Genomic DNA, 56864 nt, shown 5'->3' with positions numbered 1-56864 from the left:
GTACTCGGTGGCGAGCCAGTCGTGGACGGCGCCGCGGTAGGCGATCAGGGGCGACTCGGAAAGGGGACGGTGGCTCAGGGCTTCGTTGAACAGGTGCACATCCTGGTCGACATCGCCGAGAATCGCCTCTTCGATGGACGCGAAGTGCCTGCTGAACGTGCGCCGGGTGACACCGGCCCGCAGCGCGATGTCCTCGACGGCCACCGCGTCGAGCCCCCGCTCGGTGAGCAGGTCGAACGCCGCGCGCGACAGCGCTTCACGGCTGCGCCGAGTGCGCAGCCGACGGCCGTCCAGACCGACACCGTCGTCGCTCATGCACCTGAGCATACCCCTATTGTCCCAATGGGACAATACTTTGCTCTTGCCCGGCATGCGCATCACCTCGCAGAGAAGATGCCCGATTCGGGCGCGCTGAATCGCCCGGGAAGACGTCGGGAGGGCGGCCGGCGGCCGGTCAGCTTCTCGGGTTGTCCACCGGTTCGTCGACGGTCGGCGGAATGCCGTCGCGCAAGATCTGGAGCAGCTGGCCGGAATGCTCCGGTGAGGGGGCCAGCAGCGAAAGTTGGTTCAGCACCGTGTAGTACACGTCCAGGTCGGCGATCTTGTCCAGATACAGCGCGCTGGTCAGCTGCTGGAGATAGACGATGTCGGGCAGATCGGCCTCGGCGAAGCGCAAGACGGTGAACGCGCCGTCGGTGAGCGCGGGGCCGCCCACGTGATCGGCCAGGATCTGGATCGTGACGTTCGGCCGCGCCGCCGCGTGCAGCACGCGGTCCAGCTGCGCGCGCCAGACGGTCGAGCCGCCGATCCTGCGGCGCAGCGCGGCCTCCTCGATGAGCATCCACACCTGCGGCGGGTGCGGGCCGGCGAGGATTTCCTGCCTGCGCATGCGCAGCGCGACCCGGCGTTCGATCGCGTCCTGCGGCTCGCCCGGATGCGACAGTGTGAGCAGCGCGCGGGCGTACTCCGGGGTCTGCAGCAGTTCGGGGACCGCCCGCGGCTCGTAGCAGCGGATCAGCCGGGCCGCCTGTTCCAGCCCGAGGTAAGTGTCGAACCACTTCGGCAACCAGTCGTTGTCTCGCGCCCACCAGCCCGACGCATTGGCCTGCCTGGCCAGTTCCAGGTATCGATCCCGTTCCGCGGGGTCGGTCACCTCGTAGAAGTCGAGCAGGTCGACCAGATCGCGTTCCCGGCAGCCGGTGCGCCCGAGCTCCAGCCGACTGATCTTCGAATGCGACCCGCGAATGGCCTCACCCGCCGCCTCCCTGGTGATCTTCCGGTCCTCGCGCAGGCGACGCAGCCTGCCGCCTAGAACCATCCGCAGCACCGTCGGCCCGCCTCCGGACACCGGCTGAGCGCCGAACCCCGCCGCATCGGCCGCCTGTCGTACGTTCGAAGGACGCATGCCCCGAGTCTGCCATGTTGTCCCAGTCGTTATCTACGGCCGAAAGTCCCTGTACCGCCGCGCATTCGTGGTTCCACCGGGCCGGTCAGGCCGGGCCGGACGGCAGCTCGACGATCTGCGGCTCACGCTCGCGCAAGGCCGCGATGAGGTCGCGGGTGTACTCGGGGGGCGCGGCGTGCACCGACAGCAGATTCGCCACCGCCCGGTAAGCCGCGAGATCGGCATCCTTGTCCAGATACAGCGCGCCGGTGAGTTGCTGGAGGTACACGATGTCCGGCAGATCCGACTCGGCGAAACGCAGCATGGTGAACGCGCCGTCGGAGACCGCGGGGCCGCCGACGTGATCGGCGAGCACCTGCACGGTGATGTTCGGCGCGTCCGCGACCCGCAGCAGGTGGTCGAGCTGGGCCAACCACACCTGCGATCCTCCGATTCTGCGCCGCAGCGCCGCTTCCTCGACGATCAGCCACATCTGGGGTGGGTCCGGCCTGGTCAGGATCTCCTGGCGGCGCATGCGCAGGGCCACGCGCCGCTCGATCGACTCCTCGTCCTCGTGCGGATGCGCGAGCACGAACAGCGCGCGGGCGTACTCGGGGGTCTGCAGCAGTTCCGGAACGACCCGCGGCTCGTAGCAGCGGATCAACTGGGCGGCGTGCTCCAGCCCGAGATAGGTGTCGAACCACTTCGGCAGCCAGTCGGCGTCGTGATGCCACCATCCCGAGGTGTTCGCCTGCTTGGCCAGCCGCTTGAACTCCGCGCACTCCTCCTCGTCGGTGACGCCGTACAGCGCGAGCAGGTCCACCAGATCCCGCTCCCGGAAGCCGGTACGCCCCAGTTCCAAGCGGCTGATCTTCGAGTGCGAGCCACGGATCGCCTCGCCCGCTTCCTCCAGTGAGATGCCGCACGCCTCACGCAGCCGACGCATCCGCCCGCCGAGGATCATCCGTAGGGCGGTCGGGCCGCCCTCGGCGGCGGGAGCCGTTCCACGAGCGATGGATTCGTTCTGAGGCCGCACTACCGAAGCACGCATGTACCGAGTCTCGCATGTGCGGTGCCCGCACTCCAGCACCGAACCCCACGAACGGCAGCGTATGCGCAGGTGTAAGCACATCCGCAAGATCAATTTCAAGATCGCCGGGATGGCTGCTCGCCGACCATCGGTCCGGCAGCAGACGAACTACGGAAGGCAAAGCGACGAGTGGGCCGCGGGGCGCGCGGCGATACCGAAAACCATTGCGGCCGAGTAGTTCCGCTGCGCGACCGCGCACCGAAGCGATGACCGCACGGCCCGGCGCCCGCCGCCGAATCCGGTGACGGCGGGCCGCTCGGTTCAGCGCAGCACTACGTCCGCCGTCGCGCGACCGAACAGCTTGCGGTCACCGCAGGTCGCGGTCAAGGCTATGGTGGCCGCGCGGCGCTGTGGGTCCAATTGCTTGACCCGACCGCGGAATTCGATCGCGCTCGCCCTGGTCGCCGGAACCGGGGCGAACCCGGCGAACCGCACCCCGTACCGCGTGACGGCGGCCGGATCACCGAGCCACGAGGTGAGATACCCGGCGCCGATGCCCATGGTCAGCAGTCCGTGCGACACCACGTCGGGCAGTCCGGCGCTGCGCGCGACCACGTCGCTGAAGTGGATCGGGTTCGAATCACCGGAGACGCCTGCGTAATTCACCAGATCACCACGAGACAGCAGCACTGTTCGCGGGGCCAGTTCCATGCCGACGGACAGGTCCTCGAAAGCGGGGACGGTGCGGGGCGTGCGCGGCTCGTCGGGGGTGTCCGCTTGCAACGCCTCTTCGAAGCTCTCGACCAGCCCGCCGTCGTCGCCGGACCCGCGCCCGGCCGCCGCGTTCTCACGGTCGGCGGCCGACTGCCCGGTCATGATCACGCCCTCGACCGCCGCGCGCAGATCGGCGGCGAGGTCAACCCCGGTCTGCGCCACCGCCGTGGTGTGCGCGGTCTGCAACACTTCCTTGTGCTGGTTGCTCAGCACGTTCCTGGTGACCATGAAGTCCTTGTCACCGAACTGCCGGAACGACTCGATGTAGGATTCGCACCGCACCTGGTCGCCCGCGACGATCGGCCGGTGCACCCGGATCGTCTGTTCCGTCTGCAGCACCTGGCCGAGGTCGTACCCGGTGAGCACGGACTCGAACATCTTGCGCTGCATCAACATGAGCACGATCGACGAAAACGTCATCGGCGCGACGAGCCCGTCGAAGCCGAGTTCCGCCGCGGCGTCTTCGTACCGGTGGGCGGGATGGCCGTCCTGCAGCGCTCGCGCGAACTCCCGGATTTTCTCGCGCCCCACCTCGTATGAGTCGGTCAGGCGATATTGCCGCCCCACCAGTGCCTTGGCTTGTTCGGACGCGGTGGTCGTGATGTCGTTCATGTGCCTCTCTCGGGAATCCGCCGTCACCCCCGACCGGCCCGGCCCACCGTACCGAAGTCGCGACGACGCCGCAGGAGCGCCATCGCCAGATCTGGGCATACCAACCGAAGGGCCGAAGGGGGACACAGTCTTGATCGCCATCGCGGGCACACCGCGTTACCGGATTCCCCCGAGCGCCGTCACACGGTCAGCACTCGTCGGGCGCAGGCACTCCCCGCAGCCTGTCGTCCAGCCAGATCATGGCTTCCGGATAACCGAGCGCACCGGCGATGATGTGCTCACCAAGCACACTGCGGTACACCGCGGGCACGCCGAGTCCGCACTGCTCCAGATAGAGATCGCGCGCGCCCTCGGCCGGGATCCAGAACTCCTGCTCGCCGTTGTAGACGTAGAGCGGAGTCGCCGACCGCATCCCGGCCATCTTCGTCACCCGATAGATGTCCGCGGCCAGCGCCGAATGCAGCGGATCGGGGAAATTCGCGGCGATGTCGATCGGCAGCATCAGCACGCCGATCGCTCCGAAGCTGCTGCCGCACATGTTCTTCACCGGCGAGGTCGCCACCCATTGGGCGAGATTGTTCATCCCGGCCAGGATCTCCGGCCGCTCGCGGCCGATGCCGAACACGGCACCCATGAATATCGCCGAGGCGAGGTTGCCGTTCATGCTGCGGGCCAGGATCTCGAAGTCGGCGGGCACGCCGCCCAGCGCCGCGCCGACGATCACGTCCGCCAATTCCGGTGCGTAGCCGTCGATCAGCTTCACCGCCCCGTGCGTCGCGATCGCGCCGCCGGAATATCCCGCCAGTCCGAACTTCGCGGCGCCGAACTCCTCCGGCAGCAGCCCGCGCACCGCCCGGATCGAGTCGAGCACGGCGTGCCCGGCCACGATGGGTTCGGCGTAGGCCATCGAAGGGCCCTCGTGGTCGGGGATCAGCACGGCGTACCCGCGCAGCGCCGCCAGATGCGTCGTAGGCGGCAGGAAGTCGGTGGTGCTGGTGTCGGGGTTGAGCCCGTGCGCGAGGGTGTATCCCGGCGTGCAGGTGCGGCCGAGGGCATCGATGGGCAGGTTGTTCACCACCACCGGCCGCTGACCGGGCCCTGGCCACGGTGCGGCGGGAACGATCAGCGTCGCCGTGGCGTACGACGGTGCGCCGTGCGCGTCCGTCGTACGGTACTTCACCAGCAGCGCACGCTGGATCGGCAGCAGCAGCAACGGCGCGGCCGTCGCGCGCACGTCGCGGACCTCGATGACCTGTCCCTCGGCCGATTCATCGAGATTCGCGGGCCGTAGGTCGAACATCGGGTCGCCGACGGCGGAGGGCAGCGTGGCCGAGCGCAGCGCGGCCAGCGACGGCGACAGCGTAGTCGCCTCGTGCGCAGGCGAAATCGGCTCCGGCAGCGGCGCGATCGGCGGCGGCGGGATCACCTGATCGATGAGTTGTTGTAGCGCGGGCAGCAACCCGCCCGGCGGCGGCTCTGCGGCGGCGGGGACGGCCAGGACCGAGCTGGCGGCGAGCAATGCCACAGCAATGGCACGCGAAATCTTCATGGCACACGCCTTCGGGTGCGAACGGCAACGTCGTCTGGCACCCGGGCGCACTGGCCTTCGACCCCCGAAATGTCCCCTGTCAGACCGGGAGCCAGGACGTCAGGCTACGTCAGCGCCCTGGACTGGACGCAGTAAAGCGTCCGAGTTGTGTTGTCGCGTATCCATATCGCAACAACCGGCCGAGACCCTTTCCGGAGAGTGGGTCCCGGCTCGGCCGTTCTCGTATCGTCGCTCAGCAATTGCTCGGCGCCGGCTCCCCTCGGAAACGAGCGTCCAGCCAGTTCAGTGCCGCGGGAATACCGAGCACCGCCGCGGTCAAATGGTCCGGCACCGGGATCTCCTCGGTCTGCACCCTGGCGCCCGCCGAACACCATCGCTTGTCGGTGTTGACCACCGCGTCGATCGGGATGAGGCCGTCGATCGGCGAATGCCATTCGAACACCGGCGTCTTCGGCACGCCGTCGTAGAGTTCGAGGCTGTTCTCCTCGACCACGGCGCGCGCGGTGTTGTCGGTGATCATCGAGGTCGTCTTGGCGAAGTCCAGCGCACCGTGACCCGCCCCCGTCGAGAGGATGTCATTGGTGCAGCTGTTGGCGATCTGCGCGCGAGCGGCCAGACCACGTTCGTTCAGCTGGTCGCTCAGCGGGAAGCGAGTCGGGTACTCCCGTTCCAGCCCGAACCCGGCGGCGAACGCCAGACCGAACACCGGGTGCGGGTTGAGCCCAAGCCCCTCGAGCATCTTCACCAGATTCATCGGCACGCCGCCCATGGCCGCGCCCGCGATGTCGAGTTCCGGCGCGTACTTCGGCTGCAGAGCCGCGGCCCACGCGGTGGCCATCCCGCCGCCGGAGTATCCGACCATCGCCACCGGGCTGCGCTGCACCCCGAGTTCGTTGACCTGCTTGACGGCGCGGATCCCGTCGAGCGTGATCTGCCCGCCGAGCTTCGCGGCGCCGTAGGCGAAATTCGGGCCGAGGTGGTCGGGCAGCGCGACGCTCCAGCCGCGCGCCAGCAGCACGTTCCAGCCGGGCGCTTCCCGCACGACGAGGTTCGGGTCACCGGTGTAGAGCACCCGGGAGACGGAGCACTCCGAGCCGAGCCCGTTGATGATGTGCTGGAACGACAGCAGCGGACCGTCCGCGCGATGCGCCTTCGGCGTCAGCACCGTGGTGGTCGCCGCGATCGGTTTCCCCTCCGAACTCGTCGACCGGAACCGGATCACGGTCACCGTGGTCTCCGGGAAGATCGCCAGCGGCGGCATCACCCTGGTCGCGATCACGTCGCCGGGCTTGCGGTCGGCGATGTCCGCGGGCGTCGCGTAGAAGGGATCCGGATCGGGTTCGGGATACAGCGGCGCGCTGGTCGCCGCGCCGGCCATGCTCGCGATCAGCACCAGCCCCGCGGCCATCGCTCCGATCGCACGTGCGAGACGTCTTCGCCCCACTCCCCTACCCAACGAACGTGGGCGCTGACTCATCGACGTGTGCCTCCTGAATCGTCCGACGCTGTGCTCATCCTCGGCAACATCACCCGCGCTGGGTACCGCCCGACGCGATCATGTTGACAATTCACAAGTTTGGGTCGCCCTGGCTGTGCCCGCGATGCGCCCCGGCTGGTGACTGTACCCCACGACGCCACGTCCGTTCTGTGACATTTCCAGCCGATAACCTGCAACATGTTCTCAGCAGTGGCGGCCCTTTACCGTCAGTCCTACCGGCGCGGCTGCCGCGCAGGCCGGAAGGAGACGGTGGCATGGACGGCACTGTGCGCAGACTCGCTGACCGCGACGACACCCGAGAACCGCCGACCCGGCGTATCACCGTCTACTTCGACGGGCCCACTCCCGAGGACGCGCTGGTCCTCGAATACGCGGCCACCAAAACCGAGGCGTGGGAGTTCACCTCGGCCGCCGCACACGCCGGGCTCACCGTCACCGTCGACGGCCAGGTCCGTCCCGGCCTGCGCAGGCTACCGTGTCATTCGCTCTGGCGCTGAGTGAGCGGGCTCAGGGCCGATCGAGCACGCCACGCAGGAAGTCGAGCGCGTCGGGAAACGCCTCGCGCGCCGCGCCGAGATGATCGCCGGGATACCAGTCCACCCGCAGATCGGTGCCCGCGCAGCGCAGCTCGGCGATCAGCTCGAGCGTCAGCGGCGCGGGCACCTCCAGATCCGTCAGCCCCTGACCGAGGTACAACGGCACCGAGTAGCCGCTCGTCGGCACCTTCAACATCGCGCGCACCGCGGCCAGCAGCGCGGGGTCGTCCAATGGCCGCGACAGCATGGCCCCGATGCCGATACCGGACACCTGCGCGTCCGCCTCGGCGGCGCAGTCCGCTTCCACGATGCGCAGGACGTCCCGGCCCACCGGGGTCAGGTAGCCGTCGATGTCCAGCTCCGGCGCACTGGCGCGCAACCCGGCCAGCAGCATGCCGAAATAGGTCGTCGTCTTCTGCAGCGGCAGCCGCGGCAGCCAAGGCCCCGCCAGCGGGAACACCACGTCCAGATTCGACGGCGCGCCGGTCGCGGCCGCGCCGCGCAGATCGAGTTCCGGCGCGTCGCCGGGCGCGAGATGGGCGGTGAACAGCGCCGCGTGCCCGCCCTGCGACTGACCGAACACCGCCCAGCGGGTACCGAGCGAAGGGGCGACCGCCCGTGCCGCGCGCACGCCGTCGATGATGCTGCGGGCCTGGGCGGGACCGTCCAGATAGGGATGCACGCCGGGGGTGCCGAGTCCGACGTAGTCGGAGATCACCACCGCATAGCCCGCGCGCAGCAGATCCGGGTACACCGACGTCAGGTAGTAGTCCCGGGGTCGCAGCGTGAACGCGCACTCGTCGGCGATCCCGGAAGTGCCGTGCGCGTAGGCGACGATCGGCCAACCCCCTTGCGGCGGAGCGCCTTCGGGGAGATACAGCACTCCGGTGCTCAGCATGGGCCCGCGCGGGCCACGCGACCGATACGTCAGCCGTTCGGCGGTCGTCGCCCCTGCCACGTGCAGACGGTCCGCCAGTTCCGCCAGGTCCGTCACGGTGCCGGGCGCCTCGTCCACCCCGGCGTCCGCGGGCCCGGCCAACGCGACCGTCACCGAGACCACGACGCCCGCCGCCCCCACCATGAACCGTCCACACCGCACCGGCCGACTATCCCCAGCCGCGGCCGCACCGGCAAGCCACCACAATCGGTGGCCCGGCCGGGCGACCTCGCCGGGACCGCCCGGGCTCGCTAGGCTCGGATGAGCACGCCGGAAACCGGTGCCGAGGAGAACACAGGAGGCTCGACCGTGGCGCAGCGGTACCCGTATCGCCTCGTCACCCGGCGCCGCGCCGCCGTACTGCTCGCGGCGGGGCTGCTGCCTCTGCCGATCGCCTGTGGAAACGATTCGCCCGATCCTTCGGCGGACACGACCACGACCGCAGGCACCACGACCACGACCGTGCCGACCGCGCCGATATCGATACCGCCGGCCGCCGTGCCGTCCGTCGACCCCTACGCGGGACAGCCGCTGATCGATCACGTCGCCTGGACCGAAGCGATCGACGGACCCCGGCTGCTCGTCTTCCCGACGCAGGCCGGTCGGCGGACCACCTTTCCCGGCTCGGACGAACGGGCGTGGCAGGAGGTCGTGGCCGAGTCGGCGGACGCGGACGCACCGGGCATGCGCGATCAGTTCGTCTGCCACTGGGCGTGGGCCCGGCTGGTCCAGCCGGACAAGCCGAGCTGGAACCTGGAACCGTGGCGCCCGGCGGTGGGCTACCAGGCCACCGTCGAAGCGCGCTGTAATCCCGGCGGCCCCGAGCGCTGAGCGCGGGCGCCGCCCCGACCGGAAGGAGCGATCCATGCGCGTCGTCATCGCAGGCGGACACGGGAAGATCGCATTGCTGCTGGCCCCATTGCTCACCGCGAACGGCCACGAGGTCGCCGCCCTGATCCGCGACCCCGAGCACGCCGCCGACGTACGCGCCACCGGCGCAGAACCGGTGCTGTGCGATCTGGAGAAGGCGGGCACAGACGAGGTGGCGGATGTCGTAAAAGGCGGCGACGCGGCGGTTTTCGCCGCCGGCGCCGGGCAGGGCAGCGGCGTGGACCGGAAATACACCGTCGACCTGGGCGGCTCCGTCCGGCTGGCCGAGACCGCCGAGCGCACCGGAGTGCGCCGCTTCCTGCAGATCTCCACGATGGGCGCGGGGCGGCCGGTCGCTCCCGGTTCCGACGACGTGTGGGCGGCGTACATCGACGCGAAGACCAAGGCCGAAGACGATTTGCGCGAGAGAGATCTCGACTGGACCATTGTGCGCCCCGGCCGCCTGACCGACTCCCCCGGCACCGGTCTGGTGACTCTCGCGCCGGCCCCGGTCGGGCGCAGCGAGGTCCCGCGCGCCGATGTGGCGGCCGTACTGGCCGGACTGCTGCCCGCCGCGCCCGCATACGGGCTGACCCTCGAACTCGTCTCGGGTGACACTCCGATTAGCCAGGCAATTGCACATCTGACCGATTGAGCTGTCGCGCACCCCGCTACCGCCCTTGCCGATCGACCGCAACGGTCACGATGGGAGAACAACCGTGTTCAGTCGAATCGTCTCGATGAAGATCCGCCCCGGCTCCCGCGCCGAGTTCCTGGCAGCCATATCCCGCAGCGCCGACGCCTCCGTCCGGACCGAGCCCGGCTGTCTGCGCTTCGACATCTGCGCAGATCGGGTGGACCCCCACCGATTCTTTCTCTATCAGCTCTACACCGACGACGAGGCGGCGGAAGCACACCGTTTCACCGAACATTTTCTTGCTTGGCGGGCCGCGGCGGACCAATTCGTCGAGCCGGGTACACAGATCGATTACAGCACGGACGTCCTATTCGGCCGCGACTGAAATTTCGCGTCGGGCACCGTTTCCGCAAACTTCCGGCCGCGAAATACGCAGTGCGCACGTGCAATCGATCGTGCAGATGTGCTTGCATCTGAAAGGTACGGCGGCATAAACTCGGTCCCGCAACGCTTTACAGGGGACCATCAGGGGAGGCCGCGTGGGCGAGCCGAAGGCCGAAGCCGCCATGGGTTTGCTGCCGCCAGAAACAGGGGCATTCGAATGGAACATCCACTTACCGGCGGCCGGTTCGGATCAGCCGACACCGCACTGGCCGACCAGCCGGCGAACGGTAGACATATGAGCACATTATCGGCCCACAGCGGCCACACCGATACCGTATTTTCCCGAGAAACCGCCGTGGCATACGTGATCGATGCCGTCGAATCCACCGGGGCGGCGACTCGGCACGATTTCGATATCGACCGCATCGTCACCACCGCGCACGCGATGGCCGACGACTGGGATCTCGAGGCATTGCAGCCCGCTACATTCTGGCGAATCGCCTCCAGCTTCATCAAGCAGTAGATCGTCCCGCCGTCCGAGCCCGGCGGATAACGAAATTTTCGGCGGCTACCACCGCCGAGCGATTGGACAGCAAAGAAAAACCGAGCGGCCACCTCCGATCTGGGAGGTGGCCGCTCGGCGTATCGGGTCTTCGGCGGCGCCGAGACTACCGCGTGGCCTCAGCGCCCTTCGGCATACTTCTCCATGATCGCGATCGACTTGTCCGGGCGCTCGGCCTGCACACTGAGGCGGTCCATCACCGACAGGTACAACGCCAGGTCTTGCCGCCGCTCGAGATACAACGCGCTGGTCAACTGTTCGAGATACACGATGTCCGGCAGTTCGGCCTCGGCGAAACGCAGAATGCTGAAGGAACTGCCCGCCGCTGCGTGCTCCCCCGCGGTGAACGGCAGCACCTGGATCGTCACATTGGGCAGCTTCGCCAGCCGGACCAGATGCAGCATCTGCTCTCGATGCACCTGCGCGCCACCGACGGGCCGCACCAACGCGGCCTCGTCGAGCACCGCCCACACCACCGGCGGGTCCGAGCGGAAGAGGATTTCCTGCCTGCGCTGACGCACCGCGACCCGCCGATCCGTGTCGGCGTCCTCGTACCCGAGCGATACGACCGCCCGGGCGTATTCGGGCGTTTGCAGCAGTCCGGGAACAAGATGCGACTCGTAGGTGCGGATCTTGCTCGCGGCCTGTTCCAGGCCGAGGTAGGTGCCGAACCACTGCGGCAGCAGGTCGCTGTAGCGATGCCACCAGCCGGGCTCGTTGGCCTGCCTGGCCAACTCGAGGAACGACTCGCGCTCCTCGGCATCGTGAACGCCGTAAAGGGTCAGCAGGTCGCGGATGTCGCGTTCTTTGAAGCCGGTACGGCCCAACTCGAGACGACTGATCTTGGCGTGCGATCCCCGGATCGCATCACCCGCCGCTTCCCGGGTGATGCCCTTCTTCTCCCGAAGCTTGCGCAGCTGGCCGCCCAATGCGATGCGTAGCACGGTCGGACCACGTTCCGCGACAACGGATTGCACATGACCATCGTCATCGGGTTCAGCGATCATCGAGTTCGTCTCCGATACTCCGGGGGTTGCCCACAGTGTGTCACAACCACCTGTCGCGAGACACACCGCACCGACCGCTAATGTTACCGCTCAGCTAGTCAAATAGTCGAACTCCCCGGCCTTCGCGCCGCGGACGAACGCGTCGATCTCCGGACGCGTGTAGATCAAGACCCCACCTTCCGGGTCCCGCGAGTTACGTACTGCCACCTGGCCGTTGGCCGTTTCGGCCACCTCGACGCAGTTGCCGCTCGGATTACTGAAGGAACTCTTTCGCCAAGTTCCGATGATCTCGTTGGTGGATGTATCCGACATCTTCCCCACTCCTCCGTTACCGCAGTCAGGCGATTCGGTTCGTGCAGATGCACGTTCAAACGTTCTTGCATCTGCACCGACACCGGACGATAGCACGAAGTTCGCCCTCTGTGCGCCCGCGGATCGGCGTCATCGGGCGACAGATCTGAAACACGATCACCTCGACCCGGAAACACCGAGATCAGCTCCCCGATCCACCCCTCTGGACGCGCGCGAATCTTGTACTGTCACAGTGCACATCGGATGTACCAGTCATTCGCGACAACCCCACGCACCCACCTGCACGGCAGTGCCGCGGACCCGTTTCTGCCTAGGAGTACAACCCCATGACCGAAGACCACAGCCCCCTCATCCGAACCGACATACCCCACTCCGCGCGCATCTGGAACTACTGGATGGGCGGCAAGGACTACTACGAGATCGACCGCATCGCAGGCGATGCCGGGATCGAGGTGGATCCGGACATCACCACCATGGCGGTGCAGTCGCGCCAGTTCCTCATCCGCGCGGTGCGCTACCTCGCCGGGGAGCAGGGCATCCGCCAGTTCCTCGACATCGGGACCGGCCTGCCCACCATGCAGAACACCCACGAGGTCGCCCAGAGCGTCGCGCCGGAGTCCCGGATCGTGTACGTGGACAACGATCCGCTGGTGCTCACGCACGCGCGGGCGCTGCTCACTTCCACCACGCCGGAGGGCGTCACCACCTACATCGACGCCGACTACCACGATCCCGAGCGGATCATCACCGACGCCAAGCACGTCCTGAACTTCAACGAGCCCATCGCCGTGATGTTCATGGGCGTGCTCGGCCACGCCAAGACCTACGACGAGTTGCTGCGCATCGTGCGCACCGTGCTGGACGCCGTGCCGTCGGGCAGCTACCTGGTGATGTGGGACGGCACCGACGACAGCAAGGCGTATGTCACCTTGTGCGAGAACTACACCGGCACCGGTGGCACTCCTTATGTCCCCCGCCCGCAGGCTCAGATCAAGGCCGTCTTCGACGGCCTGGAGTTGGTCGAGCCGGGCTTCGTGTCCATCACGCAGTGGCGCTCGGGCGCCACGGAGGTGGGCGAGTCCCGTCCGATCTCCGCCTACGGCGCTGTCGCGCGCAAGCCGTAAGGCCCCTGAACGCCAAACCGCAAGCGGCACAGCGGCGGTCGCCGGTCACCACCGGCGGCCGCCGCCGGTTTTTTTCTCTGACCGATCGTGCAGATGTACTTGCATTTGCAAGCGACGGAGGAATAGACTCGAACTCGAAATCGGGGAGGTACGCAGGGAGTTCGAGTCTGCGCTACCAGTACGTCGGCCTCCCCGCCGCACGTCGGACGCGAGGGGTAGTCGAATGATCGAGCCATTTCGAACTTCCCCCCGGGTTGCCGTCATCGATGGCGCCGGCGCCGAGCCCTTCCGTCAGTACCCTGCGCCCGAGTTCGCCGCGACGGATTGCAGTGTGGAGCCCCGCGGCCTCACCTACCGGCAGGCCCGCGACATCCTCTACGCCCACGAGGTCCACGGTCCGCAGTGCAGGCAGTGGCTGGCGGCAGCCGCGTATCTGTCAGCCGGGCTGGACGACGAATAACAGGCCACACCCCGGCGCGCGAATGCCTCGCCGCTTCGTAAACCCTGCTCCAGCACCGTAATCCGAGCCGCGTGCTGCGCGTCCGTCATCGGGTCACTATGGAATGCGGAGCGATCCCGAGCGATCTCACAGATCACTCCCGGTCCACACAGCCCTTTCGTATAGTGATCGATCGACTCGGGCGCGATTTCTCGCACGCCCGACGTGGCATTGGGGAGCGAACTCGTCATGACCTACTCCGCGTTGGATCTGTCCGCCGACTCGTCCGACCCGGTGCTGGAAATCGGTGGACAGCCGGCTTCGGTGCCTTTGCAGAACACCGACAGCGTGGCCTCGCACATGGTCGGATATTTCGAGAACGTCATGGCGCCCTGCCGCACCCTGCCCGGCGAGCAGATCCGCGGTGACGTCACGAAACTCACCCGCAGCTGCCTGAACCTCGCCGCCGAGATGTTCGACCGGCGCACCGTGCCGGACGAGGAGCAACTCGGCCCGGTGCGCGCGGCCGCCGCCCGCTGGGCGCGCGAGGGAGTGCCGTTGAGCACCATCCTGCGCGCCTACCACGAAGGATTGCGCATCGCCTTCGGTCTGGTCACCGCGCCCGCCGAGGCCGACGACGTCGAGGAGGTGCTGGTCGCCGCCGATCTGCTCCTCGAACTGCTCGAGGCGATCACCGCGGCGGTGTCCGATGCCTACGTCGACGAACAGCACCTGGTCGCCAAGGAGCATCAGACGGCGGCGCAGACGCTCGCCTCGGCGCTGCTGAGCGGGCGCGGCAGCTCGGCTCTGGCCCGCCAGACGGGTATTCCGATCGCGGAGGCGTATCAGGTTGTCGCCCTGTCGATTCCGGAGCATCCGGACGAGCGCGATCCGCGCGTCGACGGGAACGTCGCGGCGCGCCGGAAACTGCGACGGCTACAGTCCGAGCTGGCCACCGTGTTCGCCTCCCGCGCGCTCGCGCTGCTCAGCGCCAAGGGCGGCACACTGCTCATCCCGTCGGGCGACGAGGCCGAGACCGTCCTCACGGCCGCCACGCTCGAGCTGCTCGCCGTCGCCGCCGAGGTCCCGCTCACCGCGGCCGTGGTGCCGACCGACACCGATCAGATCCCCGAATCGGCCGATCAGGCACACGAGCTGCTCAATCTCGTGCGCGTCGGCGTCCGGCCGCCCGGTCTCTACCAGATGTCGGATCTGGCGGTGGAGTATCAGCTCACCCGCAGCGGCCCGGCCACGCGCCGGATCGCGACCATCCTCGACCCGCTCGACGCCCATCCCGAGCTTTTCGACACCATGCGCGCCTACCTGGGCAACGACATGAACCGGCAGCTCACCGCGCGCCAGCTCTTCGTGCACCCGAACACCGTCGACTACCGCCTGCGCCGCATCGCCCAGCTCACCTCGATCGACCTGGCGACCTCGGCGGGCATCTCACAGGCGGCGATCGCCCTGCTGGCCCGGGATCTGGACCGCAGCGTCGCCCGTCGCCTGTGACGTCCGCGCCGTGACCTGATCGTGGCCTGTAACGGATTCGTGCTGGTCACCGGGCCGTGAACTTGCGATCCTGGTAGTGCCGCGACGTCTGGATGGTGAAATATGCGAATTTCGGAGATCCTGCACAGAAAAGGCAGCGACGTGGCCACGGTCGCGCCCGATACGACGGTACGCACACTGCTCGCCACGCTGGCCGAGCGGAACATCGGCGCTGTCGTCGTCTCCCCCGACGGCAACACGATCGCGGGCATCGTCTCCGAGCGCGACGTGGTACGCAGTCTGCACGCGTGGGGCGCGGACCTGCTGGACATGCCGGTCTCGGCGATCATGACCTCCGCGGTGCGCACCTGCGCGCCCGAGGACCGGGTCGACGGCCTGCGCCGCACCATGACCGACCACCGCATCCGGCATCTGCCGGTGGTGCACGAGGGCAGGCTGGTCGGCATCGTGAGCATCGGCGATGTGGTCAAGAGCGCGATCTCGGAATTGGCGGACGAACGCGAACACCTCGTGGAGTACCTGCAGGGCAGATATTAGAGCTCGCTGAGGTTCCCCAGATCGGCCGAGAGCCAGTGCTCCGGCCGCAGGAAGACGGCGACCTGCTCACCGTAGGCCTCGGCCGCCTTCAGGTAGGTGTCCACCGATTCGGCGGGTACGTACCGCGCGGCCATTTCACGGTGCATCTCGTCGGTCATCGGGGTGATCCGGGTGACCGGGCCCTCCACGCTCACGTAGCGGACCGTGGGTTCGGCCTGCTGCACCATCAGACCGAACCGGCCGGTCTCCCGGATGTAGCGCATCTTCTGCGACTCCGGGCCGGTCAGGATCCAGGCCTCGTCACCGGGACTGTATTGGTACCAGATCGGGACGGTGAGCGGGCCACGATCGGTGCCCGCGGCCACCGAGAACGCCGCGATATGCGGCTGCGCTAGGAACTCTTGACGCTCTTGCAGGGTCAGAGGCATACGTTCCAGGCTAGTCGTGAAAGCCTTTGTCCACGACAAAACTTCGAAGTCCGTACCGAAAATGCGTATCGTGGGTGACGTCCGAGTTACCGGTGGGAAGGGAGCGTCACGTTGCGGTCCCCCACCCCGAGATCGCCGGTGACGAGGACGGAGGATATTCCCCGGCCGCCGGAAATCCCGACGTTCGCGCCCGCCGCGGTGCGGGCGCTGTTCCCGGCCATCGCCGGCGCCTCCGAGGTCTATTTGGACAGCGCCGCCACCACGCAGAAGCCGCTGCCGGTGATCGAGACCATTCAGCGCTACCACAGCAACAACACCGCCAACGCAGGCCGCGGCACCTACCCCTGGGCCACCGGTCTCACGGCTCGGATCGCCCGCGTCCGCGAACACGCCGCCGCGTTCATCGGCGCCGAGCATCCGGACGAGGTGGTCTTCACCGCGGGCGCCACCGCCGCAGTCAACGCCGTCGCGCTGTCGTGGGGTCTGACGGCGCTCGCCGACGGCGACGAGATCCTCTACAACGCGAGCGATCACGCGTCGAACGTGTACCCGTGGCAGCACTTGCGCGGGCTGCTCGCCCGGTTCGGACGCCGCATCCACCTCGTTCCCTACCGGGTGACCGCTGCGGGCGAGGCGGACACCGACGACATCCTGGCCAAGATCACCCCGTGCACCCGGCTGATCACGACCGGGCATCTGCACCATGTCTTCGGCGGTCTGAGCACTCTCGAGGAACTGCGCGGCCGGATCGATCCGGCGATCCTGCTGTGCTTCGACTGCTCGCAGAGCGGCGGCCATCTTCCGGTCGACGTCACCGCGCTCGGTGCGGATTTCGCGATCTTCGCCGCGCACAAGATGTTCGGTGCGCCCGGCACCGGGATCCTCTACTGCCACCGGCGCGTGCACGACCGGTTGACGCCGTTCCTGCCCGGGGGCAACTCCGGCGTCGAACCGGGTCCCGGCGGGCTGCGCCCGGGGCCGATGCCGTCGCGGCTGGAAGGCGGAACGCCCGACATTCCGGGCATCCTCGCCCTCGGCAGTGCGCTGGAGGTGCTGGAATCGTTCGGTCTCGACGCCGTCGCCGCGCACAATCGCGCCCTGACCCTGCGGCTGATCGACGGGCTGCGACCGGTTCCCGGCCTGGAGTTCCTGCCCGGCCCGGCGCACGCGACCTGCGAGGTCGGCTACGGCATCGTCTCCTTCACCCTGGAGGGGATCTCGGCCGCCGACGCGGGATTCGTCCTGAGCGAGTTCGGTTTCCTGGTGCGCACCGGTGCGCACTGCGTCCCCGCCGAATCCGACGGCGCGGGCTCGGTGCGGGTCAGCACGCACATCTACAACACGCCCGACGAGATCGACCGATTCGTCGCGTGCGTGCGAACCATCGCCGAGGAGGTCACGTGAGTAACGACATCCCCCGCTACGACCGGCGGGCCGCGTCCAGGGTGCTGGCCGACTTGGCGCAGCCAGGGCTGTTCACCGAACCGGTACCCGCTCCCCGACATCGGCGATTCGAATACGCCTGTACGGCATTGGGTCTCGAGCCGGACAGCCATCTCACCTACTCGCAGCGGCTGTATCTGGAGCGGTTCATGCGGCCGTGCCGCGCGGACCAGGTGACGAGCGCGACGCATCGGATCGCGTGGACCGACAGCGCGGGCATCCCGAATACCGGGCACTTCCGTGCCGGTGGTCTCGGTCCGTCGGTGCCGATCGCGACGCGCGAGACGGTCCTGGCGTTGTGGCGCCAATTGGACGCCGACGCCGATTTCGCCGCGCGGGTCGCGGCGCTCGGACCTCGCGAACACGCCGTATTAGCGGGCACGACCACCGACCACGATCCGCGCGACATCTTCCGGGTCGGCATCGAGGCGGCGGGGCGCGTGCTGGCCCAGCACGCGTTGCTGGCGGACGCGACCCCCTACCGCGACGCCGCCGAATTCGCCGAAGGGCTCCGCGTTTCCGGGATCTTCGCCGCGGTCGCCACGCGATGGTTCTGGGAATTGCAGGCCTCGACCTACCGGCGGGGCATGATCCCGGTGACGCTGGTCGCGCAACCCGACGGCACCGTCCGCTATTCGGCGGAGACGGTGGCGACCCTGCGCGCGATGAAGGACGCCACCATCGCCGACGCGCACGCCGTGATGGAGCGCGCCACCACGGCCGAAGGCCTCACGGTGGCCGAGGCGATCGCCAAGTACCACGACGACCTCGACCTGATCTCCCGGCAGTACGCCCTGCTGCCAGAGGGCAGCCATCCTGCCTGCCCGGCCGCCATGCCACACCAGCTCGACAGCGGGCATTTCAGTCTCCTCCCGCTGCTGGTCGACCGATTCGTCGCGACGTTCACCGAGATCGCGGGCCGCTGCGCGGTCGCCGAGGTCAGCGCCGAACTCGACGAGGCGACCGCCGACCGGGTCGCGACCGCCGAGGACCAGGTGTTCTACGTGCCCGATATGACCTGCAAGCACTGCGTCCGCACGATCGGCGGAGTGCTGGAGTCGATGGACATCCGCGTGGTCGAGATCGACCTGGACAGCAAACGGGTGGTGGCCGAGTTCCGCAGCCCGCGCAATCGGGCCCGTGCGTTCGAGGCGATCCGGGACGGCGGCTACAACCCGGTCGCGCAGCGGCCGGACGACGCGCCGCGGGCGTCGGACCCCGAGCCGTCGGAAGCCGCCGTATGACGCCGTGGCCGCCGGCGCTGCCCGCGAAGCTCCACCCGATCGTCCGCGCTTTTCTCGACACTCCCGGCCTCCCGACGCAAACGCTGACGAGATTCGGATCGCCCGCGCATCTGGTGTTCCCGCAGGTATATTCGGAGAATCTCCTGCGCCTGCGTTCCGTGTTGGAGCGGAGCCTTCCCGGCCACCGAATCTGTTACGCGCACAAGGTGAACCAGTCTCGCGCGTTCGTCCGCACCGCCGAACGCGAGGGCATCGCCGTCGACGTGGCCTCACCGCACGAACTGTCCAGCGCCCGCGCCGCCGGGTTCGATCCGGCGCGCATCGAGGTCACCGGCCCGAAAGGGGAAGCCTTCCTGCGCGAACTCGTCGACCGAGGGGTCACGATCAACGTGGACAACCTCTGGGAGCTGGGCCGCATCGCGGAACTGGCCGGGCAGCAAGCGGAAGTGCCTGTGCTACTGCGAATTTCCGGATTCGACGCGGGACAGGTGAGCCGGTTCGGGATACCGCTCGCGCATGTCGAGCAGGCATTCGATCTGCTGTCGGCGCGGCGCGGGCGGATCGCCTTCCTCGGCTTCGCCTTTCACCTCGACTCCGGCGACCTCGGTGAGCGCGTCCGGGCGATAGACACCTGCCTGCGACTGATCGAGCGCGCCTATGATCACGGACTCACCCCGTCGGTGCTCGACATCGGCGGCGGCTTCCGGCAGGTGTTCACCGCCGACGCCGAGCGGTTCGACGCCTACGTGCTCGCGCTGCGCGAATCGCTGCTCGGCCGTGGGGAGCCGATGACCTGGGGCAGCAACACCTTCGGCTACCACGTCGCGGGCGGGGCCGTGCACGGCACACCGGTGTTCCACAAGTACGCCAACACCGTCGCCGCCGACCGCATGCTCGCCGATCTGCTCGACGCTCCGCTGGAGCGGCACGGCGGACGCACGGTGGCGCAGGTGGCGGGCGACAATCTGCTGGAGATGTGGCTGGAGCCGGGCAAGGCGCTGGTAGATCACGCGGGTATCACGGTGGCCACAGTCGAGTTCGTCAAGGAGGTCGCCGACGGCAGCGTGCTGGTGCACGTCGACCTCAGCCGTGATTCGGTGACGCCCGCCGATCAGGAGGTCATGGTCGACCCGATCCTCCTGCCCGGCGATGACGCGACCGCGGGCGACCGCGACACGGGTCCGGTCGGCGTCTACCTCGCCGGGCGGCTGTGCCTGGAGCGCGATCTGATCACCAACCACAAGGTATGGCTGCCCGCGCGGCCCCGGCCGGGCGATTCGGTGGTGTTCCCGAATACCGCCGCCTATCACATGGACCTGTCCGCCGCGACGGCCTCCATGCATCCCCTGCCCGCGAAACTCGCGGTCACCCGGACGCCCGACGGGTCCCGGGTCGTGCACGACGCCGACTACGAGCCCGATTTCCCCGTCGAGTCGTCCCGGCCGCGTCACATCGCGCCGCACGCCACCGACCTCGTCAACCGTCCGGTCCGATCCGTCGAGGCCCCCTGATGCGATACGACCACATCACCGAACTCATCGGCAACACGCCGCTGCTGCGGCTCGACCCCGCGGTGCACGGGCTGGCGAATGTCGAACTCTACGCGAAACTGGAGTCGCACAACCCGTTCGGTTCGGTGAAGGACCGGGTGGCCTGGGCGATGCTGCGCGACGACCTGGCGCGGATCCGCGCCGAGGGCCGGACACTCATCGAGGCGTCCAGCGGGAACACGGCCAAAGCGCTGCGCGTCCTCGGCGCGATGTACGGGATCGACCTGCGCGCGGTGACCAACCGGATCAAAGTGGGCGAGGTCCGTGATCTGCTGCAGCTGTTCGGCACCGAGATCGTGGAACTGCCCGGCCTCTCCGAGTGCCCGGACCCGACGACGCCGAACGACGTCTACTCGGTGATCGAGGCGACCATGGCCCAGCAGCCCGCTACGTACCGGCATCTGTCGCAGTACACCAACGAGAAGAACATCGAGGCGCACCATCACGGCACCGGCCGGGAGATCCACGAGGACCTGGCCGCCGATGGCATCACCAGGATCGATTATCTGATCGGCGGGCTCGGCACCACCGGTTCCACCAGGGGGACCGCTACCTACCTGCGCAAGCACAATCCCGAATTGCGCACCGTCGCAGTGGTTTCGGAGCGATCGGACTTCATTCCCGGCATCCGTTCGGAGAGCGAGATGTGGGATGTCGGGCTGTTCCAGCCGGAATTCTACGACCGGATCGTGACCGTGGCGGCGGGCGACGCCGTGGACGCGACGCTGCGCCTGGCGAGCGGATACGGCGTCCTGGCCGGGCCGACCAGCGGTGCGAGTTACGCCGCCGCGCTGGAGACGCTCGGCGCGCTCGATCTGTCCGCGAGGGATCCGGACGATCCGCTCGTGGCGGTGTTCATCGTCTGCGATCGCCTCGAACCGTACCTGTCGTACATCAAGAAGCGCAGGCCGGAACGGTTCGGCCGCGCCGAACGCGAAGCGGCCCCGACCGAGGAGGAGCTGGCGGCGGTGCCGCGGCTGTCGCCCGAGCAGCTCGCCGAGCTGGACCGGACCGGACGCCCGACCATCGTGGACAGCCGTGGCGCCATGGCCTATCGGATCGGGCACGTCCCCGGCGCGTTGAACATCCGCGACGACCAGCTCGACGACATGTTCGGGCACGGCATCCCGTTCCCGCGCTCGCGCCCCGTCGTCTTCGTCTGCCCCGTCGGTGAGCTGTCGGTGCGGTTCGCCGCACGGGCCAGGCGAGCCGGCTACGACGCCACCAGCTTGGCCGGTGGCGTGGTCGCCTGGCGCGATGCGGGGTTGCCGCTGGAACGAGGCTGATCGCCCGCGGGCTCACCGCCGCCCGGCGGACCAGTCCGTCAGCAACGGGGTGACCGGACCCCGGTAACCGGCGGCCAGGAGTTCGACTGTGGCGGAGAATAATTCGGTGAAAGCGACCGCGGTGCCCCGCTCGAACAGCGCGGCCGGGTAGATGAATACGCCGTCGATGCCCGCGGGCGCGCCGAGCCGGTCGTACCGGTCGACGAGACCGAATTCGAGGTCGTGCTTGGCGCGGACGATTCCGGTGTCGACCTCGGTGATGCTCACTCCGCCGGAACCGTCCGCCGCGGGCTGGGCGGCCGCGCCGCGCTGGAGGATGAGCGTCGCTTGGAACAGCGGGCAGGCCGCGTCCTGCAGCAGGCAGCGCTTCAGCCGCTGGCCGGGTGTATCGGGATGGGCGAAGGCGGCCAGCGCCACCCCGCGCACCTGATCGAGCAGTTCCTCCGCGTCGGCGGCGCGGTCGAGCCGGACGCGCATCAGCACGTCGTCGGCGAAGTTGCCCACCAGGTCGTCGAGCAGCCGGTGATCGCGGCCCGCGACCGCGGTGGCCACCGTCACGTCGGCGCTGCCGGAGAAAGCGCCGACGGCCACCGCGAACGCGGTCTGCAACACCATGAACAGGCTGGCTCGCGCCGCGCACGCCCGATCGAGCAGCGCACGGTGCACATCGGCGGCGAACGCGACCGATACGACGGCACCCGCGCTCGCACCGCCTCGGCGGATGGCACGAGGCCGGACGCAGGGGAATTCGAGCACCGGCGGCCGACCGGCCAGGGTGTTGGCCCAGTACCGCAACTGCTGCGTGGCGCGGCTCCATTCGTCGGAGTAGTCACCGAGCTGGGCGTGCTTCCACAAGGTGTAGTCCGCGTAGTCGATCGGCAGCGGCGGCCAGTCCGGCGCGGCTCCGGCCTGTCCGGCGAGGTAGGCAGTGCCGAGATCGCGCAGCAGCGGGGCCACCGACCGCCCGTCGATCGAGATGTGGTGCACGACCAGCACCAGCACCACCTCGTGCGGTCCGAGCACGCACAGCCGGGCGCGAAGCGGCAGGTCGGTCTCCAGATCGAACTCGATCGCGGCGAATTCCGCGATATGCCGCGGCAATTCGGCTTCGGTGGCCAGGACGACGTCGGTCCGCCCCCCGGCCTCGTTCGCGGGGACGATCACCTGGGCCGGGCCCGAGGCGGTCCTCGGGTAACGGGTGCGCAGCGGTTCGTGCCGGGCGACGACGTCGTCGATCGCGGCGACGATCCCCTCGGGCCGCAGTGCCGGTCCGGACAGTCGCACCGCGCGAGTCACATTCCAGTCACTCGAGTTCCCGGCCCGCGCGGCGTGCCACATCCGTTCCTGCGCGGGGGCGAGCGGGATGTGCGCCGGACGCGGCCCACGGGCCAGCGGCAGCGGCCGCCGCGGCGGCGGGAGAGGCCGAACCGCCGGTCGTACGGGGCGCATCCCCGCATGCCCGAGTACGTGACCGATTCCTTCGGACGAGATCGCCGCAGCGGAGTTGTGCACGCGCCGTCACCTCCACTACCGAACCACCGAGCAACCCAGGGAAGGTAACCAGGTCGAGTAAACCGTCAGTTACCGCACCGTGACGGCGCGGAATCCAGTTCGGCAAGACCGGGGAGGGCGAGGCGGGTGCGCGCGGCGCCGGGGCGCGCCGCCAGGCACTATCGTTGGGCCGTGCAGACAGGTCAGGACGCAGACGACGACGGGGGCCCACGGATCTGGGGTGGGACGACGCTCACCGAGCGCAGGGAGACGCGGCGGGCGGCGCTGTTGGAAGCGGCGCTCGATCTGATCGGCGAGTCGGGCGCGAGCGGGGTCACCATGCGGGCGGTGTGCCGTAAGGCCAATCTCACCGACCGCTACTTCTACGAAAGCTTCGCCAGCCGCGACGAGCTGCTCGACGTGCTCTACCGTCAGGTCGCCGAGGAATTCCTCGAACCCATGACGGCCTTCGCCGCCACCGACGACCCGTCCCGCGATCGCGCGCTGTCGGAGATCCTGGTGGACAAGGTGCTCGCCGACCCGCGCAAATCCCGGCTGTTCCTGGTCGAGCCGTATTCCAGCACCGGGCTCGGGCAGACCACCTTCGCGGTGATGCCGGTCTTCACCCGGATCATGCAGGACCATCTGTTCGGCCACATCGACGATCCGGTCAAGCGCAGGCTGGCGGCGGTGACCATGGCCAGCGGGAACGCGGGCATGTTCTCGGCATGGCTGAACGGCTCGCTGCGCGCCACCCGCGAGCAGATCATCGAGCACTGCCTCGCGATGCTCACGGTGTACCGCTCGCTCTACCGTCCCTGACCGCCCCGCGCGTCACCCGGTGCGGCCGGACGGTAGGTCCCCGGACCGGCCCCGCCAGTACGCCAGCGTGTTCTGCGTCCGAATGGTGGCGCCGTGACTGGGGCCGAGAGCGCGCAACTCCGCGACCAGCAACACCTCCAGTTCCGCGACGGCGCGGGTCAGGTCGCCGTGCCGGGCGCGGCAGCCCGCGAGTTCGTTGCGGGTGTCGAAGGTGTCCGGATGGTCCGGGCCGAGCACGCGCAACCGGTCGCCGAGCAGTTTCTCCAGGTCGGTGATCGCGCCCGCGAGATCGCCGCTGTCGGCGCGGTAGGCGGCCAGTTTGCCGCGGGTGAGCAGCGTGTCGGGGTGGTCCGGTCCGAGCACCCGCAGACGATCGTCGAGCAGTCGGGTGAACTCCGCGCCCGCCCCGGACAGATCACCGCTGCGCGCGCGGAACGCCGCGAGGTTGTTGCGCGCGCCGAGCGTATTGGGATGGTCGGCGCCGAAGACGCGCAGATAGTCGGCTACCAACTGCTCGAATTCGGCCCGTGCGCCTGCGAGGTCGCCGCTTGCCGCCCGCCAGTACGCGAGGCTGTTGCGGGTGCGCAAGGTGTCCGGGTGATCGGCGCCGAGCACGCGGGCGCGGTCGGCGCGCAGCTGTTCGAACCGGTCGATCGCCCCGGCGAAGTCGCCGACGTCGCCGCGATTGGACGCCAGGTTGTTCCTGGTGCGCAAGGTTTCGGGATGGTCGGGCCCGAGCAGGCGCAGCCGGTCGGCGAGCAGATGCTCGAACTCCTCGCCCGCGCCGGAGTAGTCGCCGCAGCGGGCGCGGTAGCTCGCCAGCTTGTCGCGGGTGTCCGAGGTGGCCGGATCGTCGGGTCCGAACACCCGCAACCGGTCGGCGAGCAACTGTTCGAAATCGGCGACTGCGCCGACCAGGTCGCCGCTCTCGGCGCGGTGATATGCCCACCGTTCCCGCGTGATGAAGGTGTAGGGATGGTCCGGTCCCAGTGACTCGGCGAAGTCGGGCGTCCACGCCGCCCACAGGTCGCGGTCGTCGGCCGACCTGCCGGTTTCCAGTTTCTCCAGGAAGTCGATGGCCAAGGCGGCATCGCCGTAGGCCAGGCAGTGGCGTACGGCCGCGCCGCGCGCGTAGTCCGCGGCCCGGTCGCCTCCGTCGGCCTGGATCGCCGCGACCAGGGCGCGGTGGGCGTCCGCGATGCGCACGCCGAGGCGGTGGCATTCCGCGCCCAGCGCGGGCAGGAACGCGCTGTGGGTCACGCCGAGCGACTCGCGAACGGTGCCGGGATGACTGCGGGTGACCAGGGTGCCGAGATTCACGGCGATGTCGCGGACCCGGGCGGCGCTGAGGTCGACGCCGAGCGACAACAGCGCCGAATCCAAGAGCTCCAGCGGCAACACCGGCCCGACACCCGCCGCGACCAGCACACCGAGCAGAGCCGCTGTGTCACCGGTGGTTTCGGGATCGAGCCCGCGCAGCGCCGTCTCGACACGCAGGGCGATGACCCGGTCGAGGCCGATCCCGGAGGCCACCGCGCCGTCGGTCAATCCCGAAGCGACCTCCAGCAGGATGCCGGCGACCAGCCAGCCACCCGCCACCACCCGCGAACCGCTCGCGTCCGTGGGGGTCTCCGCCAGCAGCCGCTGGATCCAGCCGATCCAGTCGACCGGGCCCAGCGGCGCCGTGCCGCGCGCGGAATCCACCACGGCGGCGATGTCGTCGGCCGCCGGTTCGGCGATATCGATGCGGTGCATGTGCGCCAGCCCCGGATCGTCCTCCACGCCGGTGCCGGGCCGGATGCCGACGATCACGCGCACGTGCCGAAGATCTTCGCGGCCGGTCAGATCGGCGATCGCGGCCACGAGCAACCGCCTGGTCCCCTCCTGCGGCTGGTTCAGTCCGTCGAACACCAGCGTGACCCGGCGGCCCGCCGTGGACAGCCGCGCCAACGGGCGGCGGACCAGGATGTCGAAGATGTCGAACTCGTCCCTGGGCCGGTGCGCCCTGGCCGCGCGCGCCGCCTCACGGAAGCCGGGCACGCGCGCGTCGAGCTGCGCGGCCAGCTCCGCGGCCACGGACTCCACCGAACTGTTCACCGTCAGGAACACCGCGGCGGTGATGTAGTCGGGGGTGACGGCGAGCCCGTCGACCAGGCTGGGGCGGATCAGCATCGCCAGCAGCGTGGACTTGCCCACGCCCGCCGGCCCCAGCACCGCACGCAGCCGGTGGCTGCCCGCGTCGACGATCGCGTCGAGACGCTCGCGCACATCGGGCGTCAGCAGCAGACGCCGGGTGAGCTGGTCGACGAATCCGGCGGCGGAGCGTCCGCTCACCGCGTCGCGGTGGCGCGCGGTGTTCGGCACCAGCCACAGCCCCGGGTCGACGCCCTGTGCCGTGGACACCGCGCCGGAACTGAACGACAGATGCTGCGGCTGTTGATGGGTGCACTGCACGGCGATCGGATCGACCAGGTCCGAGGGCAGCAGGTTCTCCCCGCGCAGCGGCAGGCCCAGGTCGAAGGTGGCGAGCATGGTGCGGGTGAAGCATCCGGAGTACGCGGGCCCGTCGCCCGAGGCGACCAGCAGTTCCATCCGGCCGCCCGACTGCGCCAGCAGATCCGTCCACCGGCGCGCGGCCCCTTGGACGCCCTGCCCCGCCTCGCAGGCGTCGACGAGCAGCACGAGCCCGTCCAGCGCGGCGCGGTCGAGCCGCTCGCGGATCTCTTGGGTCAGGTGAAACGCGTTGTGCGAGGTGGGATCAGCGGGTGAATCGTGGCCGAGCAGGTAGAAGTCCTCGGCGCTGGTCGCCACGCCGTGCCCGATGAAGCCGAGCAGCAGGGTGGCCTGCCGCTGCGATGCCGCCGTGAAGGCCGCGTCGACGGCCTCGAGCAGTTGCGCGGCAGTGGGATTCAGCACCGGGCCGTCCAGCTCGATGGCGGGCCGCCACCCGCCCGCTGCGGTCAGACTCCCGTACAAGCCGTTGGCGAGTTCTTCGGTGAAACCCAGATCTCCCAGCGCCGCGCATTCCGATCCCACCACCAGCGCCAGCCGACCTCCCATGCAAGAAACATACTCGCGCCGCCGCGCCGTTCCGCCGCACCGATACCGAAAGGCGCTGTGCGAGACGTAGGGTGACGGTCCGAGAGCCGGAAGAAGGAGATCGCGCGATGACCGACCCGGTGGTGGGTTTGACGGGTACGCTCACATCGCCGATCCGAGGTGCCGGGACGCTGAGCGAGGTCCTGGTCGCGATTCGCGGGGGAACCGAGCTGTACATCGCACAGTCCGCCGAGCCGATCCCGGCCGGTGCGACCGTGCTGGTCATCGCGGTCCATCCGGGGCGCGTCGTCGACGTCGTCCCGTGGATTCCGCTCACCCCGGACCCGGCCGCAGAAACCTGAAAGAGCAAGGGAGACAGACGTGCTGGGCTACCATGTGCCGGACCCGGACGAGGCGATGCTGGTCAGCGGCGGCAAGAGCCGCGACAACACGCCGTTCAAAGTAGTCATCGGACGCGGCGCCTGGGTGATTCCGCTGTTCCGCAAGGTGCGCTACCTGTCGCTGGCGATGTTCGAATCCGAGATCAAGGAGCGGTGCGTCACCAAACAGGCGATCCAGCTCGACGTCCGCGCGGTGATCGCGTTCAAGGTGGCCAACGACACCTCCTCCATCGTGAACGCCGCCCAGCGGTTCCTCTCCGAGCAGGAGCGGGAGATGTCGGTGCTGACCGGGCGCATCTTCTCCGGGCACCTGCGTTCGATCGTCGGCTCGATGACGGTCGAGGAGATCATCCGGGAGCGGCAGAAACTGGCCGACGAAGTGCTCGTCGCGTCAAAAGTCGAGATGAGCAACATCGGCCTGTGGGTCGATTCGTTCCAGATCCAGTCCATCGACGACGGCAACCTCGGCTATATCGCCGCGCTCGCCGCCCCGCACAATGCCGCCGTCCAGCGCGACGCGCAGATCGCGCAATCGCAAGCCGCGCAGGCGGCGGCGCAGGCCGAGCAGGAATCCCAGCGCAGGCAGGCGGAATATCAGCGCGAGACGGCGATCCTGCGCGCGCAGTACCAGCGCGACATCGACAAGGCCAACGCGGAGGCGGCGCAGGCGGGCCCGCTCGCCGAGGCGATGGCGTTGCAGGAGGTGCTCACCGCCCAGGCCGAGCAGGCGCGCAAGGAGGCCGAGCTGCGTGAGCAGCAGTTGCAGGCCGAGGTCGTCAAACCCGCTCAGGCGGAAGCGGATCGGGTGCGCATCCTGGCCGAGGCGGAAGCCGACCGGACCCGGATCCAAGCCGAGGCGGCCGCGTCGAACAACCGCATCGCGCTGGATCAGTTGTTGATCGAACAACTTCCGGAAATCGTGCGGCAGGCGTCGAACGGGTTGGCGAACGCGAATCTCACCGTGCTGAACGGACCGGACGGAGTCAGCGAACTGGTGAACGGAATGGTCGGTCAGGGACTGACCGTTTTCAATTCGCTGCAAAAGGCGCTTTCCTCCGACGACGGCGAAAAGGCGCGTTAAAGTTGCCCAGTAGCGACGGCGACGAGGAGCGGGTGTTGGTGTCCATCGGGAAATTGGTGTCGTTCGACAGCTCTCGGGGATTCGGATTCATTCGGCCGGAGGACGGTGGACCCGATGTGTTCGTCCACGTCAACGACATCGGCCTGGACGAGGACGAGTTGCGACAGGGACGGGTGTTCGAGTTCGAGGTGACCGAAGGCGACCGCGGACCCAAGGCGGTCAATCTCACTGTGGTCGGCGGGTCGTCCGCACCCCCCGCCCGGCACAAGGGTAAGGACAGGGCCGGTTCGGGACAGCTCACCGTCGCCGAGCACCAGCGCCTGATCACCGAGCTGCTCCTGGACGCCAGCCCCGCGCTCACCGCGGGTGAGATCCTCACCATCCGCGACCGGCTCACCGCGTTCGCCGACCAGCACGGCTGGCTGGAGAACTGACCGGCGAAGTCCACGAACCTGTCGGGGCACCCGCCTACGATCGAGCCGAGGCCGCGGCCGCATACCGATGAGTTCGGTCCGCGCGCACCGTCGACATGGGTGAGGATCGGACCCGAGGAGGATCGCGTGGATCTACCGGTGATGCCACCAGTGCGGCCGATGCTGGCCAAATCCGCGCCCGCGGTGCCGCGCGAGCCGGGCCTGAGCTACGAACCCAAATGGGACGGTTTCCGTTGCATCGTGTTCCGCGACGGCGCCGAAGTGGAACTCGGCTCGCGTAATGACCGGCCGCTGACCAGGTATTTTCCCGAGGTCGCCGAATTGCTGAAGCAGGCGCTGCCGGACCGCTGCGTGGTGGACGGCGAGATCGTGGTGGTCACCGAACAGGGTCTGGATTTCGACACCTTGCAGAACCGGCTGCATCCGGCCGCGTCCAGGGTCGCCAAGCTGGCCGCGGAGACGCCGGCCAGTTTCGTGGCCTTCGATCTGCTCGCCCTCGGCGACAAGGATCTGACCGGGGAGCCGTTCATCGAACGCAGGCGGCTGCTCGAAACGATCCTGGACACCGCGCTCGCGCGCGTGCACCTGACTCCGCTCACCCACGATCCCGACGTCGCCGAGGACTGGTTCACCCGTTTCGAGGGCGCGGGGTTCGACGGCGTGATGGTCAAATCCGACGACCTCGCCTATCTCCAGGACAAGCGGGTGATGCTGAAGGTCAAGCACGAGCGCACCGCCGACTGCGTGGTGGCGGGTTTCCGCTGGCACAAGGACGGGGCCGGGGTCGGCTCGCTGCTGCTCGGACTGTTCGACGACGAGGGCCGCCTGCACCACGTCGGCGTGGCCAGCAGCTTCACCGCGGCCCGGCGCAAGGAACTGGTCGAGGAGCTCGCGCCACTGCGGGAGAACGCGCTCGACAACCATCCCTGGCGGGATTGGGCCGACGCCGCGGCGCAGGCGGCGGCGGAGGGCAAGATGCCCGGCGGCGTCAGCCGCTGGACCGGCGGCAAGGATCTGTCCTGGGAGGCGTTGCGGACGGAGCTGGTCGCCGAGGTGCGCTATGAGCACGTGCAGTCGGGACGGCTGCGCCACGGCGGCAGGCTGGTGCGCTTCCGCACCGACCGGACGCCGGAATCGTGTACCTACGCGCAGCTGGACGAGGTCGCGCCCGCGGAATTGAGCACGCTGTTCGGCGAAGGCGCGGCGCGATGACCGAGTCCGTCGACATCGAGACCGACGGCCGGACCGTCACGATCAGCAATCCGGGCAAGATCTATTTCACCAAGCGCGGCGAGACGAAACTCGATCTGGTGCGTTACTACCAGGCGATCGCCGAGCCGTTCCTGAATGTGGTCGGCGGGCGTCCGCTGCTGCTGGAGCGGTATCCCGACGGAGCGTCCGGCAAGTCCTGGTTCCAGAAACGGGTGCCTAAATCCGCGCCGGACTGGCTGCACACCGTGGAGGTGTCCACACCGAACGGCACCACCAGCGACGCCCTCGTCGCCCACGATCTCGCCCACATCCTGTGGGCGGTGAACCAGGGATGCCTCGGGTTCCACGTCTGGCCCAACCGCGCCGACAATCTGGAGATCGCCGACGAGCTGCGCATCGACCTCGATCCTTCGCCGGGCATCACCTTCGCCGATCTCCGGCACGCCGCGATACGCACCAGGGATCTGCTCGCCGAACTCGGCATCGAATCCTGGATCAAGACCTCCGGCTCACGCGGCTTGCATCTCTACTCGGCGCTGGAACCGAAGTGGGACGGTTATCAGGTGCGGGCCGCCGCGGTGGCGCTGGCCCGCGAATTGGAGCGCCGGTTCCCGGAGGACATCACCGCGCAGTGGTGGAAGGAAGAACGCGGCAACCGAGTCTTCATCGATTTCAATCAGAACGCGCCGCACAAAACGGTGTTCGGCGCCTGGTGCGTGCGGCCGAAGGTCGGCGCGCAGGTCTCGACGCCGATCAGCTGGGCGGATCTGGATTCGGTGGTGCCCGACGAGCTGACCATCGCGACCGTCCCGGCACGCTACGCCGCATCGGGCGACCCGTGGGCCGACCGTGCGCCCCAGTCCATCGCCCCGCTGCTGGAGATGTCCGACCGGGACATGGCGGCCGGTCTCATGGACGCGCCGTGGCCCCCGCAATATCCGAAGATGCCCAACGAACCGCCCAGGGTGCAGCCGAGCCGCGCCAAGAAGGCCGAATAGCGGGCGTTATTCGGTCCACAACACCCAGGTGCCGCTGCGGCCGCTGAGTTCGCACACCAGGGCCCGGCCGTCGGCGGTGCGTCCGGTCTTCGCCCCGGAGGCGTCGCACTTCGACCCCGCTTGCTGCACGGCGGTCGCGACGACGTGCGGGCCCGCCCACTGGTAGCCGCCGGAGGTGGTGAGGCAGATCAGGGTGCCACCGTCGGCGGCGCTGCCGATCTGGCCGAGCTGCGCCTCGCTGCACGACGAACCTTTCGTGACCGGTCCCTGGCTCGCTGACGGCGTAGTGGTCACAGCGGGGCTCGGCGCTGCCGCCGTGGTCGTCGCCACCGGACGCTCGACGGTCGTGGGCACCGACGCGACGGGCGTGGGCGCGATCACGGACTGACGGTTCATCACGTCCGGCAGCCAGTTGCCCGTCAGCAGGACGAACCCGGCCACCGCGGTGATCTCGGCGACGCCGAGCAGCAGCGCGAACATCGCCATGACCCGGCCGCGCGGGTGACTGAAGGCGATGAAGCCGAACACGATGGCGACCGGGAACAGCCCCAGCAGCGCCCCCACGAGCGCGACGATCGCGTACGGATTGACGATCGGCGGGATCTCCACCCGCAGTCGGCCGGTTCGGCGGCGGCTCGGCGGCTGTTCGGGCCAGCGCTCGTCCTCCTCGTCCGCCCAGCCGCCGTCGGGCTCGGGCTCCGACCAGCGATCCTCCGGCCGCGCCTGCGGCCAGCGATCCGTATCACGCCGTTCTGCCCGTGTCATTCAGGTCCCTCTCCACACCAACACCGCGCAGGAACCTCGGACTGCCCGGACCCGCCCCGATATACCGACACAGAATAGGGCGCGCGCGGCGAAAAGTTGATTCGAAGTGTCGGATATTTGTGATCGGGCCGTAATAACAAACGTGTCGCAACTCTCGCGAATCTGTTAGCCGAGGCGCATGCTGGTCGACATACGACCCACCTGACCGCGGCCTTTCTCCAGGAGGATCCATGTCCGATAAGACGACCTCGAGCGGCCGGGATACCCCGCATTGGCATGCCAGGGCCGGAGATTTGCTCGACGACAACTTCAACCTCCCGGGCATCGTGTTGTGCACCCTCGGCGTCGTAGCGCTGGCCTGTACTCTGACCGCCGCCGGATACGGGTTCACCGGCTGGACCGGCGTCGGTGTGGTCGTGACGGCCGCGCTGTGGATCACCGGCGTCGGCGCCCTGCTCGTCGAACATCACCGGGAACAGGCGATCGAACTGAAGCACGGCCGCCAGGGCCACGGGCCGGGCGCCTTGCGTCCGATTCGCTACAGCGGCGAGCGGTGATCCGGGCCGCCGGGTGACTGCCTGCGGTCGACCTTGGGCAGCGATTCGGTGACCAGCGTCAGCAGCATGTCGCACAGCAGCTCGTGCACCTGCGCGCGGGTGAGCGTGCCGCGCGTGATCCATTCCCGGCCCGCGACCTTGACCAGACCACCATAGGCACGCACCATCGCTCGCAGTTCGGCGTCGTGTGCCGAATCGGCGAGGCCGACCATCAGCAGCAGGCGCTCGGCCGCCGCGTCGTCGGCGGCGTCGAGAATCTGCTGCACCTCGGGATCGTCGCCGACGCCCTCGTGGCTGGTGACCTTCACCCAGGTGCTGCCGTGCTCGGCGATGGTGTCCAGCAGCCAGCGCACGCTGGCATCGACCCGCTCACGCCAGCTGCCGGTGGGCACGACCATGTTGTCGAGCTTGGGCAACGTCACCATGCGCCGCACCACCGCGAGATAGAGGTCGCGCTTGTTGCCGAAATAGTGGTTGATCAGACCGCGCGCCACGCCCGCGCGCTGCGCCAGTTCGGCGGTGGAGACGGCCGCGTACGGGCGCTCGCCGAACATGTCGATCGCGCAGGCGAGGATCTGCGCGCGCCGCTCGTCGGGTTCGAGCCTGCGGCGGCGCGGTAGCGCCGGGTCGGCGCCACCGTCCGCGGCCGCACTCCTGGTGTCAGAGAGACCGGGCAATGAGATCCTTCATCACCTCGTTGCTGCCCGCGAGGATGCGCAGGACGCGGGCGCCGGTGTAGAGCTGGGAAATCGGATACTCCGTCATGTAGCCGTAGCCGCCGAACAGTTGCAGGCAGCGGTCCACCACGATACCGAGCTGATCGGTCAGCCAGTATTTCGACATGGCAGCGCTGGGAATGTCGAGTTCACCGCGCAGGTGCTTGTCGATGCAGTCGTCGAGGAAGGTGCGCGAGACCTTGGTGACGGTCGCGCACTCGGCGAGTTCGAACTTGGTGTTCTGCATGGCGAACAGCGGTTTGCCGAACGCTTCGCGGCCCTTGGTGTAATCGACGGTGAGCTGCACCGCCTTCTCCATCATGGCGACAGCGATGATCGCCGTGACCAGGCGTTCCTGCGCGAGCATCTGCATCATCTGGTAGAAGCCCTGCCCCTCGGCGCCGCCGAGGAGGTTGGACGCGGGCACGCGCAGGCCGTCGAAGAACAGCTCCGCGGTGTCCTGGGCCTTGCCGCCGATCTTGTTCAGGATGCGCCCGCGCTCGAAACCGGGAGTGTCGTCACCGACTTCGGCGAAGATCAGCGAGACACCGGCCGCGCCCTTGGTCGGGTCGGTTTTGGCGGCGATGATGATGCCATCGCAGAGCCAGCCGTTGGTGATGAAGATCTTCGAGCCGGTGATGACGTACTCGTCGCCCTCCAGTACCGCGCGGGTCTTGATGTTCTGCAGGTCCGATCCGGTGCCCGGCTCGGTCATGCCGATGGAAAGCACGATCTCGCCGCTCGCGGCCTTGGGCAGCACACGCCGCTTGAGTTCCTCGGAACCGAACTCGTACAGGTACGGCGCGATGATCGAGCTGTGCACGGGGATGCCCATCGATCCGTCCCCGGCGCGGGCCTGCTCCTCGATGATGGCGGCTTCGTGCGCGAACGTACCGCCGCCACCGCCGTATTCGGCGGGAATCGCTGGACACAGCAGGCCGAGTTCACCGGCCCGGTTGTACAGCGCGCGATCGGGGTGCCCTTGCGCGACGAATTTCTCCTCATGAGGCACGACCTCCTTCTCGAAGAAGGTCTTCGCCAGGTCTCGTACCGCCTCGACCTCGTCGTCACTCCACGCCGCGCGCGCCATCGCTGGATCCTTTGCTAGCTCCGGTCCGGCCCCTTCGCCGGTTACGGCTCAGATTCCCGAACTATTGGCGAGTTGTCAACAAGGAAAGCGAGCCGCCGTCACGGCCACCCGGATGCGAGCCCGCGCCCGGATGACCAGGCCCGACCGCGAGCGGAGGCGGGCAGTCTGCCGAGTGCCGACGAGAAACCGCCGCCCGTGCCGCGATTCCGGTGGTGAGCTGCGCCATATTCGGACGTTTTACCTTTCCCTCCAAGGGTCAATCCTTCGTACTGTCCGTATCGGAATTACTGACATCGGGCACGACGGCGACGTGCCATCGGATCGGCAGCCGGCAGCGAATGAGGTAAGGACATGACCGAACTGCTCGACACCACCGAAACGCCCCGACCGGACCGCACCTGGACGGTCGACCGGGACGGCGCCGAACTCGCCGTCTTCGAATGGGGTGATGCCGCCGCGGAGCCCTTGGTGCTGGTGCACGGCCTCACCGACACCCATAGCGTGTGGTCCACGGTCGCGGCCCTGTTGGCCGACGGCTTCCGGGTCATCACCTATGACGTTCGCGGCCACGGCGATTCGGCCGTTCCCGCCGTACTGTCGGAATATCGCCTCGGCACGCTGGCGGAGGACTTCTTCGCGGTGATCGACGCCGCCAGCCCGCGCAGGCCGGTGCACACATGCGGCCACGGCTGGGGCGCGGTGCAACTGTGGGAAGCGGTCTGCGACGAGCGTGCCAACACCCGCATCGCCTCGTTCACCGCGATCGCCGGACCGAACCTCGATCATCTCGGCCTGTGGCTGCGCGCGCTGGCGCCCCGCGCCGGCCGCGAACTCCGCGATCTGGGCTGGTGGTTGCACGGTGCGCGCTGGGCGCTGACGCCCGGTCCCATGGCCCGCAGGCTCTACCCGCCCCGCCTGCGCGGCCTGCTCGTGCGCGGGCTCGGGGGAGTCTCGCCGCTGCCCGCGCGGATCGCGCGCACCTGGCGTGGCGATCTGCTCGCGGGCGCGCGCATCGCGCAGGCGAATCTGCTGCACCACCTGGGCAAGCCGCGGGTGCGCAGGACCGCCGTCCCGGTCCAGCTGCTGGTCGACACCACCGACCCGTTCGTCCCGGCCGCCGTCTACGACGCCTCCGCGCGCTGGGTCGACAAGCTGTGGCGCTGCGCCGTCCCGGCGAATCACTGGCTGCCGATCACCGAGCCGTTGTTGGTCGCCGAGGCCATCGCCAACTTCGTCGACGACCTGCGCGCCGACCGCGCGGCGATCACCCCGCGCAGCAGCTGACCACGGCGTACCGGACGGGGCGCGGGCGACCGGTCCGGCGAGTTTGCGACAATGGGCCGGTCGTCTGCCCAGCTCGATGAAGGATGTCCCCCGCCGCGATGGCCGAAAGCATGATCGATCCCGAGGACCTCGCGACCTGTCTTCGGGTCCTGGAGCAGGCCGGAGCGCTGGAGAAGGACCATCCCGACTCGGTGGCGGTGCAGCGCGCGGTCGGGCACATGTTCAAGAAGCTCAAGCAGCGGCGCCGCTCGGATGCGCGCGCGGCGGTGTCGGCCGCCGACCGCGCGGTGGTCGCCGCGACCGCGACCGGCTCGCCGAACCGGATCGATGACGAGACCGCGGGCATCCCGATCAGCTCCACCACCACCGGAGCCAGCGCGGGCACGCTGATCCGCCCGCGTCCCTGCTACATCTGCAAGCAGCGCTACACCCGGGTCGATGCCTTCTACCACCAGCTGTGCCCGGACTGCGCGACGCGCAGCCACACCAAACGGGACGCTCGTACCGATCTGACCGGAAGGCGGGCACTGCTCACCGGCGGCCGCGCCAAGATCGGCATGTACATCGCGCTGCGCCTGCTGCGCGACGGCGCGCACACCACCATCACGACCCGCTTTCCCAACGACGCGATCCGGCGTTTCGCCGCGATGGACGACAGCGCCGACTGGTTGCACCGGTTGCGCATCGTCGGCATCGATCTGCGCGATCCGGCCCAGGTGGTCGCCTTGGCCGACGATGTCGCCGCCCAGGGCCCGCTGGACATCCTGATCAACAACGCCGCACAGACGGTCCGTCGCTCCCCCGGCGCCTACAGCGCTTTGGTCGAGGCGGAATCGGGTCCGCTGCCCGCGGGCGCGCTGCCGGAGGTGGTCAGCTTCGGCAAGACCATGCAGGCGCACCCCACCGCGCTGACCGCCTCGCTCACCCCGGCGCTCACCGCCGCCGATGTCGCCGAGCTGGCCTTGGTCGCCGGATCGGCGACGCCGGAACGGATCGCGCGCGGCGTCGCGATCGACGCGGGCGGCCTGGTGCCCGACCTCGCGCACACCAACAGCTGGGTGCAGACCGTCGCGCAGGTGGATCCGACCGAACTGCTGGAAGTGCAGTTGTGTAACTCGGTCGCGCCGTTCATCCTCGTCTCGCGCCTGCGCCCGGCGATGGCGGCCGCCGCGGCGCGCCGGAAATACGTCGTGAACGTCTCCGCCATGGAAGGGCAGTTCTCCCGCGCCTACAAGGGCCCGGGACACCCGCACACCAACATGGCCAAGGCGGCGCTGAACATGCTGACCCGCACCAGCGCCAGGGAGATGCTCGAGCAGGACGGCATCCTGATGACCGCGGTCGACACCGGCTGGATCACCGACGAGCGCCCGCACTACACCAAGTTCCGCCTCGCCGAAGAGGGTTTCCACGCCCCGCTGGACCTGGTCGACGGCGCGGCGCGGGTCTACGACCCCATCGTGCAGGGTGAGAACGGGATCGATCTGTTCGGCTGCTTCCTCAAGGACTACCAGCCTTCCCCGTGGTAGCGGCCGACCCGGGACCCGCCGCGCGAGGGAAGGTTACGCTGGAGGCGTGCTCTACCGGCTGTTGGCCGACGCCACCGCCGTCACGCATTTCGCGTTCGTGGCCTACGTGGTGGTCGGCGGGTTCCTCGCGTGGCGCTTCGGGCGCACGATCTGGCTGCACGTGCTCGCGGTCTGCTGGGGATTCAGCACGATCGTGTTCGGCATCGACTGCCCGCTCACGTATCTGGAGAACTGGGCGCGCGAGCGTGCCGGGGAGCAGCGGCTGCCGTCGAGCGGCTTCATCGATCACTACATCACCGGCGTGATCTACCCCGAAAGCGCACTCGGGCTGGTGCGGGCAGTCGTGGCCGCGCTGGTGGTGGCGTCCTGGATCGGCTATGGGTGGGCGCTGCGCAGGCGGGCCACCCCGGCCACCCGTGTGCACGCACCGCACTGACGAGGCGGCCCTGCTCAGGCGGCGAGGTGGCGCTCCACGAAGCTCGCGACCTGCGCGCCGTGCTCGTCCAGGTAGAAATGCCCGCCGGGGAACGTCGCCCGATCGAATCCGCCGCTGGTGTGCGCTCGCCATTCGTCGGCCTGTTCGGGTCGCATCGTCGGGTCCTCGGTGCTCACCAGCGCCGCGATGTCGACGCGCAACGGTTCTCCCGGCTGATGACGATAGGTCTCGACCGCTCGATAATCCGCGCGCACGGCGGGCAGCACGAGTTCGGCGAGGCCCGGCTCGGCGCGCAGCATCTCCAGTGGAGCGGGATCCGAGGCCAGCCGTACCAGCTCATCGATGAGCGCGTCGTCGGAGGCCAGGTGCAGCCGCTGCGTCTCCTCGAATGTCGGTGCGGGACGGCCGGAGACGAACAGGGTGGCCAGCGGCTGCCCGGCGCGCTCCAGCCTGCGCGCGGTCTCGAACGCCACGGTCGCGCCCATGCTGTGGCCGAACAAGGACAGCGACGTGATCTCGCCCTGCGCGAGCACCTCTCGCGCGATCCGGTCCGCCAGTGCGGCCAGGTCGGTGATCAGGTCGTCGCCCAGCCGGTCCTGCCGCCCGGGATACTGGACCGCGGACACCGCGACACCCGGCCCGAACCGCTGTGCGAGATCTCGGTATGCCGTGGCCGAGCCTCCGCCCGGCGGGAAGCACAGCAGGTGATGCCGCACGACCGCCTCGGATCGCAGCGTCCGCAACCACTCCGAGTCGGTGATACCGCCTGCCATGTTCGATCTCCCTTCTCCGTCGCATGTCCCGGCACGCGGCCGGACCAGACCACGGTAGTCGCCACGGCCGCCGCATCGGGTGAAGCCTTCAGGCGACCACACGGTCGCCAGGTCGGGTACGACCGCGCGATCGGCCGCAGCCGGGCCAGCCCCGGCGGGGCGGGTATAGCGATCCGACGACTCAGCCGATGCGGAACGCGTCCGCGTTACGGGCACACCACTCCGCGAACGAGCGCGGTGGGCGTCCGATCAGCTGTTCCACCGTGTCGGTGCGCAGACCGACGGTGTCCTTGCGCATCACGGCGAATCCCTCGACGATGGCAGCCGCCAGAACTTCCGGGGCGCCGCCGGGAAACCGGGCGCGAACCGCCTCATCCGCCGTCGCGACCTCGCGCACAGTGATCGTGCGCCCGAGCGTCCCGGCCAGGATCTCGACTTGCTCGGGCACGGTGAGCACCTCGGCGCCGGTGAGGGTGTATTCCCGGCCCGCGTGCCCGTCCCCGGTCAGGACGGCAGCGGCGACGGCGGCGATGTCGGCCGGATCGATCGGCGCATGCCTGCCCGGGCCGATCGGGTTGAGTACGTAGCCGTCCTCGCGGAGGGTCGGGATCCATTCCAGCGCGTTGGTCATGAATCCGCCGGGGCGCAGGAACGTCGCGGGGATACTCGAGGCGCGGACGAGTCGCTCCCGTTCGTGATGCCAGCGGCCCATGGCGGGCATCGGATCGCCCAGGACGTTGATCGATGACAGCTGCACGATCCGGCGCACCCCGGCGGCTGCGGCGGCCTCGACCGCATGCCGGACCGGTGCGACGCCGATGCCGCCCCTGATGCCGGAATTCCTTGACCTGCACGGCAAGACCAACAAGGCCGTGCGCGCCGCCGCCGAGGCCGCCCTGCGCGCGCACGGACTGCATCTCGGCCAGGATCACCTGCTGGCGGCGCTGTGGGAGCGCGACGGCAGGACGCCGGGAGAACTCGCGGCCACACTGAACGTCAGCACGCCCACCGTCGTCAAAATGGCCACCCGCATGGCGGAGGCCGGACTGCTCGAGCGCCGCCGGGACGACAAGGACAGCAGGCTCGTCCGCCTGCGGTTGCTCGACGAGGGCCGACGCCTGCGCACCCCGATCGAAGCGGAACGCCGATCTCTCGAAGATCGTCTCACCGCGTCCCTCACCTCGGCAGAACGCGACAACCTGCTCACCGCGCTGGCCAAGATCCACCGCGCCGCAAGCGGACTCATCGACGGGCCGGTCGAGCACTGACGACGCTTGTGCTGTGGCACCCGACCCGATCGGCCCCGGCGAGATCCAGGCCGGTCACGGCGTGAAGGTCTGTAGATGGTCCACGGTGACGAAAGTGCTCTGCGGGCTCGCCGCACGCACCGCCGCTCGTAGCGGCTCCAGACCGCCCCAGTCGCGAGCGGGTTCGGTGAGTGGATGGTCGAAGTCGTCCCAGTGGGTGGGCAGCACGTAGCGCGGGTTGCCGGTGGCGCGCAGCAGGCGCCCGACGTAGTCCTGAATCTTCCCGCCTCCAGCGGGCAGCAGCAGCACGTCCGGGCGCAAGCCCGTCAGTTCCGACTCGATGTAGTTCGAGCCGCCGAAGTTCAGCACGCTCACGCCGCCGCCGCTCACCTCGTAGGCGAGTGTGCCGCCCTCGACCAGATCACGAATCACCCTGGGCTGCGGCAGTTCTCCCGCGCCCAAGCCTGGACGGGTACCCGCGAAAGCCACCGTGGCGCGCGCCCCGGATGCGGAGTGCAGCGAACGCAGCACCCGGATGGTGTATCCGTCGAAACGGAGGAACTCGCCGCCCGTCGCCAAGGCGAGCTGTTGCTCCGGGGCGCCGAGCGCGGCCATGAGGTTCAGGTGCGTCTCGGTGCCGAGCACCGTCGCTCCGGTCTTCTTCGCCAGATACGGCACGTCGGTGAGGTGGTCGTAGTGGCCGTGGGTGACCAGGATGTGATCGGCGCGCAATTCACCGCTGTCGACGTAGTGGTCGATCAGCGCGGTGTCCACGGTGATCGGCGTCTGCGGATCCGCGCCCTCGGCGGTGTAGGTTCCGGTATGGAACCTGGTCAGCCAGGGGTCGATGAGCACGACCTTGCCTCCCGGCAGGCGGATCTCCCAGCTGTTGTTGCCCCACCACCGCAGCGTCACCCCGCCGGGCGATCCGCCCCCGGGAACCGAAGTCGACGCACCATTATCGCCGGAATCCGTTGTAGCACAAGCGACTAGCCCTGCTAGCGCGGCCGCGCCCGCCGTCGCGCCGAGAAATTCACGCCGTCCGAAACCTGTCATGCGGGCACCACACCACATGCCCTGCGGCCGTGTCCAAGACCGGTGTCGACGCTCGGTGATATCGAAAAGGATATCGTCGCAGCGTGGATCAACTGCGCCAGCTCCGGTATTTCGTCGCCGTCGCCGAGGAATTGCATTTCGGGCGGGCCGCCGAACGGCTCGGCATCGCCCAGCCGCCGCTGAGCCAGCGCATCCGCCGCCTGGAGGCCGACCTCGGCGCGCGTCTGTTCGAGCGCGACAGCCGCCGCGTCGAACTCACCGAGGCCGGGCATATTCTGCTCGCCGAGTCGCGAGACCTGCTCGCGCGCTGGGAGCGGACGAGAACGCTGGTCGGGAAGGCGCATCGGGGCGAGATGGACGCCGTGCGGATCGGAGTGCCGCCCGAACTGGCCGGGCGGGTGCTCGCCGCGCTGCTCACCGCGTTCGAGGCCAGGGACGTCCGGGTGGATCTGCAGGAACTGACCACCGCCGAGCAGGTCCGGCTGCTCGCCGACCGCCAATTGGACGCCGGGGTGCTGCAACACCCGGTCGACGTGGTCGGCCTGGAACTCGGCCCGGTGGTGGAGACACCGCTCGGCGTGGTGCTGCCCCGCGATTCGCCGCTGGCCGCGCGGTCGGCGCTGGAACTGGCCGACCTCGCCGGGCACGGCCTGGTGATCTTCCCGCGCGCGGCCGCGCCCGGACTCTACGACGCCACGCTGCGCCGCTGCTGGGAGCACGGCTTCCGCCCGGTCTCGGTGCAGCACGCGCGCAATCCCGAATTCGTCCTGGGCATGGTGCTCTCGGGGCGGGGTGTGGCCTTCGACCAGGGGATGGTGGCGCAGAAGGAACCCCGCGTGGTCTGGCGGCCACTGCCGGAGGGCACGCTGAGTCATCGGTTGTCGCTGGCCTGGCCGGTGGGCGTGGCGCATCCGCTGGTGGGCGAGCTGGCCGAACTGGTCGTCGCGGTGCTGCAAGGCGACGGCGCGTCACGGCCGAGTCCGGTCGCGGACCCGCCGCAACGGCCATGGAACGTCGTCTACGGCCCGCCGTGAACGATCCGGCCGATCGCCTCGACGGCGGCTGCGCCGATGGCGCGATCCACCTCCGGCAGCCGCTGCGCCAAGGTCGCCGCTCGGGTGAAAACCGCTACGGCATAACGCTTTCCATCCGGATACTCGACGACGCCGACCTCGTTGCGCACCCCGGGCAGCGTCCCCGTCTTGGCCCAGACCTGCACGTCCGGCGGAAAGGCGGCGGCGAGCCGGTACCAGTTCACCTGCTGACGCATCAGATCACGCACCCACCGGCACGCCTCCGGTGCGCCCGCCTCGTCCCGGGCGATCATGCTGAGCAGCCGCGCCATCTCCCGCGGGGTGCTCGCGGTGGTGCGCCGCGGGTCCAGCGCGCGGGTGCGCAGCACCTGCTCGGCGTCGAGCGCGGGAAACCGGCGGGCGAACTCGACCGCGTCGGCCGCGCCGATGTCCTCGGCCATGGACTGCACCACGGTGCGCGGCGGACCCACCACGCGGGTGGCGGCGAGGCCCAGTTCGCGCAGCAGCGAGCGCACGTTGTCCAGCCCCACCCGGTCGAACAGCAGGTCCGCCGCGGTGTTGTCGCTGACGGTGAGCGCGAAGTACGCCGCGTCGCGCAGGCTGAACTCGACGTCGTCGGCGCAGCCCGCGGTGCCGACGCCGCCGAGCCGATCCGCCGCCCGCGCCCGCACTCGGTCGGCGGGGTCCAACTGTCCCGCCGCTACTTGCCTGGCGAACTCCAGGACGAGCGGCACCTTCACCACCGAGGCGAGCACCACCGGTTCGTCCGCCCGGACGCCCGCCTCGGCGCCGCAATCGACGCACCGGGCATGCACCCACCCCTCGACGCCGACAGTCCGAAAGATCTCCTGCACCGATGCAGCATCCCCGTCCGCTGTGGCGGATACGGCACCGGGGCGTGCCGGACGGCTCAGGCCCCGCCGGGGCTCGTCCGCGCGATTCGCTGTTCGAGTTCGGCGATCCGCTGCCGATAGTCGGCCAATTCCGTAAGACGAGAACTCATCTCGTCGGTCAACTGAGCGATCCGGCCGAGGTAGCGGTGCGCGGGGCGGTCGGCCCAGTAGGCGCCGGCGCGGCCGTACTCCACCGCACGATCGACGTCGCCCGCGGCGACTCCCGCCGCCGCCGCGTCCGTCGTCGCCGCCGCGAGCGCGGCCTCGAGCTGCTCCACGCGCAATCGCGTCGCCTGGTCGTGACCGGCGGTGCCGAGTGCCGCGCGCTCGGCGGCGAGGTCCTGGATCTCCCGGAGGTACCCCGCGTTCTGCGCGTCCTGCACGGCCATCAGCTCGTAGTCGAGTGTGATCGGCGCGGAGCGGACCCGGTCCGGGAGCAGAGCCGCACGCGGCCGCAGGTCGATGCCGAAGACCGGCACGCGTTCTCGCGCGGGTGAATTCGGCTTCTTTCTGATCGTCGGCACCGTGTATTCCGCGCTTCCGGCGTAGACGTTCGTCATCGTCGATCGACCTCACCTATGGCCGACGCGCGGCAGTTCGGTGCGCCGGCCATGCTCTGCCCCTCTGCCCGCACGCGACGGACAGGTCATCGGATCGGCGCTGCGTCACCGCGCCGGCTGCTGCGGTGCAGCATGTGGACATGCTGGCCGATACGTCCGGTCTTCGCGCCCCCCACTATTTTCACTGGCGAGAAGTGCGCTCGGACAGTCTCTTTGGTGTGACATGGTGCTGCCACGGCCCGCATCCACCACCATCCGAGACGCCGGGGCCTCGAGCTCGTCAGCATTTCATCCGCTATCCCGGCCTCGCCCTTGTGCGATCCCGCGGTCGCCGTTCGGGCCTGTCCATGGGTTCCACCTGGACGGTGCGCCATCCGTTCGTCGACCACCCCGCCGTATCGAGGCGCGGCGCGCCCGCATGCGGGCCACACTGGTCGCCGAACCGAATCGGCGCAGGTGACACCACAGACGACGGTGCGGCGCGGAAGCCGCGGACCGCATCCGGCGCGGCTGTGACGACCACCGCACCCGAGTTCGCCGTACCGCCAACTACGCTGAAGCGAGTGAACACGCACGCACGGCTCGTCCAGGACTACGAGGCCGGTATCGGTGTCACCGCCTCGCCCATCTCCTCCGCGCCCGATCCGGGTAGCAATCTCGCCGCGACACTACCGGTCTGGGCACTCGCCGCCGGTTCGGTCGCGGCGCTGACCGCCGCGGCGAACCGCATGCGGGCGGCCCGCGGTCTGGCCCCGGTGGCGCATCGCATCGACCCGGCCCGCATCACCGCGGCCTTCTCCAGCGAGCGTCTCTTACGCATCGGCGGCCAACTGCCGACGCAGTTCGCCGACCTCTCCGGCTTCTTCCCCACCTTCGACGGATGGGTTCGCACGCACGCCAACTATCCGCATCACCGGGCGCGACTGCTCGCCACACTCGGCTTGCCCGACTCCGTGCCGGTCGATCTCGCCGTCGCCCGAATTGCGATGGTCCGCGCCTCGGATCTGGAGGAACAGGCCTCCGCGCAGGGCGCTATCGCGGTCCGCGTCCGTACCGAGGACGAGTGGACCGCCAGCCCGGAAGGACAGGCCGCGGCGGCGGGCCCCTTGGTCGCGATCGACCGGCGCGCCGACCGCGGGGAAGCCGGATTGCCTACGGGCGCCGCACCTTTGCAGCCGCTGCGGGGATTGCGTGTGCTCGATCTGACCAGGGTGATCGCGGGCCCGGTCGCGACGCGGGCGCTGGCTTTGCTCGGCGCCGAAGTGTTGCGGGTCGACCCGCCGCAACTGCCCGAGATCCCCTGGCAATTCGCCGACACCGGTCAGGGCAAGCGCTCGGCGTTGGTCGATCTGCGCACCAGTGGCCTCGATGATCTGATCGCCGCCGCCGACGTGCTGATCACCGGCTACCGGCCGGGCGCACTGGAGCGCGCCGGGGTGCGGGCCGCCGCTCGGCCAGGGCTGATCCACGGGCGGGTGTCCGCCTGGGGTGAAGCCGGGCCGTGGGGTGAGCGGCGCGGCTTCGACAGCATCGTGCAGGCCGCATCCGGCATCTCGATCCTGGAGGGCGCGCCCTCCGTGCCGGGAGCGCTGCCCGCGCAGGCGCTCGACCACGCCTCGGGCTACCTCCTCGCCGCCGGAGTGATCGACGCCTTGGTCGCGCGCGCGGGCGACGGCATCGGGCGGGACGTGCGGGTGGCTCTGGCCCGCACCGCGTCCTGGCTGCTCGGCGCCCCCGACCGCACACCGCGTCATCCGGCAGCCGCGGAGCCGAGCGCAGCACAGGTGGTCCGGCACGGACAAGTCGTCACCGCGCCCCCCGTACTCCCCGAATACCCGGACTACGCCTGGCCCGCACCCGCCTACGGCGCGGACCGTCCCGCTTGGCCCCTGCCGACCCACTGACCCGTCCCGCTGAGGCGCCGCGAAATCCTTCGCGGCGCCGACCAGTGGCGCTCGCGGTACCGCGCCTGTGCCCCATCCCCGTCGGAGCTGTCCAGGAGCACTAATCCTCGACCCCGGCCAGTGCGGCGACCGCCTGCGCCAGGCGGTCGCCGTCGGGGAGGTTCGCGTCCGGAGCGATGGTTTGCAGTACGCCGAGGCCCTGGACGAGTACGAAATACAGTTCGCCGATCGCCTCGGCCTGGTCTTCGCTCAGCTGCGGGTGCGCCGCCCGCAGCGCGTCCGCCATCTCCCGGTAGGCCCCGGGCAGGCTCTGCGCGAAGAACTTCCGCGACTCCGGCGAGCGGGCGACGCGAACCAGGTTCTCCATGCTCGCCAGCATGCTGTCGTGGTTCTCGGTGAACACCGCGGGCATGCCGTTCCACATCGTGGCGAACGCTGCCAGCGGCGTCACACCACTACCCTCGCGGATCTTCTGTTCCATGCTGTCGCCGATCGCGGTGCCCAGCGAGTCGGCCAGGGCCTCGGTGATCAGCTGGTCTTTCGAGCCGAAGTGGTAGCCGATCGCCGCCAGGCTCACACCGGCCGCCGAGGCGATGTCGCGGGCGGTCGCCTTGGCGACGCCCCGCTCGATGATGACTTTCCGTGCTCCCGCCAGCAGATCCTCGCGATTTCCCATGACTCGAGGCTACAACGTCTAAGACATATGTACCAGACGTATGTACTACCGCCTGCCATCACCGAGCTATCGGCCACCTCGGCGACGCCCCGGCACCCCGGCTCGCTAGTCTCGTCCCGTGCGGCAGAAGATCATCCTGGACGTCGACACCGGCATCGACGACTCGCTCGCGCTGCTGTACGTGCTCGGCTCCCCCGAGGCCGAGATCACCGGAATCGCCGCCACCGCGGGCAACGTTCCGGCGGCGCAGGTGGCGGCGAACAATCTGGCCTGGCTGGACGTCTGCCACGCGCCGGACATCGAAGTGGCGCTCGGCGCGGCCGAACCACTCGCGATCCCGCTGCGCACCACCGAGGACACGCACGGACCCCAGGGCATCGGGTACGCCGAACTCCCCCGGTCGGCCCGCCGTCTCTCGCCGCGGTCGGCCGCGCGGATGTGGGTCGAGCTGGTGCGCGCGCATCCCGGGGAGATCGTCGGCCTGTGCACCGGGCCGCTGACCAATCTCGCACTCGCCTTGCGGATCGAACCGGAGCTGCCGCTGTTGCTGCACCGCCTGGTGATCATGGGCGGCGCGTTCAATCATCCGGGCAACACGACGCCGACCAACGAGTGGAACGTGCACGTCGATCCGGAGGCCGCCAAGGAGGTCTTCGACGCGTTCGCCGCGGCCCCCGCACAGCGCAGGCCGATCGTGTGCGCGCTCGACATCACCGAGACCATCGAGATGCGGCCCGAGCACCTGGCCCGCCTCGCCGAGCGCGCGAAGAGCTATCCGGTGGAGGTCGTCTCGCCCGCCGATCCGCCCGAGGCCCGCTCGGCGGCGAGCAATCCGATCGTCCGGCACGTCACCGACGCGGTGCGGTTCTACTTCGATTTCCACCACGGCTACGACCTGGGCTACTTGGCCCACATGCACGACCCGTTCGCGGCCGCGGTGGCGCTGGACCCGGCGCTGGCCCGTACCCGCCCGGCGACGGTGGACGTGGAACTGGCCGGAACCATCACCCGCGCGACCACGGTCGCCGACTGGACGGGCATGTGGGGCCGGGAACCCAACGCCGACATCGTGATCGGCACCGACCATGAGCTGTTCTTCGAGCGACTGATCGCCCGGGTCGGCGACCTCGCGCGCACGGTGCATCCGCCCGCCGCACAGGAGGTCCGGTGACCGACGCCGACGACACGACCTACCTGGCCGCCTTCCGCACCCGGCTCGGCCTGCCCGGAATCATCGACGTCCATACGCATTTCATGCCCGACCAGGTGCTGCGGAAGGTGTGGGCCTACTTCGACTCGGCAGGTCCGTTGACCGGCCGCGCCTGGCCGATCACCTACCGCGCCGACGAGCAGGTCCGTTTGAAGACGCTGCGCGACTTCGGCGTTCGCGCGTTCACCGCTCTCGTCTACCCCCACAAGCCGGACATGGCCGCGTGGCTGAACGAATGGACCGCAGACTTCGCGGCGCGCACGCCCGATTGCCTGCACACCGCCACCTTCTTTCCTGAACCACCGGCCGCGAGCTATGTGCGGGAGGCCGTCGAACGCGGCGCCCGCGTCTTCAAAGCGCACGTCCAAGTCGGCGGCTACCATCCGGGCGACCCGCTGTTGGACCCGGTGTGGGGCCTGCTGGAGGACGCGCGCGTTCCGATCGTCATCCATTGCGGTTCCGGCCCCGCGCCCGGAACGCACACCGGGCCGGAACCGATCGCCGGTGTGCTGCGGCGCTTTCCGCGCCTGCGGTTGATCGTCGCGCACATGGGCACGCCGGAGTACTCCGAATTCCTGGACCTGGCCGAGGCCTACGCGGACGTGCGGCTGGACACCACCATGGTGTGGACCGATTTCTCCGAGGCCGACGCCCCGTTTCCGGTGCACGAACACGGTAGGCTGCGCGCCTTCGCCGACCGCATCCTGTTCGGCAGCGACTTCCCGAACATCCCACATTCCTACGGTCATTCGATCGAGGCGCTCGAACGGCTGGATCTCGGTGACGACTGGTTGCGCCAGGTCTGTTACCGCAATGCGGCGGCGCTGTTCGGCCTCGAATGACCGGTGTCGACCGGCTCGGGTCGCCATGACCGTGAGCCGCTGGGCCGTGCGGGCACCAGCCCGACCGCACCTGGCCGCCGCGGTTGTCACCTACGGCGTCTGGAACGGCCGAAGAACACGCTCTGCCTCGGCAGCGGTCGGCGGCGGCTGCCGTCGAATGCCCGGCGTCGCCGGTGTGTTCGAATATCGGACGTGATCTCGAAGTCGATCGTGGTCGTCGTCCAGCTACTGGCCTGGCTTGCCGCACTGGCCGGGTGCGTGGGGCTCGCACTGCACTTCAGTGGGTCGCAGTCTCGGATGTTGGTCTTGGCGGCTTCGGGTGCGCCGTATCTGATGGGTTCTGCCGTGCTGGGGGCGGTGGCGTTCGTCGCCATGCGGCAGTGGAGCGGTGCGGCGGTCGCGATCGTCGTCGTCGCCATCGCGGCGTGGACGCAAGCGCCGCTGTACGTCGGCCGTTCCGGCGACGCGGACGGGCACACCCTGACGGTGATGCAAGCCAATCTCCTTTTCGACGGAGCCGATCCCCGGGCGCTGGTCGACGAGATACGCGCGAGGAACGTCGCCGTCCTCACCGTGAACGAACTCACGCCGACGGCAGTCGAGGAACTCGGCCGCGCGGGACTGGACCAGGTCTTGCCGTACCGGTTCGTCTCACCGGGAAGGACAGCGACCGGGACGGGAATATGGAGCAGCTACCCGCTGACCGAAACCGTCGAGTACGACGGCTTCGTGCTGAACCAGCTGTCGGCGACCGCCGACGTTCCAGGCGTCGGCCCGGTCGCGGTGTACGCCTTCCATCCGGTACCGCCGGTGTACGGCACGCGGGTCTGGGCCGACGAATTGTCCCGGCTGCGGGTGATTCTCGACCGATCACCCGCGGATCGACCGGTGCTCGCCGGCGGCGATTTCAACGCGACCTACGACCACCGGCAGTTCCGCGCGATGCTGTCCGGCCGCTTCGCCGACGCCGCCGAGCAGGCGGGCGCCGGACATCTGGTCACCTATCCGACCGACAAACGGTGGCCGCCCCTGGTCGGTATCGACCACATCCTCGTCGCCGACGGTAGCGCGGTCGCGGTGGAGACCGTGGGACTCCCCGGCGCCGACCACCGTGCCTTGGTGGCGCGGATCCAGCTGAACGCGCGATAGGCGTTGGATCGGATCCCGGCGGCTCAGCGGCCGTCGAAGGCGTTCAGCAGTTCCTCGGCGGCGAGCGCGGCGGTGAGGGTGCCGTCGCGGACCTGCTTCTCCACTTGCGCCCGAATGGCTTTCACGTCCGGGTTGTCCGAGAGCCTGCGCAGCAGCTGGTCGTGCACCATGGTCCAGGTCCAGTCCACTTGCTGGCGACGGCGCTTCTCGGCGAATTCCCCGGCGTCGGTGAGCACACGACGATGTTCGAGCACCGTGTCCCAGAACCGGTCCAGGCCGACGCCTTCCAAACCGCTCATGGTCAGCACCGGCGGCCGCCACAGCGCGTCGTGCGGGTGGATCAGCCGCAGCGCGCCCGCGAGTTCCCGGGCGGCGGCTCTGGCCTCGACCTCGTGTTTGCCGTCGGCCTTGTTCACCGCGACCAGGTCGGCGAGTTCGAGCACGCCCTTCTTGATCCCTTGCAGCTGGTCGCCGGTCCTGGCCAGGGTGAGGAAGCAGAACACGTCGACCATGTTCGCGACGGTGACCTCCGACTGTCCCACCCCGACGGTCTCCACCAGGATCACGTCGTATCCCGCCGCCTCGAGCAGCACGATGGTCTCGCGTGTCGCCTTGGCGACGCCGCCGAGCGTGCCCGCCGTGGGCGAGGGCCGGATGTAGGCCTCGCGCTGCACCGACAGCCGCGCCATCCTGGTCTTGTCGCCGAGGATGGAACCGCCGGTCCTGGTCGAGGACGGGTCGACCGCCAGCACCGCGACCCGGTGCCCCCGCTCGATCAGATACATGCCGAGCGCGTCGATGAAGGTCGACTTGCCGACGCCGGGAACGCCGGTGATGCCGACGCGGTTGGACGGCGCGCCCCCCGCGCCCGCCTCCGGCGTCACTTTCAGCAGCAGCTGCTGCGCCAGCGCACGGTGATCGGCCCTGGTGGATTCCACCAGCGTGATCGCCCGCGCCAGAGCGGCACGCTCGTTGGCGCGGACCGCCGCGGCGAGGGCGTCGACGTCGATCGCCCGGCGCGCGGTCACCGTCGGGGTGTCGCGCGCCGGGGAACCCGCTTCGCTCATTCCGTCGCGGCGGAATCCGCGGCGCCGCTGCCGAGTTCGTGACCGAGTTCGGCGCCGAGCTTCTTCAGCAAGTCGATCGCCGCGTCCGCGATCACCGTGCCGGGCGGGAAGATCGCCGCCGCGCCCGCCTGGTAGAGCTCCTCGAAGTCACCGGGCGGGATGACGCCGCCGACGATGACCATGATGTCGGGGCGTCCGACATCGGCCAATGCCTGCCGCAGGGCGGGCACCAGCGTGAGGTGGCCCGCCGCCAGCGACGACACACCGACGACGTGCACATCGTTGTCGGCCGCCTGCTGCGCCACCTCTTCCGGGGTCTGGAACAGCGGGCCCACGTCGACGTCGAAGCCGAGGTCGGCGAAGGCCGTGGCGATCACCTTCTGTCCCCGGTCGTGGCCGTCCTGCCCCATCTTCGCGACGAGGATGCGCGGCCTGCGGCCCTCGGCCTCGGCGAATTCCTCGACCAGCTCGCTCGCCTTGGTGATGTTGGTGACCTTCCCTGCCTCGTCGCGGTACACACCGGAGAGGGTACGGATCTCCGCCTGGTGGCGGCCGTATACCTGCTCCAGCGCATCGGAGATCTCGCCCACGGTGGCCTTGGCCCGTGCGGCGTCGATGGCCAGCGCGAGCAGGTTGTTCGCCATGCCGCCCTCGGAAGAGGCCGCGGCGCGGGTCAATTCGGCCAGCGCCCGCCGTACCGCGTCGGGGTCGCGCTCGGCGCGCAGGCGTCGCAGCTTCTCGATCTGCTCGGCGCGCACCCGCGAGTTCTCGACCTTGAGGACCTCGACCTGCTGGTCCTCTTCGACCTGATACTTGTTGACGCCGATCACCGGCTGCTGGCCGGTGTCGATCCGCGCCTGGGTGCGCGCGGCGGCTTCTTCGATGCGCAGTTTCGGGATGCCCTCGCCGATCGCCTGCGCCATGCCGCCGTGCGCCTCGACCTCCGCGATATGCGCGCGGGCGCGGTCGGCCAGCTGGTGGGTGAGCCACTCGACGTAATACGAGCCGCCCCACGGGTCGATCGGGCGGGTGGTGTTGGACTCCTGCTGGATCAGCAGCTGGGTGTTACGGGCGATGCGGGCGGAGAAGTCCGTGGGCAGCGCCAGCGCCTCGTCGAGCGCGTTGGTGTGCAGCGACTGGGTGTGGCCCTGGGTGGCTGCCATCGCCTCGATGCAGGTGCGCGCGACGTTGTTGTAGGCGTCCTGCGCGGTGAGCGACCAGCCGGAGGTCTGCGAATGGGTGCGCAGCGACAGCGATTTCGCGCTCTTCGGGTTGAACTTCGCGACCAGCTCACTCCACAGCAGGCGCCCGGCGCGCAGCTTGGCGACCTCCATGAAGAAGTTCATGCCGATGGCCCAGAAGAACGACAGCCGCGGCGCGAACTTGTCGACCTCCATGCCCGCGTCGATGCCCGCCCGGATGTACTCGACGCCGTCGGCGAGGGTGTAGGCCAGTTCCAGGTCGGCGGTCGCGCCCGCTTCCTGGATGTGGTAGCCGGAGATGGAGATCGAATTGAACTTCGGCATCTTCGCGCTGGTGTAGGCGAAGATGTCGGAGATGATCCGCATCGATGGCTTCGGCGGGTAGATGTAGGTGTTGCGGACCATGAACTCTTTCAGAATGTCGTTCTGAATGGTTCCGGCCAGCTGTTCCGGCGCGACGCCCTGTTCCTCGGCGGCCACGACGTACAGCGCCAGGATCGGCAGCACCGCGCCGTTCATCGTCATCGAGACGCTGACCTGGTCCAGCGGGATGTGGTCGAACAGCTGGCGCATGTCCAGGATCGAGTCGATGGCGACGCCCGCCATGCCGACGTCACCTTGCACCCGCGGATGATCGGAGTCGTAGCCACGGTGGGTCGCCAGGTCGAACGCGACCGACAGACCCTTCTGGCCCGCCTGCAGGTTGCGCCGGTAGAAGGCATTCGAGTCCGCTGCGGTGGAGAAACCCGCGTACTGGCGGATGGTCCACGGCTGGTTGACGTACATCGTGGGGTACGGACCGCGCACGAACGGCGCGACACCGGGCACGCTGTCGAGCGGATATCCTGCGGCCGCGATCGCGTCCCGGTCGGCCTTGGTGAACACCGGCGGCACGTCGATGCCTTCCGGGGTCGACCACACCAGCTGTTCGGGGGCGTACTGGTTGGCCGCCGCGGCCGCGCGCACGTACTCCGTCACCTGCGCCGCGTCGACCGCGGCGGGCTCCGGCGCGCCCTCGGCCAGCGGCACGTCGGCGAAACTACCGATCACGTGCTTGATCTCACGAGTGGTCATCAGGCTCCCACCTTCTCCAGCAGGCCGGACAGCGCGGCGACGGCGTCGATGCGCGCGGCGAGGAATCCGTCCGGGCGTTGCGCGTCGTCCAGGTCGGCGACGGCCTTCGCCGCACCCGCCAGCAGCACGGTGGGCACGCCCGCGGCGCGCAGTTGCCGCACCGCTTCACCCGCTTCCGATCCGTAGCGCGTATCCGAGCCACACAGCACCGCGATCGGCGCGCCCGCTTCGGCGGCCGCCGCGGCGATTCCGTCCACTGCGAGCGGACCCGGATTGATCGACTCGATGCCGCCCGAAGCCAGCAGATTCGCGATGAAGGTGACCCGCACGTTGTGCTCGGCCACCGAGCCGAGCGGCACCAGCATCGCTTTCGGCCGCGCGCCGTGCTCGGCGAGGTAGGCGTCGGAGCGGTTGCGCAGCTGCTCGAACGCGGCGCCGTAGCGGGCGACCCGGCCGGCCTGCCGCGCCGCCTCGGACAGCGGCTGCTCGGCGAGGTTCGGGAATTCGTTCACGCCGGTGACGGCGGTCTTGCGGTGCGCGACATCGGCGTCGCGAGCGGCCTTGGTCGCCGCGACCCGCTCGGCGAGCAGCCCGGACTCCAGCGCGGCGAGGTAGCCTCCGGCCGCCTCGATCTCCTGGAGGAACTCCCATGCCTTCGCCGCCAGCGCGGCGGTGAGGTCCTCGACGTACCAGGAGCCCGCACCCGGATCCTGCACGTGGCCGAGGTGCGATTCCTCGAGCAGCAGCAGCTGAGTGTTGCGGGCCATCCGATCGGCGAACGCCTGCGACACGCCGAGTTCGCCGGGCGGCAGGGCGGAGTCGAACGGCAGCACGGTCACGGTGTCGGCGCCGCCGATGCCCGCGCCGAACGCGGCGAGCGTGGTGCGCAGCATGTTCACCCAGGGGTCGCGCTGACTCATCATGGCGGCCGAGGTGACCGCGTGCTGGGGCGCGCCGCCGAAATCCGGTGCTCCGCAGACCTGCGCGACCCGCGCCCACAGCCGCCTGGCGGCACGGAACTTCGCGATGGTGGCGAACTGATCGTCGGTGGCGGCGAACCGGAACTCCAGCTGTCCCAGCGCGTCGGCGATGTCCAGGCTCTCCGTCAGCGACCGCAGGTAGGCCAGGCCCGCGGCGACCGCCGCGCCCAGTTCCTGGGCGTCGGAGGCGCCCGCGTCGTGGAAGACGGTCCCGTCCACGGTGATCGCACGCACCGTTTCCGGTCGTCGCGCCGCCTGTCCGGCCAGTGCGACGGCCTCGGCGAGACCGGTGTCGGCCGGGCCGGCGAAGCGGCTGGTCAGAGGCGCGGCGCCGAGCGAGACCCGGATGCCATCGCGCGCTGGCGCGGTGTAGCCGTCGAGCGCCGCGAACACCTGCGCCGCCGCGTCGGCGACGTCGCCGCCCGCGTCCAGCGTGAGCGGGGCGAGTTCGAAGAGCAGGCCGGTCAGGGCGGTCGGCAGATCCGCCACCGGTACGCCGCGCTCGCCGGCACCGAGCCAGATCGCGCTGATCCCGTTCTCCAGCGCGGCCAGGATCTCGCGGTTCGCCGCCGCGGCGTCGCGCTGGGCGAACCGGGCGCTGACGAACCAACCCCGGTGCACGTCGCGAGTGGCGTCTCGGCCGCGAACGAAGGGGAACGTTCCGGGCAGGGGCTGCTCCGGCAGCTCATCGCGCCGGGTGTAGAGCGGGGCGACCGTCAGCCCGTCATAGGTGGTCTCGTCGAGCAGTCGCTCGGGCTCCTCGGGAAGTTCGCTGACATCGACGCGGCGAGCCTTCGCCAGCACCCCGGCAACACCCTTGCGCCATGCGCCGTATTCGGGCACCGGGTCGGCCCCGGGATCTGAAGCAATCGGCATAGCTTGCTGTTCCTCTTCCTCACCACGGGCGCACCGCCAGTGCGCGCCCGATACCCTCACATTCGCCCAGCTCAGCGACTACTTCGGTTAACGGGCATTCGTCCCGCTTCCACTGATGCTAGCGGGCGGATTCCCAGCCGGTTGACCCTGCCCGCCACTACCAACCGGTAACCTGTCGCCCGTGACGAGGCTGATCCGTGACCCGCGTATCGTCGCGCTGATCGTCGGCGCGGTCGCGCTGTTCGGCGCGGCGCTGCTGGTCCCGCTGCCGTCGCCCCGCCAGGTGCAGGACTGGGCGACTTCCGTCGGCCCGGTCTTCCCGCTGCTGTTCTTCCTGGTCCACGCTCTGGTGACGGTGGCGCCGATCCCGCGCACCGTATTCACCGTCAGCGCCGGACTGCTGTTCGGCCCGCTGCTTGGCATCACGCTCGCGGTGAGCGCGACGACCGTCAGCGCGGCCCTGGCCATCGTGCTCATCCGCGCGCTCGATCGCAATCAGGTCGCCGCCCGGCTCACCCATCCCGCGGTGCGCGCCATCGATGTACGTCTCGCCCGCCGCGGCTGGCTGGCGGTCGGCTCGCTGCGGCTCATCGCGGCCGTACCGTTCTCGGTGATCAATTACTGCTGTGGCTTGTCCTCGATCCGGTTCTGGCCGTATCTGTTCGCCACGGTGCTGGGTGTGCTGCCCGGCACGATCGGCACCGTCATCCTCGGCGACGCGCTCACCGGGACCACCCATCCGGCGATGCTCGCGCTGTCCGGCGCCTGCCTCGCGGTCGGACTGGCCGGTCTGGTGGTCGACGCGCGATGGAAGACGACAGTCCCCGCTTCGGTAGACATCGCCGAACCCGTCGCGGCTGCCGACTGAGCAACGCTCGGTCCGTGACCGATTCCACCGGAACCGGGGTCACGTCCCGCATTCCCGCCGCGCAGCCCGACGGGAATGCGGGAAATTCAGCGGTGCCGAGAACGAGGATGAATCAGTAATAAGGGACTAAGCGCCCGTCCGCTCTCCAGTGCACGGTTCGCGTGCGGCACCGCAATTGACACTACAACCGCGCCATCAATTGACACTACAACCGCGCCATCGCCGGATAGGGCCGCAGTGCAGTTCGTCCCCTACCGCGTCACATAAGCCTCTGCCGCGACAGCTCCGCGCACCGACCCTTATCAATTTCGTAAAGTCGGCAACTATTTGCCGCTCTGCATCGTGGTTTAGGTGTACGCGAACGAACCGGTCGGCTTAAACTGATTTCCGGTCGGGTCTGGAGGCAAGGTGATGACCGTTCAGCGACCGCAGTTCGACCCCGACCGTGGATCGAACACCGCACCGGACGTGTCGCCACCAGAGCCTGTACCGCTGTCAGCCGGACAGCGGGGGCTGTGGCTGGCGCAACGCTTGAGTCCGGACGTCCCGATATGCGAGGCGCAATACGTCGAGTTCCACGGCGAGCTCGATCGTGAGCTTCTGCGTTCGCTGATAATTCGCGCGGGTCACGAGTTCCAGTCAGGGTATTTTCGGCTGGTCGAGGTGGACGGCACCCCGCATCAACTGTTCGACCCGTCACTGGCTTCGACGGGGCCGGTAATCGATACGCGTGCCGAACCGGATCCCATGGCGGCGGCATTGAAGTGGATGCACGACGAATACACCGCACCGCTGGATATGGCTCGGGACCGGTTGTGGGCGGGGGCGCTTCTGCAGGTCGGCGACCGGCATTACCTGTTGTACAACAGAGCTCACCATGTCGCGGTGGACGGCTACGCCGCGATGACGATGTTGAACCGGCTCGCGGAGTTGTACACGGCCGCCGTGGAGGAACGGCCGCCGGAACCGAATCGGGCGGCGGACCTTCGCACACTGTACGAGGCCGACCGCATGTATCGGGAGTCGAAGCGGTTCGCCGACGACCAGGCATATTGGGTGGACAAGCTCGCCGATGTCGCCGATGACGAATCCAGTCTGGCGACCCGCTACGCGCCGCCGCGTGCGGACAGCCTGGTCGCGATGGCCGAACTGCCGACGGCGCTGGTGGGGCGGATCGCGGACGCCGCGAAAGCGCTCGACGCGAGCCCGGCCGCGGTGGTGATCGCCGCGTTCGGTTGCTATCTGGCCCGGATGACCGGCCGGGACGAGGTCCTCGTCGATGTTCCCGTCTCCGGCCGAACCACGGCCGTCCTGCGCCGGTCCGGCGGGGTGTTCGTCAACCTCGCGCCGCTTCCGCTCGCACTCGGCGCGGAAGACACGGTCGCGACGCTGGTACGGCGGGTTCAATCCGACTTGGTCGGCGCGTTGCGCCACCAGCGGTGCGGCCTCGCCGATATTCGCGCCGCCACCGGATCGCGCGGGCAGCGGCGGTTCGCGGGCCCGATGGTGAACGTCATGTTCTTCCCCCAGAAGATCCGCTTCGGCGAGTTGACCGGGGACTTCCACATCCTCAGCTCCGGGCCGGTCGAGGATCTCCTGGTCAACCTGTATCAGACCGGAGAACCGCCGCGGACGATCCTGCACTTCCTGGCCAATCCCGACCGCTACACCGGCCCCGAACTGTCCGCCCACCACAGCGAGTTCGTGGAGTTCCTCGACGAGTTCGCCGCCGCCACGCCGGCCACCGACCTCGCGCGGATCCACCCCAGCAGTGCGCGCGAAGCGGCCCGGATCCGAAGCCGCCGCGACGACCTCGCGTTCTGGCGCGACGCCCTCGCGGACCTTCCGGAGGAGTTGTCGTTGCCGGTGGATCGTCCCCGCCCCGCAGTGGCCTCCCACCACGGCGCCACCACCACCTACACCCTCGACACCGAACTCATCAC

At 69.1% G+C, this 56864-nt stretch carries 55 protein-coding genes (1 of these 55 running past the window's edge); 31 read left to right on the top strand and 24 right to left on the bottom strand.

What is annotated here, in order from left to right; all coding sequences use genetic code 11:
• From ACFV2O_RS32820 to ACFV2O_RS32795, 6 genes are all read right to left on the bottom strand, one after another.
• Positions 1 to 315: the 5' end (the start) of a TetR/AcrR family transcriptional regulator gene (locus tag ACFV2O_RS32820; RefSeq protein WP_379255484.1), read on the bottom strand. It extends 345 nt beyond the left edge of the window; 315 of the gene's 660 nt are visible here — the first part of the coding sequence; the start codon lies at positions 313 to 315; its stop codon lies beyond the left edge, outside the window.
• Between the two features lie 139 nt (positions 316 to 454).
• Positions 455 to 1405, bottom strand: coding sequence for a helix-turn-helix transcriptional regulator (locus tag ACFV2O_RS32815; protein WP_356968210.1), 951 nt, complete (start codon positions 1403 to 1405; stop codon positions 455 to 457).
• Between the two features lie 85 nt (positions 1406 to 1490).
• A complete protein-coding gene (locus ACFV2O_RS32810; RefSeq protein ID WP_356968212.1) occupies positions 1491 to 2435 on the bottom strand; it encodes a helix-turn-helix transcriptional regulator in 945 nt (314 codons plus the stop codon).
• Between the two features lie 300 nt (positions 2436 to 2735).
• Complete coding sequence (locus ACFV2O_RS32805) at positions 2736 to 3800, bottom strand: fused (3R)-hydroxyacyl-ACP dehydratase subunits HadA/HadB (protein WP_379255482.1); 1065 nt, start codon at positions 3798 to 3800, stop codon at positions 2736 to 2738.
• A 187-nt stretch (positions 3801 to 3987) separates the two neighbouring features.
• Positions 3988 to 5349 carry a lipase family protein gene (locus ACFV2O_RS32800; protein ID WP_379255480.1) on the bottom strand — a complete coding sequence of 454 codons (1362 nt, stop codon included), beginning with the start codon at positions 5347 to 5349 and terminating at the stop codon, positions 3988 to 3990.
• 232 nt (positions 5350 to 5581) lie between these two features.
• Positions 5582 to 6757: a lipase family protein gene (locus ACFV2O_RS32795; protein ID WP_355078407.1), complete on the bottom strand. Its 1176-nt coding sequence runs from the start codon at positions 6755 to 6757 to the stop codon at positions 5582 to 5584.
• 344 nt (positions 6758 to 7101) lie between these two features.
• Between ACFV2O_RS32795 and ACFV2O_RS32790 the strand changes: the two genes are divergently transcribed.
• Positions 7102 to 7344, top strand: coding sequence for a hypothetical protein (locus ACFV2O_RS32790; protein ID WP_355078408.1), 243 nt, complete (start codon positions 7102 to 7104; stop codon positions 7342 to 7344).
• Between the two features lie 10 nt (positions 7345 to 7354).
• On the opposite strand, the gene ACFV2O_RS32785 is transcribed toward ACFV2O_RS32790, so the two are convergent.
• The gene (locus ACFV2O_RS32785) at positions 7355 to 8482 is read right to left on the bottom strand and encodes a lipase family protein (protein ID WP_379255478.1); all 1128 of its coding nucleotides are present in this window, start codon (positions 8480 to 8482) and stop codon (positions 7355 to 7357) included.
• Positions 8483 to 8581: 99 nt separating this feature from the next.
• Here ACFV2O_RS32785 and ACFV2O_RS32780 point away from each other — a divergent pair, with 99 nt between their 5' ends.
• The 4 genes from ACFV2O_RS32780 (at position 8582) to ACFV2O_RS32765 (ending at position 10734) form a co-directional block, all read left to right on the top strand.
• Positions 8582 to 9151, top strand: a complete 570-nt coding sequence (locus ACFV2O_RS32780; protein WP_379255476.1) for a DUF2599 domain-containing protein — start codon at positions 8582 to 8584, stop codon at positions 9149 to 9151.
• A gap of 34 nt (positions 9152 to 9185) precedes the next feature.
• Complete coding sequence (locus ACFV2O_RS32775; RefSeq protein ID WP_379255475.1) at positions 9186 to 9845, top strand: SDR family oxidoreductase; 660 nt, start codon at positions 9186 to 9188, stop codon at positions 9843 to 9845.
• 64 nt (positions 9846 to 9909) lie between these two features.
• On the top strand, positions 9910 to 10212 hold the full coding sequence (locus ACFV2O_RS32770) for a putative quinol monooxygenase (protein WP_043690427.1): 303 nt from the start codon (positions 9910 to 9912) through the stop codon (positions 10210 to 10212).
• Between the two features lie 354 nt (positions 10213 to 10566).
• On the top strand, positions 10567 to 10734 hold the full coding sequence (locus ACFV2O_RS32765; RefSeq protein WP_245562558.1) for a hypothetical protein: 168 nt from the start codon (positions 10567 to 10569) through the stop codon (positions 10732 to 10734).
• 158 nt (positions 10735 to 10892) lie between these two features.
• Here the strand turns inward: ACFV2O_RS32765 and ACFV2O_RS32760 are convergent, their stop codons facing one another.
• Both ACFV2O_RS32760 and ACFV2O_RS32755 read right to left on the bottom strand, forming a co-directional pair.
• Complete coding sequence (locus ACFV2O_RS32760; protein ID WP_355078413.1) at positions 10893 to 11780, bottom strand: helix-turn-helix transcriptional regulator; 888 nt, start codon at positions 11778 to 11780, stop codon at positions 10893 to 10895.
• Positions 11781 to 11870: 90 nt separating this feature from the next.
• The gene (locus tag ACFV2O_RS32755) at positions 11871 to 12092 is read right to left on the bottom strand and encodes a DUF397 domain-containing protein (RefSeq protein WP_039797917.1); all 222 of its coding nucleotides are present in this window, start codon (positions 12090 to 12092) and stop codon (positions 11871 to 11873) included.
• A gap of 326 nt (positions 12093 to 12418) precedes the next feature.
• On the opposite strand from ACFV2O_RS32755, the gene ACFV2O_RS32750 reads away from it, so the two are divergent.
• The 4 genes from ACFV2O_RS32750 (at position 12419) to ACFV2O_RS32735 (ending at position 15704) form a co-directional block, all read left to right on the top strand.
• Positions 12419 to 13216, top strand: coding sequence for an SAM-dependent methyltransferase (locus ACFV2O_RS32750; protein ID WP_355078414.1), 798 nt, complete (start codon positions 12419 to 12421; stop codon positions 13214 to 13216).
• A gap of 331 nt (positions 13217 to 13547) precedes the next feature.
• On the top strand, positions 13548 to 13676 hold the full coding sequence (locus ACFV2O_RS32745; protein WP_355078415.1) for a hypothetical protein: 129 nt from the start codon (positions 13548 to 13550) through the stop codon (positions 13674 to 13676).
• Between the two features lie 228 nt (positions 13677 to 13904).
• Positions 13905 to 15167, top strand: coding sequence for a PucR family transcriptional regulator (locus tag ACFV2O_RS32740; RefSeq protein ID WP_379255473.1), 1263 nt, complete (start codon positions 13905 to 13907; stop codon positions 15165 to 15167).
• A 102-nt stretch (positions 15168 to 15269) separates the two neighbouring features.
• Positions 15270 to 15704, top strand: a complete 435-nt coding sequence (locus tag ACFV2O_RS32735; protein ID WP_355078417.1) for a CBS domain-containing protein — start codon at positions 15270 to 15272, stop codon at positions 15702 to 15704.
• Here ACFV2O_RS32735 and ACFV2O_RS32730 read toward each other — a convergent pair.
• Positions 15701 to 16132 carry a pyridoxamine 5'-phosphate oxidase family protein gene (locus ACFV2O_RS32730; RefSeq protein WP_379255471.1) on the bottom strand — a complete coding sequence of 144 codons (432 nt, stop codon included), beginning with the start codon at positions 16130 to 16132 and terminating at the stop codon, positions 15701 to 15703. The genes ACFV2O_RS32735 and ACFV2O_RS32730 overlap by 4 nt on opposite strands.
• Before the next feature lie 138 nt (positions 16133 to 16270).
• On the opposite strand from ACFV2O_RS32730, the gene ACFV2O_RS32725 reads away from it, so the two are divergent.
• From ACFV2O_RS32725 to ACFV2O_RS32710, 4 genes are read left to right on the top strand one after another with little or no spacing between them, the layout of a single operon-like run.
• A complete protein-coding gene (locus ACFV2O_RS32725) occupies positions 16271 to 17536 on the top strand; it encodes an aminotransferase class V-fold PLP-dependent enzyme (RefSeq protein ID WP_379255470.1) in 1266 nt (421 codons plus the stop codon).
• Positions 17533 to 18819, top strand: coding sequence for a heavy-metal-associated domain-containing protein (locus ACFV2O_RS32720; RefSeq protein ID WP_379255469.1), 1287 nt, complete (start codon positions 17533 to 17535; stop codon positions 18817 to 18819). Before ACFV2O_RS32725 ends, ACFV2O_RS32720 begins: the two co-directional genes overlap by 4 nt.
• Complete coding sequence (locus ACFV2O_RS32715) at positions 18816 to 20330, top strand: alanine racemase (RefSeq protein WP_379255468.1); 1515 nt, start codon at positions 18816 to 18818, stop codon at positions 20328 to 20330. The genes ACFV2O_RS32720 and ACFV2O_RS32715 overlap by 4 nt, the downstream gene beginning before the upstream one ends.
• Positions 20330 to 21655: a pyridoxal-phosphate dependent enzyme gene (locus tag ACFV2O_RS32710; RefSeq protein WP_379255466.1), complete on the top strand. Its 1326-nt coding sequence runs from the start codon at positions 20330 to 20332 to the stop codon at positions 21653 to 21655. The genes ACFV2O_RS32715 and ACFV2O_RS32710 overlap by 1 nt, the downstream gene beginning before the upstream one ends.
• Before the next feature lie 12 nt (positions 21656 to 21667).
• Here ACFV2O_RS32710 and ACFV2O_RS32705 read toward each other — a convergent pair whose 3' ends face one another.
• On the bottom strand, positions 21668 to 23167 hold the full coding sequence (locus ACFV2O_RS32705; RefSeq protein ID WP_379255465.1) for a condensation domain-containing protein: 1500 nt from the start codon (positions 23165 to 23167) through the stop codon (positions 21668 to 21670).
• A 171-nt stretch (positions 23168 to 23338) separates the two neighbouring features.
• Here ACFV2O_RS32705 and ACFV2O_RS32700 point away from each other — a divergent pair, with 171 nt between their 5' ends.
• Positions 23339 to 23968, top strand: coding sequence for a TetR/AcrR family transcriptional regulator (locus ACFV2O_RS32700; protein WP_355078424.1), 630 nt, complete (start codon positions 23339 to 23341; stop codon positions 23966 to 23968).
• A gap of 12 nt (positions 23969 to 23980) precedes the next feature.
• Here ACFV2O_RS32700 and ACFV2O_RS32695 read toward each other — a convergent pair whose 3' ends face one another.
• Positions 23981 to 27028: a tetratricopeptide repeat protein gene (locus ACFV2O_RS32695; protein WP_379255464.1), complete on the bottom strand. Its 3048-nt coding sequence runs from the start codon at positions 27026 to 27028 to the stop codon at positions 23981 to 23983.
• Between the two features lie 107 nt (positions 27029 to 27135).
• Between ACFV2O_RS32695 and ACFV2O_RS32690 the strand changes: the two genes are divergently transcribed.
• The 5 genes from ACFV2O_RS32690 (at position 27136) to ligD (ending at position 31133) form a co-directional block, all read left to right on the top strand.
• Positions 27136 to 27369, top strand: a complete 234-nt coding sequence (locus ACFV2O_RS32690) for a hypothetical protein (protein WP_355078426.1) — start codon at positions 27136 to 27138, stop codon at positions 27367 to 27369.
• Positions 27370 to 27388: 19 nt separating this feature from the next.
• Complete coding sequence (locus tag ACFV2O_RS32685) at positions 27389 to 28489, top strand: SPFH domain-containing protein (RefSeq protein WP_355078427.1); 1101 nt, start codon at positions 27389 to 27391, stop codon at positions 28487 to 28489.
• A 2-nt stretch (positions 28490 to 28491) separates the two neighbouring features.
• Complete coding sequence (locus ACFV2O_RS32680; protein WP_379255461.1) at positions 28492 to 28923, top strand: cold-shock protein; 432 nt, start codon at positions 28492 to 28494, stop codon at positions 28921 to 28923.
• Between the two features lie 126 nt (positions 28924 to 29049).
• Positions 29050 to 30135: an ATP-dependent DNA ligase gene (locus ACFV2O_RS32675; protein WP_379255460.1), complete on the top strand. Its 1086-nt coding sequence runs from the start codon at positions 29050 to 29052 to the stop codon at positions 30133 to 30135.
• Positions 30132 to 31133: a non-homologous end-joining DNA ligase gene (gene ligD / locus ACFV2O_RS32670; RefSeq protein ID WP_379255459.1), complete on the top strand. Its 1002-nt coding sequence runs from the start codon at positions 30132 to 30134 to the stop codon at positions 31131 to 31133. The genes ACFV2O_RS32675 and ligD overlap by 4 nt, the downstream gene beginning before the upstream one ends.
• Before the next feature lie 6 nt (positions 31134 to 31139).
• Here the strand turns inward: ligD and ACFV2O_RS32665 are convergent, their stop codons facing one another.
• Positions 31140 to 31898 carry a hypothetical protein gene (locus ACFV2O_RS32665; protein WP_379255457.1) on the bottom strand — a complete coding sequence of 253 codons (759 nt, stop codon included), beginning with the start codon at positions 31896 to 31898 and terminating at the stop codon, positions 31140 to 31142.
• A gap of 230 nt (positions 31899 to 32128) precedes the next feature.
• Here ACFV2O_RS32665 and ACFV2O_RS32660 point away from each other — a divergent pair, with 230 nt between their 5' ends.
• A complete protein-coding gene (locus tag ACFV2O_RS32660; RefSeq protein ID WP_379255455.1) occupies positions 32129 to 32455 on the top strand; it encodes a hypothetical protein in 327 nt (108 codons plus the stop codon).
• Here ACFV2O_RS32660 and ACFV2O_RS32655 read toward each other — a convergent pair.
• The gene (locus tag ACFV2O_RS32655; protein ID WP_355078431.1) at positions 32437 to 33132 is read right to left on the bottom strand and encodes a helix-turn-helix domain-containing protein; all 696 of its coding nucleotides are present in this window, start codon (positions 33130 to 33132) and stop codon (positions 32437 to 32439) included. The genes ACFV2O_RS32660 and ACFV2O_RS32655 overlap by 19 nt on opposite strands.
• Positions 33116 to 34261: an acyl-CoA dehydrogenase family protein gene (locus ACFV2O_RS32650; RefSeq protein WP_379255453.1), complete on the bottom strand. Its 1146-nt coding sequence runs from the start codon at positions 34259 to 34261 to the stop codon at positions 33116 to 33118. Before ACFV2O_RS32650 ends, ACFV2O_RS32655 begins: the two co-directional genes overlap by 17 nt.
• 351 nt (positions 34262 to 34612) lie before the next feature.
• Here ACFV2O_RS32650 and ACFV2O_RS32645 point away from each other — a divergent pair, with 351 nt between their 5' ends.
• From ACFV2O_RS32645 to ACFV2O_RS32635, 3 genes are all read left to right on the top strand, one after another.
• Positions 34613 to 35545: an alpha/beta fold hydrolase gene (locus ACFV2O_RS32645; protein ID WP_379255451.1), complete on the top strand. Its 933-nt coding sequence runs from the start codon at positions 34613 to 34615 to the stop codon at positions 35543 to 35545.
• Positions 35546 to 35643: 98 nt separating this feature from the next.
• On the top strand, positions 35644 to 37074 hold the full coding sequence (locus ACFV2O_RS32640) for an SDR family NAD(P)-dependent oxidoreductase (protein WP_379255449.1): 1431 nt from the start codon (positions 35644 to 35646) through the stop codon (positions 37072 to 37074).
• A 46-nt stretch (positions 37075 to 37120) separates the two neighbouring features.
• Entirely contained in the window at positions 37121 to 37510 is a 390-nt protein-coding gene (locus ACFV2O_RS32635; RefSeq protein ID WP_355078435.1) for a DUF2784 domain-containing protein, read from the top strand.
• A gap of 14 nt (positions 37511 to 37524) precedes the next feature.
• On the opposite strand, the gene ACFV2O_RS32630 is transcribed toward ACFV2O_RS32635, so the two are convergent.
• Positions 37525 to 38283 carry a thioesterase II family protein gene (locus ACFV2O_RS32630; RefSeq protein ID WP_379255447.1) on the bottom strand — a complete coding sequence of 253 codons (759 nt, stop codon included), beginning with the start codon at positions 38281 to 38283 and terminating at the stop codon, positions 37525 to 37527.
• A gap of 181 nt (positions 38284 to 38464) precedes the next feature.
• A complete protein-coding gene (locus tag ACFV2O_RS32625) occupies positions 38465 to 39142 on the bottom strand; it encodes an NAD(P)H-binding protein (RefSeq protein WP_379255446.1) in 678 nt (225 codons plus the stop codon).
• On the opposite strand from ACFV2O_RS32625, the gene ACFV2O_RS32620 reads away from it, so the two are divergent.
• The gene (locus ACFV2O_RS32620; RefSeq protein WP_379255445.1) at positions 39114 to 39551 is read left to right on the top strand and encodes a MarR family winged helix-turn-helix transcriptional regulator; all 438 of its coding nucleotides are present in this window, start codon (positions 39114 to 39116) and stop codon (positions 39549 to 39551) included. The two genes, ACFV2O_RS32625 and ACFV2O_RS32620, sit on opposite strands and share 29 nt — an antisense overlap.
• A 54-nt stretch (positions 39552 to 39605) precedes the next feature.
• Here ACFV2O_RS32620 and ACFV2O_RS32615 read toward each other — a convergent pair whose 3' ends face one another.
• Positions 39606 to 40445: an MBL fold metallo-hydrolase gene (locus ACFV2O_RS32615; protein WP_379255444.1), complete on the bottom strand. Its 840-nt coding sequence runs from the start codon at positions 40443 to 40445 to the stop codon at positions 39606 to 39608.
• A gap of 224 nt (positions 40446 to 40669) precedes the next feature.
• Here ACFV2O_RS32615 and ACFV2O_RS32610 point away from each other — a divergent pair, with 224 nt between their 5' ends.
• Positions 40670 to 41620 (top strand): LysR substrate-binding domain-containing protein, encoded by a 951-nt coding sequence (locus ACFV2O_RS32610; protein WP_379255443.1) that lies wholly within the window; start codon positions 40670 to 40672, stop codon positions 41618 to 41620.
• Here ACFV2O_RS32610 and ACFV2O_RS32605 read toward each other — a convergent pair.
• Entirely contained in the window at positions 41605 to 42474 is an 870-nt protein-coding gene (locus ACFV2O_RS32605; protein WP_379255441.1) for a serine hydrolase, read from the bottom strand. The genes ACFV2O_RS32610 and ACFV2O_RS32605 overlap by 16 nt on opposite strands.
• A 56-nt stretch (positions 42475 to 42530) precedes the next feature.
• On the bottom strand, positions 42531 to 43073 hold the full coding sequence (locus ACFV2O_RS32600; RefSeq protein WP_379255439.1) for a hypothetical protein: 543 nt from the start codon (positions 43071 to 43073) through the stop codon (positions 42531 to 42533).
• Between the two features lie 563 nt (positions 43074 to 43636).
• Between ACFV2O_RS32600 and ACFV2O_RS32595 the strand changes: the two genes are divergently transcribed.
• Positions 43637 to 44977, top strand: coding sequence for a CoA transferase (locus ACFV2O_RS32595; RefSeq protein ID WP_379255437.1), 1341 nt, complete (start codon positions 43637 to 43639; stop codon positions 44975 to 44977).
• A 100-nt stretch (positions 44978 to 45077) separates the two neighbouring features.
• Here the strand turns inward: ACFV2O_RS32595 and ACFV2O_RS32590 are convergent, their stop codons facing one another.
• Positions 45078 to 45653, bottom strand: a complete 576-nt coding sequence (locus ACFV2O_RS32590) for a TetR/AcrR family transcriptional regulator (protein ID WP_379255435.1) — start codon at positions 45651 to 45653, stop codon at positions 45078 to 45080.
• A 118-nt stretch (positions 45654 to 45771) separates the two neighbouring features.
• Between ACFV2O_RS32590 and ACFV2O_RS32585 the strand changes: the two genes are divergently transcribed.
• From ACFV2O_RS32585 to ACFV2O_RS32575, 3 genes are all read left to right on the top strand, one after another.
• Positions 45772 to 46824 (top strand): nucleoside hydrolase, encoded by a 1053-nt coding sequence (locus ACFV2O_RS32585; protein ID WP_379255433.1) that lies wholly within the window; start codon positions 45772 to 45774, stop codon positions 46822 to 46824.
• On the top strand, positions 46821 to 47705 hold the full coding sequence (locus tag ACFV2O_RS32580) for an amidohydrolase family protein (RefSeq protein WP_355078444.1): 885 nt from the start codon (positions 46821 to 46823) through the stop codon (positions 47703 to 47705). Before ACFV2O_RS32585 ends, ACFV2O_RS32580 begins: the two co-directional genes overlap by 4 nt.
• 192 nt (positions 47706 to 47897) lie before the next feature.
• Positions 47898 to 48854: an endonuclease/exonuclease/phosphatase family protein gene (locus ACFV2O_RS32575; protein ID WP_379255431.1), complete on the top strand. Its 957-nt coding sequence runs from the start codon at positions 47898 to 47900 to the stop codon at positions 48852 to 48854.
• Positions 48855 to 48877: 23 nt separating this feature from the next.
• On the opposite strand, the gene meaB is transcribed toward ACFV2O_RS32575, so the two are convergent.
• From meaB to ACFV2O_RS32560, 3 genes are read right to left on the bottom strand one after another with little or no spacing between them, the layout of a single operon-like run.
• On the bottom strand, positions 48878 to 49921 hold the full coding sequence (gene meaB, locus ACFV2O_RS32570) for a methylmalonyl Co-A mutase-associated GTPase MeaB (protein ID WP_379255430.1): 1044 nt from the start codon (positions 49919 to 49921) through the stop codon (positions 48878 to 48880).
• Positions 49918 to 52197, bottom strand: a complete 2280-nt coding sequence (gene scpA / locus ACFV2O_RS32565) for a methylmalonyl-CoA mutase (protein ID WP_379255429.1) — start codon at positions 52195 to 52197, stop codon at positions 49918 to 49920. Before scpA ends, meaB begins: the two co-directional genes overlap by 4 nt.
• Positions 52197 to 54053 carry a methylmalonyl-CoA mutase family protein gene (locus ACFV2O_RS32560; RefSeq protein WP_379255428.1) on the bottom strand — a complete coding sequence of 619 codons (1857 nt, stop codon included), beginning with the start codon at positions 54051 to 54053 and terminating at the stop codon, positions 52197 to 52199. Before ACFV2O_RS32560 ends, scpA begins: the two co-directional genes overlap by 1 nt.
• 181 nt (positions 54054 to 54234) lie before the next feature.
• Here ACFV2O_RS32560 and ACFV2O_RS32555 point away from each other — a divergent pair, with 181 nt between their 5' ends.
• Both ACFV2O_RS32555 and ACFV2O_RS32550 read left to right on the top strand, forming a co-directional pair.
• The gene (locus ACFV2O_RS32555; protein ID WP_379255427.1) at positions 54235 to 54921 is read left to right on the top strand and encodes a TVP38/TMEM64 family protein; all 687 of its coding nucleotides are present in this window, start codon (positions 54235 to 54237) and stop codon (positions 54919 to 54921) included.
• Between the two features lie 411 nt (positions 54922 to 55332).
• The coding region (locus tag ACFV2O_RS32550; RefSeq protein ID WP_379255425.1) for a condensation domain-containing protein at positions 55333 to 56864 on the top strand (1532 nt) is incomplete at its 3' end.

Source organism: Nocardia sp. NPDC059691, from assembly GCF_042733915.1.
Lineage (GTDB): Bacteria > Actinomycetota > Actinomycetes > Mycobacteriales > Mycobacteriaceae > Nocardia > Nocardia sichangensis.
The sequence above is the reverse complement of the archived record's forward strand: the minus strand, read 5'-3'. Positions and strand labels throughout refer to the sequence as shown.

Excerpts from the sequence above, each read along its gene's own strand:
- ACFV2O_RS32815 (WP_356968210.1), bottom strand. The coding sequence starts at position 1,405 with ATGCGTCCTTCGAACGTACGACAGGCGGCCGATGCGGCGGGGTTCGGC.
- ACFV2O_RS32810 (WP_356968212.1), bottom strand. The coding sequence starts at position 2,435 with ATGCGTGCTTCGGTAGTGCGGCCTCAGAACGAATCCATCGCTCGTGGA.
- ACFV2O_RS32805 (WP_379255482.1), bottom strand. The coding sequence starts at position 3,800 with ATGAACGACATCACGACCACCGCGTCCGAACAAGCCAAGGCACTGGTG.
- ACFV2O_RS32800 (WP_379255480.1), bottom strand. The coding sequence starts at position 5,349 with ATGAAGATTTCGCGTGCCATTGCTGTGGCATTGCTCGCCGCCAGCTCG.
- ACFV2O_RS32795 (WP_355078407.1), bottom strand. The coding sequence starts at position 6,757 with ATGGCCGCGGGGCTGGTGCTGATCGCGAGCATGGCCGGCGCGGCGACC.
- ACFV2O_RS32790 (WP_355078408.1), top strand. The coding sequence starts at position 7,102 with ATGGACGGCACTGTGCGCAGACTCGCTGACCGCGACGACACCCGAGAA.
- ACFV2O_RS32780 (WP_379255476.1), top strand. The coding sequence starts at position 8,582 with ATGAGCACGCCGGAAACCGGTGCCGAGGAGAACACAGGAGGCTCGACC.
- ACFV2O_RS32775 (WP_379255475.1), top strand. The coding sequence starts at position 9,186 with ATGCGCGTCGTCATCGCAGGCGGACACGGGAAGATCGCATTGCTGCTG.
- ACFV2O_RS32760 (WP_355078413.1), bottom strand. The coding sequence starts at position 11,780 with ATGATCGCTGAACCCGATGACGATGGTCATGTGCAATCCGTTGTCGCG.
- ACFV2O_RS32755 (WP_039797917.1), bottom strand. The coding sequence starts at position 12,092 with ATGTCGGATACATCCACCAACGAGATCATCGGAACTTGGCGAAAGAGT.
- ACFV2O_RS32750 (WP_355078414.1), top strand. The coding sequence starts at position 12,419 with ATGACCGAAGACCACAGCCCCCTCATCCGAACCGACATACCCCACTCC.
- ACFV2O_RS32740 (WP_379255473.1), top strand. The coding sequence starts at position 13,905 with ATGACCTACTCCGCGTTGGATCTGTCCGCCGACTCGTCCGACCCGGTG.
- ACFV2O_RS32735 (WP_355078417.1), top strand. The coding sequence starts at position 15,270 with ATGCGAATTTCGGAGATCCTGCACAGAAAAGGCAGCGACGTGGCCACG.
- ACFV2O_RS32730 (WP_379255471.1), bottom strand. The coding sequence starts at position 16,132 with ATGCCTCTGACCCTGCAAGAGCGTCAAGAGTTCCTAGCGCAGCCGCAT.
- ACFV2O_RS32715 (WP_379255468.1), top strand. The coding sequence starts at position 18,816 with ATGACGCCGTGGCCGCCGGCGCTGCCCGCGAAGCTCCACCCGATCGTC.
- ACFV2O_RS32710 (WP_379255466.1), top strand. The coding sequence starts at position 20,330 with ATGCGATACGACCACATCACCGAACTCATCGGCAACACGCCGCTGCTG.
- ACFV2O_RS32695 (WP_379255464.1), bottom strand. The coding sequence starts at position 27,028 with ATGGGAGGTCGGCTGGCGCTGGTGGTGGGATCGGAATGCGCGGCGCTG.
- ACFV2O_RS32690 (WP_355078426.1), top strand. The coding sequence starts at position 27,136 with ATGACCGACCCGGTGGTGGGTTTGACGGGTACGCTCACATCGCCGATC.
- ligD (WP_379255459.1), top strand. The coding sequence starts at position 30,132 with ATGACCGAGTCCGTCGACATCGAGACCGACGGCCGGACCGTCACGATC.
- ACFV2O_RS32665 (WP_379255457.1), bottom strand. The coding sequence starts at position 31,898 with ATGACACGGGCAGAACGGCGTGATACGGATCGCTGGCCGCAGGCGCGG.
- ACFV2O_RS32660 (WP_379255455.1), top strand. The coding sequence starts at position 32,129 with ATGTCCGATAAGACGACCTCGAGCGGCCGGGATACCCCGCATTGGCAT.
- ACFV2O_RS32650 (WP_379255453.1), bottom strand. The coding sequence starts at position 34,261 with ATGGCGCGCGCGGCGTGGAGTGACGACGAGGTCGAGGCGGTACGAGAC.
- ACFV2O_RS32645 (WP_379255451.1), top strand. The coding sequence starts at position 34,613 with ATGACCGAACTGCTCGACACCACCGAAACGCCCCGACCGGACCGCACC.
- ACFV2O_RS32640 (WP_379255449.1), top strand. The coding sequence starts at position 35,644 with ATGGCCGAAAGCATGATCGATCCCGAGGACCTCGCGACCTGTCTTCGG.
- ACFV2O_RS32630 (WP_379255447.1), bottom strand. The coding sequence starts at position 38,283 with ATGGCAGGCGGTATCACCGACTCGGAGTGGTTGCGGACGCTGCGATCC.
- ACFV2O_RS32620 (WP_379255445.1), top strand. The coding sequence starts at position 39,114 with ATGCCGGAATTCCTTGACCTGCACGGCAAGACCAACAAGGCCGTGCGC.
- ACFV2O_RS32600 (WP_379255439.1), bottom strand. The coding sequence starts at position 43,073 with ATGACGAACGTCTACGCCGGAAGCGCGGAATACACGGTGCCGACGATC.
- ACFV2O_RS32590 (WP_379255435.1), bottom strand. The coding sequence starts at position 45,653 with ATGGGAAATCGCGAGGATCTGCTGGCGGGAGCACGGAAAGTCATCATC.
- meaB (WP_379255430.1), bottom strand. The coding sequence starts at position 49,921 with ATGAGCGAAGCGGGTTCCCCGGCGCGCGACACCCCGACGGTGACCGCG.
- scpA (WP_379255429.1), bottom strand. The coding sequence starts at position 52,197 with ATGACCACTCGTGAGATCAAGCACGTGATCGGTAGTTTCGCCGACGTG.
- ACFV2O_RS32560 (WP_379255428.1), bottom strand. The coding sequence starts at position 54,053 with ATGCCGATTGCTTCAGATCCCGGGGCCGACCCGGTGCCCGAATACGGC.